At 60.1% G+C, this 57,671-nt stretch carries 43 protein-coding genes and 2 pseudogenes (1 of these 45 running past the window's edge); 18 read left to right on the top strand and 27 right to left on the bottom strand.

The genetic code is table 11. From position 1 onward, the window contains the following. Together LB577_RS33125 and LB577_RS16965 are read right to left on the bottom strand one after the other, a co-directional pair. Positions 1-2,378, bottom strand: a 2,378-nt coding sequence (locus tag LB577_RS33125; protein ID WP_263496130.1) for a DUF4347 domain-containing protein, incomplete at its 3' end; no start/stop codon positions are given. A gap of 91 nt (positions 2,379-2,469) precedes the next feature. After that, on the bottom strand, positions 2,470-2,757 hold the full coding sequence (locus LB577_RS16965) for a hypothetical protein (protein WP_224687565.1): 288 nt from the start codon (positions 2,755-2,757) through the stop codon (positions 2,470-2,472). A gap of 1,131 nt (positions 2,758-3,888) precedes the next feature. On the opposite strand from LB577_RS16965, the gene LB577_RS16970 reads away from it, so the two are divergent. Genes LB577_RS16970 through LB577_RS16985 form a run of 4 tightly spaced genes read left to right on the top strand, consistent with a single transcriptional unit; the run spans position 3,889 to position 10,994 of the window. Beyond that, entirely contained in the window at positions 3,889-7,632 is a 3,744-nt protein-coding gene (locus LB577_RS16970) for a glycosyltransferase (RefSeq protein WP_224687566.1), read from the top strand. Positions 7,633-7,658: 26 nt separating this feature from the next. After that, on the top strand, positions 7,659-8,435 hold the full coding sequence (locus LB577_RS16975) for a DUF707 domain-containing protein (RefSeq protein WP_224687567.1): 777 nt from the start codon (positions 7,659-7,661) through the stop codon (positions 8,433-8,435). 19 nt (positions 8,436-8,454) lie between these two features. Beyond that, positions 8,455-9,537 carry a glycosyltransferase gene (locus LB577_RS16980; protein WP_224687568.1) on the top strand — a complete coding sequence of 361 codons (1,083 nt, stop codon included), beginning with the start codon at positions 8,455-8,457 and terminating at the stop codon, positions 9,535-9,537. After that, positions 9,534-10,994, top strand: a complete 1,461-nt coding sequence (locus LB577_RS16985) for a glycosyltransferase (protein WP_224687569.1) — start codon at positions 9,534-9,536, stop codon at positions 10,992-10,994. Before LB577_RS16980 ends, LB577_RS16985 begins: the two co-directional genes overlap by 4 nt. Before the next feature lie 57 nt (positions 10,995-11,051). On the opposite strand, the gene LB577_RS16990 is transcribed toward LB577_RS16985, so the two are convergent. Then, the gene (locus tag LB577_RS16990; protein ID WP_224687570.1) at positions 11,052-11,966 is read right to left on the bottom strand and encodes a DUF5672 family protein; all 915 of its coding nucleotides are present in this window, start codon (positions 11,964-11,966) and stop codon (positions 11,052-11,054) included. A gap of 573 nt (positions 11,967-12,539) precedes the next feature. Here LB577_RS16990 and LB577_RS16995 point away from each other — a divergent pair. Beyond that, on the top strand, positions 12,540-13,304 hold the full coding sequence (locus LB577_RS16995; protein WP_224687571.1) for a class I SAM-dependent methyltransferase: 765 nt from the start codon (positions 12,540-12,542) through the stop codon (positions 13,302-13,304). A 268-nt stretch (positions 13,305-13,572) separates the two neighbouring features. Then, the gene (locus LB577_RS17000) at positions 13,573-14,304 is read left to right on the top strand and encodes a hypothetical protein (RefSeq protein WP_224687572.1); all 732 of its coding nucleotides are present in this window, start codon (positions 13,573-13,575) and stop codon (positions 14,302-14,304) included. Between the two features lie 274 nt (positions 14,305-14,578). On the opposite strand, the gene LB577_RS17005 is transcribed toward LB577_RS17000, so the two are convergent. From LB577_RS17005 to LB577_RS17015, 3 genes are all read right to left on the bottom strand, one after another. Beyond that, complete coding sequence (locus LB577_RS17005) at positions 14,579-14,926, bottom strand: RES domain-containing protein (protein WP_224687653.1); 348 nt, start codon at positions 14,924-14,926, stop codon at positions 14,579-14,581. A 192-nt stretch (positions 14,927-15,118) separates the two neighbouring features. Further along, positions 15,119-15,487 carry a hypothetical protein gene (locus tag LB577_RS17010; RefSeq protein ID WP_224687573.1) on the bottom strand — a complete coding sequence of 123 codons (369 nt, stop codon included), beginning with the start codon at positions 15,485-15,487 and terminating at the stop codon, positions 15,119-15,121. Continuing rightward, positions 15,475-15,714, bottom strand: a complete 240-nt coding sequence (locus tag LB577_RS17015; protein WP_224687574.1) for a hypothetical protein — start codon at positions 15,712-15,714, stop codon at positions 15,475-15,477. Before LB577_RS17015 ends, LB577_RS17010 begins: the two co-directional genes overlap by 13 nt. 379 nt (positions 15,715-16,093) lie before the next feature. Between LB577_RS17015 and LB577_RS33505 the strand changes: the two are divergent. Then, a pseudogene (locus tag LB577_RS33505) lies at positions 16,094-16,321 on the top strand (HlyD family secretion protein); the annotation flags it as partial. Between the two features lie 483 nt (positions 16,322-16,804). Further along, entirely contained in the window at positions 16,805-17,260 is a 456-nt protein-coding gene (locus tag LB577_RS17025) for a MucR family transcriptional regulator (RefSeq protein ID WP_224687576.1), read from the top strand. Between the two features lie 244 nt (positions 17,261-17,504). Here the strand turns inward: LB577_RS17025 and LB577_RS17030 are convergent, their stop codons facing one another. Continuing rightward, positions 17,505-18,281, bottom strand: a complete 777-nt coding sequence (locus tag LB577_RS17030) for an MraY family glycosyltransferase (protein WP_224687577.1) — start codon at positions 18,279-18,281, stop codon at positions 17,505-17,507. Next, a complete protein-coding gene (locus LB577_RS17035) occupies positions 18,278-19,291 on the bottom strand; it encodes an NAD-dependent epimerase/dehydratase family protein (RefSeq protein WP_224687578.1) in 1,014 nt (337 codons plus the stop codon). The genes LB577_RS17030 and LB577_RS17035 overlap by 4 nt, the downstream gene beginning before the upstream one ends. A 384-nt stretch (positions 19,292-19,675) precedes the next feature. Between LB577_RS17035 and LB577_RS17040 the strand changes: the two genes are divergently transcribed. Both LB577_RS17040 and LB577_RS17045 read left to right on the top strand, forming a co-directional pair. Next, positions 19,676-21,673 (top strand): acyltransferase family protein, encoded by a 1,998-nt coding sequence (locus LB577_RS17040; protein ID WP_224687579.1) that lies wholly within the window; start codon positions 19,676-19,678, stop codon positions 21,671-21,673. Positions 21,674-21,678: 5 nt separating this feature from the next. Then, positions 21,679-23,736, top strand: coding sequence for an acyltransferase family protein (locus LB577_RS17045; RefSeq protein ID WP_224687654.1), 2,058 nt, complete (start codon positions 21,679-21,681; stop codon positions 23,734-23,736). A 29-nt stretch (positions 23,737-23,765) separates the two neighbouring features. Here LB577_RS17045 and LB577_RS17050 read toward each other — a convergent pair whose 3' ends face one another. The 3 genes from LB577_RS17050 to LB577_RS17060 form a co-directional block, all read right to left on the bottom strand. Continuing rightward, the gene (locus LB577_RS17050; RefSeq protein WP_224687580.1) at positions 23,766-25,691 is read right to left on the bottom strand and encodes a hypothetical protein; all 1,926 of its coding nucleotides are present in this window, start codon (positions 25,689-25,691) and stop codon (positions 23,766-23,768) included. 66 nt (positions 25,692-25,757) lie between these two features. Then, positions 25,758-27,110, bottom strand: a complete 1,353-nt coding sequence (locus LB577_RS17055; RefSeq protein WP_224687581.1) for a glycosyltransferase — start codon at positions 27,108-27,110, stop codon at positions 25,758-25,760. A gap of 9 nt (positions 27,111-27,119) precedes the next feature. Next, positions 27,120-28,079, bottom strand: a complete 960-nt coding sequence (locus LB577_RS17060) for a hypothetical protein (protein ID WP_224687582.1) — start codon at positions 28,077-28,079, stop codon at positions 27,120-27,122. A gap of 164 nt (positions 28,080-28,243) precedes the next feature. Between LB577_RS17060 and LB577_RS17065 the strand changes: the two genes are divergently transcribed. After that, a complete protein-coding gene (locus LB577_RS17065) occupies positions 28,244-30,037 on the top strand; it encodes an ABC transporter ATP-binding protein (protein ID WP_224687583.1) in 1,794 nt (597 codons plus the stop codon). 20 nt (positions 30,038-30,057) lie between these two features. Here the strand turns inward: LB577_RS17065 and LB577_RS17070 are convergent, their stop codons facing one another. Both LB577_RS17070 and LB577_RS17075 read right to left on the bottom strand, forming a co-directional pair. Further along, positions 30,058-30,882 carry a class I SAM-dependent methyltransferase gene (locus tag LB577_RS17070; protein ID WP_224687584.1) on the bottom strand — a complete coding sequence of 275 codons (825 nt, stop codon included), beginning with the start codon at positions 30,880-30,882 and terminating at the stop codon, positions 30,058-30,060. Continuing rightward, positions 30,879-32,147 carry a glycosyltransferase family 4 protein gene (locus tag LB577_RS17075; protein ID WP_224687585.1) on the bottom strand — a complete coding sequence of 423 codons (1,269 nt, stop codon included), beginning with the start codon at positions 32,145-32,147 and terminating at the stop codon, positions 30,879-30,881. Before LB577_RS17075 ends, LB577_RS17070 begins: the two co-directional genes overlap by 4 nt. Positions 32,148-32,249: 102 nt before the next feature. On the opposite strand from LB577_RS17075, the gene LB577_RS17080 reads away from it, so the two are divergent. The 5 genes and pseudogenes from LB577_RS17080 (at position 32,250) to LB577_RS17100 (ending at position 38,701) form a co-directional block, all read left to right on the top strand. Continuing rightward, positions 32,250-33,530, top strand: a complete 1,281-nt coding sequence (locus LB577_RS17080; protein ID WP_224687586.1) for a nucleotide sugar dehydrogenase — start codon at positions 32,250-32,252, stop codon at positions 33,528-33,530. A gap of 31 nt (positions 33,531-33,561) precedes the next feature. Further along, positions 33,562-34,220: pseudogene (locus tag LB577_RS17085) on the top strand (NAD-dependent epimerase/dehydratase family protein); the annotation flags it as partial. A gap of 126 nt (positions 34,221-34,346) precedes the next feature. Beyond that, positions 34,347-35,141: a class I SAM-dependent methyltransferase gene (locus LB577_RS17090; RefSeq protein ID WP_224687655.1), complete on the top strand. Its 795-nt coding sequence runs from the start codon at positions 34,347-34,349 to the stop codon at positions 35,139-35,141. A gap of 81 nt (positions 35,142-35,222) precedes the next feature. Beyond that, complete coding sequence (gene asnB, locus LB577_RS17095; protein WP_224687587.1) at positions 35,223-37,193, top strand: asparagine synthase (glutamine-hydrolyzing); 1,971 nt, start codon at positions 35,223-35,225, stop codon at positions 37,191-37,193. Between the two features lie 191 nt (positions 37,194-37,384). Continuing rightward, positions 37,385-38,701, top strand: coding sequence for an O-antigen ligase family protein (locus tag LB577_RS17100; protein ID WP_224687588.1), 1,317 nt, complete (start codon positions 37,385-37,387; stop codon positions 38,699-38,701). A gap of 629 nt (positions 38,702-39,330) precedes the next feature. Here the strand turns inward: LB577_RS17100 and LB577_RS17105 are convergent. The 10 genes from LB577_RS17105 to LB577_RS17150 all read right to left on the bottom strand — a co-directional run bounded on the left by LB577_RS17105 (position 39,331) and on the right by LB577_RS17150 (position 50,926). Further along, positions 39,331-39,624, bottom strand: coding sequence for a hypothetical protein (locus LB577_RS17105; RefSeq protein ID WP_224687589.1), 294 nt, complete (start codon positions 39,622-39,624; stop codon positions 39,331-39,333). Between the two features lie 76 nt (positions 39,625-39,700). Continuing rightward, the gene (locus LB577_RS17110; RefSeq protein WP_224687590.1) at positions 39,701-41,746 is read right to left on the bottom strand and encodes an SPFH domain-containing protein; all 2,046 of its coding nucleotides are present in this window, start codon (positions 41,744-41,746) and stop codon (positions 39,701-39,703) included. 579 nt (positions 41,747-42,325) lie between these two features. Then, the gene (locus tag LB577_RS17115; RefSeq protein ID WP_023764959.1) at positions 42,326-42,628 is read right to left on the bottom strand and encodes a DUF982 domain-containing protein; all 303 of its coding nucleotides are present in this window, start codon (positions 42,626-42,628) and stop codon (positions 42,326-42,328) included. Between the two features lie 133 nt (positions 42,629-42,761). Beyond that, positions 42,762-43,748 carry an ABC transporter ATP-binding protein gene (locus LB577_RS17120; protein ID WP_224687656.1) on the bottom strand — a complete coding sequence of 329 codons (987 nt, stop codon included), beginning with the start codon at positions 43,746-43,748 and terminating at the stop codon, positions 42,762-42,764. 44 nt (positions 43,749-43,792) lie between these two features. Beyond that, positions 43,793-44,752 carry an ABC transporter ATP-binding protein gene (locus LB577_RS17125; RefSeq protein ID WP_224687591.1) on the bottom strand — a complete coding sequence of 320 codons (960 nt, stop codon included), beginning with the start codon at positions 44,750-44,752 and terminating at the stop codon, positions 43,793-43,795. Beyond that, a complete protein-coding gene (locus tag LB577_RS17130) occupies positions 44,749-45,720 on the bottom strand; it encodes an ABC transporter permease (protein WP_013895405.1) in 972 nt (323 codons plus the stop codon). The genes LB577_RS17125 and LB577_RS17130 overlap by 4 nt, the downstream gene beginning before the upstream one ends. Then, a complete protein-coding gene (locus LB577_RS17135; RefSeq protein WP_318013498.1) occupies positions 45,720-46,736 on the bottom strand; it encodes an ABC transporter permease in 1,017 nt (338 codons plus the stop codon). The genes LB577_RS17130 and LB577_RS17135 overlap by 1 nt, the downstream gene beginning before the upstream one ends. 41 nt (positions 46,737-46,777) lie before the next feature. Continuing rightward, positions 46,778-48,439, bottom strand: coding sequence for an ABC transporter substrate-binding protein (locus LB577_RS17140; protein ID WP_224687592.1), 1,662 nt, complete (start codon positions 48,437-48,439; stop codon positions 46,778-46,780). A 2-nt stretch (positions 48,440-48,441) separates the two neighbouring features. Then, positions 48,442-49,362, bottom strand: a complete 921-nt coding sequence (locus tag LB577_RS17145) for a proline iminopeptidase-family hydrolase (RefSeq protein WP_224687593.1) — start codon at positions 49,360-49,362, stop codon at positions 48,442-48,444. A gap of 49 nt (positions 49,363-49,411) precedes the next feature. Next, on the bottom strand, positions 49,412-50,926 hold the full coding sequence (locus tag LB577_RS17150; protein WP_224687594.1) for a leucyl aminopeptidase: 1,515 nt from the start codon (positions 50,924-50,926) through the stop codon (positions 49,412-49,414). A gap of 250 nt (positions 50,927-51,176) precedes the next feature. Here LB577_RS17150 and LB577_RS17155 point away from each other — a divergent pair, with 250 nt between their 5' ends. Continuing rightward, positions 51,177-52,079: a LysR substrate-binding domain-containing protein gene (locus LB577_RS17155; protein WP_023764951.1), complete on the top strand. Its 903-nt coding sequence runs from the start codon at positions 51,177-51,179 to the stop codon at positions 52,077-52,079. A gap of 237 nt (positions 52,080-52,316) precedes the next feature. Beyond that, a complete protein-coding gene (locus LB577_RS17160; protein WP_013895399.1) occupies positions 52,317-53,774 on the top strand; it encodes an NCS1 family nucleobase:cation symporter-1 in 1,458 nt (485 codons plus the stop codon). Between the two features lie 54 nt (positions 53,775-53,828). Here LB577_RS17160 and LB577_RS17165 read toward each other — a convergent pair whose 3' ends face one another. The 4 genes from LB577_RS17165 to secG form a co-directional block, all read right to left on the bottom strand. Then, positions 53,829-54,395 carry a DUF1697 domain-containing protein gene (locus LB577_RS17165; RefSeq protein ID WP_224687595.1) on the bottom strand — a complete coding sequence of 189 codons (567 nt, stop codon included), beginning with the start codon at positions 54,393-54,395 and terminating at the stop codon, positions 53,829-53,831. 24 nt (positions 54,396-54,419) lie between these two features. Continuing rightward, positions 54,420-56,057: a CTP synthase gene (locus LB577_RS17170; protein ID WP_013895397.1), complete on the bottom strand. Its 1,638-nt coding sequence runs from the start codon at positions 56,055-56,057 to the stop codon at positions 54,420-54,422. Positions 56,058-56,296: 239 nt separating this feature from the next. Next, a complete protein-coding gene (locus tag LB577_RS17175; protein ID WP_224687596.1) occupies positions 56,297-57,424 on the bottom strand; it encodes a L,D-transpeptidase in 1,128 nt (375 codons plus the stop codon). 212 nt (positions 57,425-57,636) lie between these two features. Beyond that, positions 57,637-57,671 carry the end of a preprotein translocase subunit SecG gene (secG, locus tag LB577_RS17180; protein ID WP_224687597.1) on the bottom strand. 430 nt of this gene lie beyond the right edge of the window, so the window shows 35 of its 465 coding nt (coding positions 431-465); the start codon falls outside the window, past its right edge — the gene reads right to left on this strand; its stop codon occupies positions 57,637-57,639.

The raw sequence follows: 57,671 nt of genomic DNA on the forward strand, positions 1-57,671 counted from the left end.
GTCGAGCCGGTTGCTCCGGTCGAGCCGGTCGCTCCGGTCGAGCCTGTAGCACCAGTGGCACCAGTGGCACCGGTCGCGCCGGTCGCGCCGGTCGAGCCTGTCGAGCCGGTTGCTCCGGTCGAGCCAGTCGCTCCGGTCGAACCGGTTGCTCCAGTCGAGCCGGTTGCACCGGTGGAACCAGTCGCTCCGGTCGAGCCAGTCGCTCCGGTCGAGCCGGTTGCACCGGTGGAACCAGTCGCTCCGGTCGAGCCAGTCGCTCCGGTCGAACCGGTTGCACCGGTGGAACCAGTCGCTCCGGTCGAACCGGTTGCTCCGGTCGAGCCAGTCGCTCCCGTCGAGCCAGTCGCTCCCGTCGAACCGGTTGCTCCGGTCGAGCCGGTTGCACCGGTCGAACCAGTCGCTCCCGTCGAGCCAGTCGCTCCCGTCGAACCGGTTGCTCCGGTTGCACCAGTCGCTCCCGTCGAGCCAGTTGCCCCGGTCGAGCCCGTAGCACCTGTAGCTCCGGTCGAGCCTGTAGCACCGGTCGAACCCGTTGCTCCAGTCGAGCCCGTGGCCCCGGTCGAGCCAGTCGCACCGGTAGAACCAGTGGCGCCGGTCGAACCTGTTGCACCTGTCGAGCCAGTTGCCCCGGTTGAGCCTGTTGCACCGGTCGAGCCCGTAGCACCTGTGGCTCCGGTCGAGCCCGTAGCACCTGTGGCTCCGGTCGAGCCTGTAGCACCGGTCGAACCCGTTGCTCCGGTCGATCCAGTCGCACCGGTTGCCCCGGTGTCGCCAGTTGCACCGGTAGAGCCGGTCGCGCCCGTTGACCCAGTCGATCCAGTGGCTCCGGTAGAGCCAGTGGCACCGGTCGAGCCGGTTGCTCCAGTCGCACCTGTGGCTCCGGTAGTGCCAGTAGACCCTGTGGCGCCGGTATCACCCGTTGCACCGGTCGATCCGGTCGCTCCGGTATCACCCGTTGCACCGGTCGAGCCAGTCGCTCCAGTATTGCCAGTGGCTCCGGTCGAGCCGGTTGCACCAGCAGAGCCCGTGGCACCCGTGGCGCCAGTCGCACCGGTCGCGCCAGTCGGTCCCGTTGAACCACTCGCACCCGTAGAGCCCGTAGCTCCGGTCGAGCCGGTTGCTCCAGTCGCGCCCGTTGCTCCGGTCGCACCTGTGGCTCCGGTAGCGCCAGTAGACCCTGTGGCGCCGGTATCACCCGTTGCACCAGTCGAGCCAGTGGCTCCTGTCGAGCCGGTTGCACCCGTGGCGCCAGTCGCGCCCGTTGAGCCGCTCGCGCCAGTCGAACCTGTTGCTCCAGTCGAGCCGCTTGCGCCAGTCGAACCCGTCGCACCTGTTGCACCGGTAGAGCCGGTCGCACCCGATGAGCCGCTGGCGCCCGTAGAGCCTGTGGCTCCCGTCGCTCCCGTTGCTCCGGTCGAGCCTGTGGCACCAGTCGCACCCGTGGCGCCGGTTGGGCCCGCAGGGCCTGTCGCTCCCGCAGCGCCAGCACTGGCGAGGGTTATGAGGCCACCTGTAAAATGATCGCCGTCGTTGCCCGCGGCGCCAATGTTGTTGATGGGCTGGGTAGCAAAGCTATAACCCGGTTGGTCGCCCACCGTGTTGGGGTCAGCGTCGGCGACATACGTAAGTGTGCCGTATAGTCGGAAGCCTGAGTCATAGATGAGATAGGTATCTCCAACCACGGGAACTGTTACGGTTACCGAGAATTTCGGAGCCGCAGCATTGGCAGCAGATGGCAACTGAAAGCTACCTACAACCGTATCATCGGTTGTAGGTCCGGTACCGTTTGTATCAATCAGATAGTACGTGTTGATATTGTTACTCGATCCAGTATCTACAGTACCGGTAAGTGTCAGATCGCCTGCTGTAAGCACCCCGGTGTAACTTGCCACACCATGCGAAGTCAGCGGCGGCAAAGGCGCGGAGGCTCTAGCCGGTGCGGATAATTCCCAGGCGCCGCCCAGGGCTGCCGCCCCGACCAACGACCTCGATGCGCGGACGTCCGCCCCGACTGCCCGCTCCAAAGCCGCTACGAAGGCCTCGCCAACATTCCCCGATGCCGTCTCGCAGCTCCACAGCCGCAGTTCGCCGTCCGCGGCAAGCGCCCTGCCGATTGCGGCAAGGTCCTCAGCCTCTTCCTTCAGTGTGGCGACCGACCATTCTCCCGCGGTCAAACTAACCCGGCCAGGCGCGCCATGCGCCAAGACGTGCACCGCGTCGAGCCCTTCGTGCCGCGAGAGCGCGGCGGCAATCTGCCGTGCCGTCGGTCGGCGGCCATCCAGCACAATTGCCTGGACTTCGGGGCGCAAATTGCCAAGAACGGTCTGGAGGTCGGAGATCGAAGGGTCGACAAAAAGAATTTCAGAGGCGCGGGCCATGACTGGCTCCTGTTGGCTTCGAATTCAGTTCAAGGGAAAACCGCCCATCGGCTTGGCCGGCGAGCGGTCAGGAGAAGGAGCTTGGGCGCAGTCATCGTCCAGACGGCCCGACGGCACCGTCGGGACGTGCAACAGTGGAGCTCTCTACGCGGAGGAAGCTGCAGGCCTGGAAAGTCCCGTCATCGTCAAACGTGCCAATCGCCAATGAGCCGGCCGCGGCCGGAACCTTGACGGTGACAGCGACGGCGAGGCTTCGCTTGACGGCCTTGGGCAGAATGACCTGGCCGACGATGGTGTTCTTGGCCGTGTCGACGATAAAATAAGGTACATTTTCGGTCGTGTCGCCGATGGGCAAAACGCCTCTCACCGCGACTTCCATGACAGCAAACCCTGCTATGTAACTCATCGTTGTTCTCCTCGTGGGCGCCTGCTGCGCCGCTGCTTCTCTCGTGTCGTAAACTTAAGTTTCAATAGCCGCGGAGCGCTGGCGTTCGCGGAAGCCACAGCTGTCGGCGGTGCGCGCATCGGCGTAATAAGAGGCAGGGCAAGCAAGGTTAGACGGCCATTTCGTTCCGCTCGATCGAACCATGCGCCAATTGTCTTCGCTGAGGTGAGTGCGGAGTCCGCGGGTGCCCGGGAGCACACCGGGTGCATCCGCTAAGAATTGCTCATCAATTGCCGGAGAACGATGGCTGGCGGCCAGGTGCCGATAATTCTGAGGCCGATCGAATCGGAAGCCTGCGTCGCGGCCGCATCGTTTCGTGCGCGGTATCACTCCAACCACAGCCAACTCCCATCACGCATATCGCGATTTCTCGACGACGACTTGCGAGGGAACCGACGATTGCGAGGGAATATCGGGTTGGAAAAAACGCTGGCCTCGAGCTCAAGACAACAAACATCTTCTCACGCACGACACACGCTCGGCGCCCTCATGCACCAAGCGACATGCTCCAGATACTCTCCTGGCTTCGCAGATTGCGCGGACCGGCAGGCCCTCTGCCCGCTCCGCCGCTGCCCTCTCAATAAATTAGACATTACTAAAATCTAAAATTAGCAAGTTGTAAATAACCAAGTTAACAATTTATTAACTTCGGCCGGACAAGCAACTTCCTCTAGTCGACATCCGGATGGCGTTTGCGGGCCAAATGCATCGAGAAATCCAATGCTTACAGGCGCCCGCTTTGTTCGCGGCTGAAGCTCGATATCGCAGCGGATTCGGCGCGTGAGCGATCGAGCCGAAGGGAACGCTTGTTGGCGACGGGTGGTTCAGCGGGATGGTGAGACCCTTGCGGCGCCGGGCAGCGCTGGCTAACAATGGCTGGGGCCAGGGTCGCGTTGCAAAGGAGGGGGACGACCTGTCCTTTGCACACAGAGGTCATGCAAGTGGCCGAGGCTGGGGAACGTGCATGGAGCATGAAGGTCGGACAAATCCGCTGTCACAGAGGGCACCACGGCACAAATGCGACCGCCTCAGCCGGCGGTCATCCGGGGAGCAGACAGTCAGCATATGACAAGCGGAAAGCGCCTCTGCCTCAACATGATCGTCAAGAACGAGATGGCGAACCTTCAGCGCTGTCTCGGGGCTGTCGCCGAGCATATCGACTGCTGGGTCATCGGCGATACCGGGTCGACCGACGGAACCCAGGGTTTCATCAAATCGTTTTTCGCCGCCCGTAACCTGCCAGGCGAGCTGCACGAATTTCCATTTCACAATTTCGAGCAGGCGCGCAACGCCGCGCTCGATCACGCCTATGCCTCGCCGCTCGCTTATGACTATCTGCTGTTCGACGACGCCGACATGGAGCTGGTGGTCGAGGATACGAACTTCCGCAAGGGACTCGACGGGCCGGGCTGCCGATTGCTGCAGCGCTCGGATTCCGGCCTCGCCTATTGGAACACGCGCCTTGCCAGGCGCGATGCCGGTGCACGCTATCACGGTGTAACCCACGAATATCTCGACGTGCCGGGTGGCGTTCAAGAACTGCGTGGCGCCTGGTACAAGGACCACGCCAGCGGCTCGAACCGGGTGGACAAATTCGAACGAGATGCCAGGCTTTTGCTGGAGGCCCTTGAGAAGGATCCGGAAAATCGGCGCTACTGGTTCTACTTGGCGCAATCCTACCGCGACGCCGGGCGGACAGCGGAGGCCGCGGTGGCCTACGCCAAACGTGCCGCGATGGGCGGTTGGGACGAGGAGGCGTGGAACGCTCGCCTGCAGGAAGCGCGCTGCCTGCGCAAGCTCGGCGACGAGGCAGGCTTCATAAGCCAGGCGCTCGTCGCCTGCAATCAACGCCCGCAACGCGCCGAGCCGCTCTACGACCTGGCACAGTTCTATCGCGAGAAGGGGATGAACCACGCCAGCGTGCTGTTTTCGGAAGCAGGGCTGGCTATCAAACGACCTGAACAGGACATCCTGTTTATCGAGGATTATGTCTATACGACAGGCATGATCGAGGAGTTTGCGATAGCCGCAAACTATTCGCGCGATCCGGTGCGCAAGGACCGCGGCTTCGCGGCCTGCAACTGGCTGGCACTGAACCGGACCATCGGCGACGGCCCCAAGGAATTAGCGTGGTCCAACCTGTTCTTCTACGCGCAGCCCGCTAAGACAATGATGCCGTCCTTCGGGGCCCGTCCGGTCGGCTTCACAGCGCCCGATGGCTATCGGTCATCAAATCCGTCGGTGGCGCGATTGGGGGACCAGATCGTGTTCTTGCAGCGGACGGTGAACTACACCCTGGCCGAAGACAACCTGCAATACCACACGCCGGGCGGAGCTCCGGTCCACACGCGGAATTTCCTGCTGCGATTGAGCGATGAACTCGCCATCCAGTCCGCAAGCGAGATTTTGCCGCCGGTTGATATGCCGGAGCCCGCCAACGACCGGGTTCTCGGATTTGAGGACATGCGCCTGTTCACCTGGCAGGATGCGCTGTGGGGCGTCTCTTGCGTGCGCGAGCTGACACAGGAGGGTTGGTGCGAGCAGGTCATCGCGCGCATCGACGAGAGTGGTACGTGTCGGCTGACCGACTGGCGCGTGCTGCATCCGGCAGGACCTCGGGTACACGAGAAGAACTGGATGCCGCAAGTCAAGCCCGGCACGGGAGGGGCAGAGACGCTGCAGTTCATCTACTTCTGCGATCCCACCCGGATCGTGGATGAACGAGGTGCGACTCTGGGCGAGACATCTCCCGCGATTGCAGCCCCGCGGTTCAGAGGGGGAAGCCAGCTCATCACATTCGCCGGTGGTTGGCTCGCATTGATACATGAGGTGCAATGGCGGACCGCGGAAAAGCGGCGTTACTACCTGCATCGGTTCGTCTGGTTCGACGATGCCGAAACCTTGCGAAAGGTAAGTCGTCCGTTCTTCTTCGACAAAAAGGGCGTTGAATTCGCTGCCGGGCTGGCGTGGCACCCCGATGAAAGTCGTTTGCTGATTTCCTACAGCGTGACCGACAGCGAGTCCTGGCTCGCGACTGTCGACGAGGCGGAGGTGAGGTCGCTGCTGGAGGATGTGGGTAGTCTGCCATCGGGCGCGGCCGATACAACTTCCAGCCTGACGCCGGCCTTTGGATCTGGCGCTCCGCCAACGAAAACGATGATAAAGGCTGACCGGGCCGACGACGGAGCCATGGGTGACGCAAGACAGGCGTTGCCGGGAGGCAAGGAAGTCGGCGCCGGCGGCATGAAATCGACAGACGAGATCTTTCATGAGCTCGCGCCGTTTCTGCGCGATGTCGATTCTCCGCTGGAACGACGGGAAGGATCGCGCCAGTTCGACGCACGGATTTCTCCCTTCCTTGGCAGCGACGACACCGCACTTGCGCAGATCAACTGCTTCTACCAGGTGATGTCCGACAAGGCCGAGCATCGTACCCTGATTGCGGCCACGACGTCGATGCGGGCAGCAGGCCATCCGGTACGGGTGTGGAGCTACGCACCGGAGAAGCTCGGGTTCCTCGTCCCGCATGGCGTCGAAGTCCGCAATGCCGATGATGTCATGCCGCGGGCCTTGTTCGAGCGGATCGTTGCCGGCTCCGAGATCAGGTATTTCAGCGATATCTTCCGCTACGCCCTGCTCTATGAGCATGGCGGGCTATGGATGGATTCCGACGTCGTCATGCTGCGGCCGTTCCCGTTTCGCGGCGACCATTTTTTCAATCTGCAATGGCACGGATCGCACAAAGGCCATTTCATCTGCGGCAACGTCATCTATGCCAAGCCCTACAGCCGGCATCTCAGGGTCCTTTACGAGTTGTCGATCGAGCGCTTTCACGCAGCGCACGGCAAGGAATTCGGAGACATCGGCCCCAAGCTTTTGTCCGACTATATTGCCTCCGACGCCGGGGCCGAACTGCGAGAATGGTTGTTCAGCCCAATGTTCTTCAACACCATCGATTGGAATGAGATCGACCGGTTCGAGAAGCCGATAGCGGAATTGGTCGACTATCTGAACGATGAGCGGGTGTACGGCATCCACCTGTGGACGGCGCGCAACGAGGCCCGGCCGGGCGGCGAAGGGGCGCCGCTGATCTCGTTCCTCATCAACCCGCTCGACAGCTTCCCAACCTTCACCAGTCTCGCTGACCGCTTCAACACCGACAAGAACAGACACACCGGCAACCGCCACTGCTACGCGAGGATCTACGATCGCCTGCTGTCACCCCGCCGCTTGTCCATGAAGCGTCTGATGGAGATCGGCCTGTGCCGTGGTTTGGCCGAGGGCAACCAGACCGAAACCCCATCCGTCTCGCTGTGGCAGAGCTATTTTCCGTTCTGTCAGGTGATCGGTGTCGACCTGACGGATTTTTCGCAGCTCAACACTGAACGGTTCAAGTCGTTCATTGGCGACCAATCCAAGCTGGGCGATCTGCGTGCCGTCGCTGCAAAGCTCGAAGCGGGATCGCTCGACGTGATCATCGACGACGGCAGCCACGCTTCGTTCGACGAACAGTTGACGCTGAGCGCTTTTTTCCCGCTGCTTGCCGAAGGCGGCTGGTATTTTCTCGAAGACCTCGACTGGCAGCCGCCCGGCGAGGATCTCGGCAAAGTCACGCTGACCAAGACCCTGCTGCGCGAAATCAAGGACCACGGCACGGCCCGCTCGGTCGATCCGCTGGGTGTGAGTGCGCTTGCCGGTCAGTTCGCAGAAATTCTGTTCTTCGACAGCCATTATGAGTTGAATCGGGCGAAGCTGCTGGGCGGCTTGGTGGCCATTCGCAAGGGCGCAGGAACTGTGGATACTCGATAACAATCAGAGCAAGAACCGTCGGTTCAATGTTTGAGAATTCGAACGATATTCAGCTGTTGTCAGTCCCGCGCGACCCGAGGCGATATCTGGTTCTGATACGCGCCGGGTCAAAGCGCCGCCCTTCCTTTTTTTCTGAGATTCCACACGAGGAGCGCGAGTACGACCTAGCCATAAATTATTACGCCACGCCGCACCCGGATGATATCCTTCGAAAGAGGGCCGAAATTGTTTTTGCGGGCGGCCGATCAAAAATGCATGGCGCTAAACGGTTCTTCGAGGCTACAGGCCTTCATAACGACTATGAGGGAGTTTTATTCCTTGATGACGATATAGAAATTCTTTTCAATCCAGACGCGTTCTTTGCCGTTTGCAATGAGTATTCGCTTGATCTCGCTCAACCCGCCTTGACCCCGGATTGTATCGACGCGATGGGGCTGACGCGCGAGCACCCCGGTCTCAGGCTGCGGACCACGAATTGGGTCGAGGTCATGGCCCCGTTCTTCAGGCGCGCTTTCCTGAAGGAGATGCTCCCTTCCTTTGACCTATCAATATCAGGATGGGGACTCGATTTATATTGGGGTCATCATCTGGCGGACCGCTGGACAGCGGGGATTGTCGACGAATTTCTGATGCGGCATACCCAGGTTAGTAATCACGAGACGGGGGCGTTTTACTCGTATCTTCGCTCGATCGGTATTGATCCCTATGACGAAATGAAATCAATTCTCACCATGATTGATACCAATCCATATATCGCCAGGCCAATACGTTTTATCTACCGAACCTATTCCTTTCGAGCGTAGATCCTATGGAAGGCCTCGAGTGAAAATAGCCGTCTACACCATCGCCTTGAACGAAGCCGCAAACGCGGAGCGCTGGGCCAATTCGGCCGTCGATGCCGACTATAGAATTGTGGCCGACACTGGCAGCACCGACGACACGGTGGAGCGGCTGACCGCGGCAGGCGTTACCGTGTATAGAATAGCGGTTCGCCCATGGCGTTTCGACGACGCCCGCAACGCCGCGATGGCGCTGATCCCGCCCGACGTCGATGTGTGCTGCACGATGGACATGGACCGGTTCCTCGAGCCCGGCTGGCGGCCAAAGCTCGAGGCTGTCTGGGCCCCCGAGACGACCGCCCTTTATTGTCAGACTGTGTACAGATCGAGCGTCGATGATCCGGCACCGCTGCGAAGCTGGCCCGCGAAAAACTTTCACCATCGCTGGCGATATCGCTTCAGACGGCCGGTCCACGAAGCTCTGGTTTTCAGTGGAGAAACGGAAGTCGCCGCGAGCAGCAGCGACATCGTCATGGTTGAGGTACAGGATCTCGCCAAGCCGACGAGGAGCAGCTACCTGCCGCTAATGGAGGTGGCGCACAGGGAAGACCCCGGCGATTCTCAGATCTGCTTCTGGCTCGGACGGGACTTGATGTGGGCCAATCAACATGAGCGAGCCGTTCCGTTGCTTGAGCGCTACCTTGCATTGCCGACAAGCAAATGGGCGGAAGAACGATCCGAGGCGATGCGTTACATCGCCCGCATGCAGCGGCAGGAGAGATTGACCTGGCTGGACAAGGCCAGGATGGAAGCGCCGCACCGTCGCGAGATCTGGCTCGACCTGGCCGAGGAATTCCACGGCAGGGCAGACTGGTTGAACCTGTTCTGGGCGGCCACCAATGGGATCGAGAAGACGCACCGCACCGGAAGCTATCTGGACGACGCGAACTGCTGGGGCTTTCGACTGTATGATCTCGGTGCGATCGCGTCGTGGCGCCTCAATGCCATGGACCGGGCGGTGGAGTGGGGACGAGCAGCGCTTGAACTGGATACGCGGAACCAGCGGCTCAAGGACAACCTCGATTTCTTCATTCGGCGGAAGGAAGAATTACGGGCTGGCGCATGAACGATGATTTGCTCAAACCTGCCCAATTGTTCACGGCGTTCGGCACCGTGCTTTTTGTCGATACGGCATCAGGCCAACTACGCCATGGTCCGACAGAGAGCAGCCCGGCCAACTTGCTGTTCGAACCAGACGAAAATATGCCACGACACTTTCGGCCGGGGCGCTTGGTTCATGCTGCTAGCGGCTCGTCAGAACCCATCGATTGTTATCTTGATATCTGTCTATCCGCCTCCCAGTCGCAACACGAGAACCGACCATCTGGTTCAACAACGCTCGAGCTGATCCCACTCGAACGTGGTCTGCTGACGCTAAAATCCGGTGGGCTTTTTCTGTCGGCTATACCAGACGGACAGATGATGCTCAGGGCACCTGTTTGCAGTACCTGGGAGTTGTTCATCGCTTCAGAAAATTGGTGCACCGAAGTCAGTTCTGGACTGAAAGGCGCGTGGCGTACTGCGGAGAATGAATACGATAAGTCCAGAATCCAAAACCACATTGTTCATCCTGTTCTAAGAGCAAAGTCGAACAGGCGGCCAAACTGCGCCAAGCTGTTGATATACGGATATACCAAATGGTCACACGGCAGGGTCTATTATGATGTCGCATGCCAGCTTAATGACAGGGGCTTTGTCGTTGATATAATCGATTGGCAGCAGGATAACGGTACCTACTTCGATAGCGTTCGAGATTATTACGATTTGTACCTAACTGCGCTCGATGGCGTATCGACTTTGGTCGACCGATATCGAATTCCCTTCGATAAGATAATCGCGATATCGCACCATGAGTTCGATATCCGTATGCTCATCGAACAGAAGGGGCCGGGCGTTTTCGACAGCTTTGCCGGTTATGGGGTCGTCGGTGAATCGGTATATTCGGCATCGATTATGCTCGGTATACCTCGAGCGCCACAGGTAGCATCGCTCGGAATTGACTATGAGACTTTTTTCAGCGCCTTGCCGGAAAGGTTGGCGACAGTTGGCTACGCCACATCGATGTCTGTAAGGACTTTCGGCGTCGAGTGGAAACGTGGCGACCTCGCAGAGGCGGCGGCGCGTGAGGCCGGCTTGGCATTCAAGGTGGCAGGTTCGACTGCAAATCAGATTTCATTTCACGATATGCCGAATTTCTATCGAAGTGTCGATGCTGTGGTGTCAAGCTCCGTGAATGAATCCGGTCCGTTGTCGGTCATGGAGGGGGCTGCTGCCGGAAGGCTCGTGATAGGCACGCCGGTGGGTCACTTCCCGATAAAGGCGTACCAGGGGGGCGGGATTCTTGCGCCAATCGAGGCTGAAAAATTCCGAGCCTTCACCTCTGCCACCTTACGGTACTATAAAGAGAACCCGACCGCCTACGTCGACAAGTGTCGTGCCATACAACAGGCCGCTAGGAGTTTCGATTGGCAATACGCAATTGGTGATTGGATCGAATTGATCGAGGGAGCAAGGTCGGCCTAGACCAACTCACAGCGCGACGGACGATGATACCAAGAGAGCATGACTTGCTGCCGGGTTTCATAGTACTATGCCATACTTCTCGGCAACTTGTTCGCCGTGAAACCCAAAACTCCTGCCTAACCAATAATTCGTGAACGGATGATCTTCAAACAAGCTAAACTTTCCGGCCAATTCCGGTGGACAAAATCTTACTCCGTAGCGAGTTTCCAATAACTTTCTGGCTGCAATCGAAATTACTATGTCCTCGCCAAGGCATTTTTGCCCCTTCTGGTTTGTCACATAATATGCAAAGAGTCGTAGCCTGTCTTCGTAAGGTATCCAATCCTCTATATTCCAAGTAAGTTGCTCCTTGAGAAGGGCGTCGTAAAGTTTCCTGCTCCGCAACGAAAAGCCGCCATTCCCAATGATTGGTCCACACCAATAAGGCCCCCCGCTCCATAGTCCACAGAACGGAGCGCCGATGTAATCGTAGTTCAGAAAAAGGGGATCCCAAGCCTGCGGGTTAACTGCAAAGGCGTGATCTTGTACGATAAGATTGAAGTCAGTTTCTACGAGATTGGGCATTAGTCGTAGGCATATGTTATTAATGTCCTCGATAAAATCGGCGAATACGGCAACTCGAATGTGCCTGATTTCTGTTCCAGGAATTGAGAATGGGAACGACGAGTTGCTGAACCAATATACAATATCAGTTCGAAGAAGCGCCGCGGTCCGTTCAACAGCCCTTGCGGCTCGATCAATGTATTTTCTGCCTCTGGTTTCAATACAGCTAATGCTGAGAGTATGACCCGAAGCAGCTAAGGTATCATAATTGTATTCTTGCGGGGGAACTGGATCGGCGAGAATGAACGATTCCCAGCTGCTGCAGGTTGTTTGCGTCAGAGTGACATGCCCGTCAGGCAGAGCCGTCAAATAGGCGTCGCCCGACTTGAGAGCAACCCAGCCATTGTCGAGTCGCACGATCTCAAACATGGTTGGGTCTATCGGCTGGCTTCCAGTGCGGTCGATTGCGCGACAGTGGGTTGTTTGGCAGGCTATTGGGTCGAACGCGTTCGGACCGTCATACACAACAATTCGACCGTGTCTGCCTTCGAGGACGACCCTGGCGCAACCATGCCCGTCCCCGCGCTTGTCATGACGAAGTTCGCGGGAACCTGGCTCAATGTAGAGGGCTGTCCCATGCGCGGTGAAGAGCCGCGGCGATAGGATGGCTAGGCTGTGCATTTTGGTGCTGGCTCCAAGCGCAATGTTTTGAGTTCCCAAGCCGGTGCGGTTGGCTTGGTAAGCTGTGCTGGAACGATGAGTGTCCAAGCCTTCGACCGCCCTCGACAGTAAGCCGCATATGATGCAATTATCCAGAGACCAAATGCGCGATTTTTGGTTGGGGGTTTGAACGTTCTGGAAGCGGGCTGACCGTATGCCGCCGAGAACGTCCAGCTGTGTGTCTGCTCAGCCAGCGCCTAGCCTTGTCGGTCCAGGGGTTTGCAGGTAGGGTACCTGGCTAAGATTTCAGCGCTGACAATTACGGGGTAGAAAGAGATTAGGTTGAATAACGAGGATATAAGTACGTCCGATGACGCGGATCACTCCGCTGCTATTTGCGGTGAGAGTTATTCCGCGTTTATCAACACTCTCCATCTAAGCCTAAAACCAAAGACCTACTTCGAGATTGGCACTCTTAACGGCGACACACTTAGACTGGCAAACGCCGCTAGCGTGGCAGTCGACCCCTATTTCAGAATCGATGGCGACGTGGTGGGTAGGAAACCAAGTTGTATGCTATTTCAGCAATCTAGCGACGACTTTTTCGCCTCTCACAACACCTCTCAATTATTCGGCGCGCCGATCGATCTTGCGTTCCTCGACGGGATGCATCTTTTCGAATTTCTGCTTCGTGATTTCATGAACACAGAAAAGCATTGCCGCAAAAATTCGATCATCCTTCTCCATGACTGTCTTCCCCCGGGGTTTTTTATGACCGTTAGAGACCCCTCGGACCCTCTGCTGGCCAAATCGCGCTTTGCACAATGGTGGACAGGAGATGTGTGGAAAGTCATTCCCGTGCTTCGGAGTTATCGTCCCGATTTGTCCATAACCATGTTCGGCTGCCCGCCGACAGGGCTCGTTTCCATCACGAATCTCGACCCGGCGAGCCAAACGCTTGACCGTGCATATGCCGAGATTCTTGACCGGTTTTCGTCAAAAGATATCGATCGAGAGGCTTACGACAACTACTGGACGACTCTATCCATCGAAAAGAGCAGTGAATATTCCACAGCTCATCATATGGCGACGAAATTTTGGCTTTAACTAGGTGTCGGTCCGGAATCGGCCAATGCTGCCATAGTGGTTTCAGCCTTTCCCACCTAAGTCAGTCCTCGGCTGGATTCGGTTGATGAGAAGGCGGGAATTTGCCGAATTGGTGGTAGTCAGCGCTACTGTTGGTTTGGTTTCGACGCTGGCTATGCCGCAAAGTAGCTCGCAGAGGAGTCTAGCCGCGCCGCGATCATCTCCCCAGATCGGTCCCCCAACGAGCCTCCTGTCGGCCGCCATCGAGCTCGCCGGCGATTGGGGCCACATGCTGCCGCGCGCAGCCGAGCAAGTCGTCGAGCGCATGCGGTCCGCCTGCCTGGGTGGTGTCCGCCTGGTCTCCGATCGCCAGCCGACGCGGCTTCGGGTCGACGAGCATACGTCCGGCCCACCGTCCGTTTGGCTGCATCCGGACGGCAGCACCATGGCATGGATTATCGTGGACATCGGCGAGCGCGACTGGTCGAAGCTTGCCTACCAGTTTGGACATGAGCTCGGCCATGTCGCAGCCAATAGCTGGCAGGCCGATGCCAAGCCGGGACCACCCTGCCAATGGCTCGAGGAGGCGATGGTCGAGGCGTTTTCGCTGCGTGGCCTGGCGCGCCTGGCCAAGGACTGGAAGCAGAACCCGCCCTTCGCCGGCGACAACGCTTTCGGCGATGCCATTGCCGAGTATCGCGAGAACATCATCCGGGGCTATACCGCGCTTGCCGACAGCCAGGGGCTTGTCCGCGACGCCGCGGCGTGGTTTGCCGACCATCGCAGCGAGATCGAAATGCCCGGGCTCAATCCATTCGCCCAGGCGATGTCCATGACCATCCTCGCCGAATACGACCGCGCGCCCGACTGCGTCGAGGCGCTGGGTGCACTCAACCGCTGGCCCGGCCGCACGGGTATCCCGATCGCGGAATACCTCCGGCGATGGGAACAGAGCTGCACGGAAGTGCATGCCTCGCCGCAACTGCCACTCCGCTTACGGGAGTTATTGCGCACTTCGTAATAGCGGTGCGGCTCGACGCAGCGGCCGAAGGCTGTGGCTCAGAACCCCTTTATTGTGGTCGTTGCCGCCGTTGCAGCCATCGCTGAGGGGTCTGCTACCGCGCTCATCCGCGGCGCCTTAGCCCCCTACCCGCCTGACTGCTTTCATTCCGGGAGGACGCTCTGAGCTATCCGAGATTAGATTAGCGAGGCGCAGACGTGATTGTTGCCAAACCATCAGGCCTCTAGCTAGGGCGAAAAGAACCTCTCCTGCCGTCGGCACGAGCGAGAGTGCGTTACCGCAAGGATAGCTGGTCCTTCGGCAACCGGCCGCTCGGGTCGAATACAGCTACCTTGTGCGGCAGATCCGGACCCCAGTCCCAAAGTACCAGGTTACGATCCTCCATCTCGGCGCTCGGCGCGAAACTTGGCACAACGATGCCGGCCATACTTCGAGACTGCAGCCGGTCGTAGACGGACCAGGACGCCGGGCGCTTCCCGTCGCTAAGCGCCGTTGCCCAGGCGCAGGCCATGTCTTCAAGCGCGATAGAAAATTCTCCCCTCGTCTCGTTCGTCGTCAGATCCGCGATCGCGCTGTCGCTGCCGGAGATGATCATCCTGCGCTGGGGCTGCGGTTGAGCCAGGCAGTGTCGTCGGTTGGGGGATGAAGGCAGAGATGACGGCCCAGCTCGTCACTGACTGGGGAACCTAAGGACGACGATCGAGATTGACCACTGGCTTTGTGATGTCGACGCTGTCGTTGCGAGTCGCCAAGAACTTCCTTCTAGTGAAGGTCCGAAATGGGGCCGGTAGACGCCGTCTCGTATTTTGGAAGGTCAGCGAAAAGCTATCATTCGGCGATCGTCCAATTGCCGACGTTGCGACTGCTGGAGCAACCATGAAAACGCACGCCGCAAAAATGCTTCGCCACCCGTCCTGACAACCTCACCGTGCGCAACGACGACGTGCTCGGGATGCTTTCCGATCAACTCACGAATCTTTGGGCGCGCGGTTGCGCGGTTGCGGAAACTGATCCGATAGTCGATCGGCGGATAACCCCACCCTTCGATCATTTTCGAAAGTTTCGCGATTGGCCGCATCCACCAAGGCCAATGACGTTTCAAGAACGTCTCGCTAAAGGTCTGCGAGAGGTCGGCGATGATAGCGGTGCGCGACGCGCGGTGAAAGAAGATCAGTTCGTCCATGAAAGGCGAATTGGTGAATAGAATTGGTCGACTTGCCCGTCCCATTCGGCGGGCGGATGGTCGGCCAGTACTCCGGAAAAGCGAAGTTCGCTGCACTTGGCGATTGTCGCCGCCGTCGCCCACAGGTTCGCTCCCGGAAAGGCAGCCTGCCACTCGCCTAGAAACAGGTAGTGCAGCTTGTTGGGGCATATGCCGAACAGGCCCCAGCGCTCGAATCTCAGCCTCAATCGCAGCCGTCCTTTCGACTGGCGACCACAACCACAGCCCCCCATCGGCAAGACGCACGACGGCCATGCGCGTCGGATAATCGAATCCTTTGAACGAGACGATTCCGCCATTCACAATCCATAAGTTTGATCCCAGCGGCTCCAGCATGGCCGTTAAGTCTAATGCGCAAGGTGGGCGCTTTCCATAAAAAAGGACAATCGCCGCGCCTGTTGAGGTGACGAATCGTGAAGCGCATCCAGATCTTGGCTCTATCAGTGCCTAGCGCTACGTCCCTCCCAAAGGTTCAACAGCTACGGCTGACGCGCCGAGCCCCGACCAAAACCGACCAGAAGCTGATGGTGGTGGTGCCCGCCGGCACGAAGCTCGAGAATCGAGGCGATGCTGCTCAACCGCGACAAGGGGTTTGTCCGTGAGGGGCAGGAAGTTCGGATCAAGCTCGAGGCTTTCCCATTCACGCGCTACGGCACGCTCAACGGCAAGATATTGACGGTATCGAATGACGCGATCCCGGCCGGCGCGCCGCAGCAGGCGTCAGGGGCCAAGCAGGAGACCGCGCATGATGCCGCCGGCCCGCTCGTGTTCACGATGCGAATTGCGCTCGACGAGACATCGACACGCGTCGAGGATGAGGATGTAACGCTGACGCCGGGCATGTCGATGACGGCGGAGGTGAAGAGCGCGCCCTTCCGGCAGGCGCTCACCGAGCGCGGTCTCGCCTGGGCGGTCGGCATCCCGTTCAAGCAGAACGGAGGCGCATAGCTCACGTTCAGCAGAACTATCGGGCTCGTGCTACGTGCACGACTAAGGAGGGGGCACACGCGCCAGAAAGTCCATGCCTCTTGAAATTTTTCCCAATACCGACTCTAAGTCACAATTTGTCCCATAAGCACTCGCAATTCGGGCTGAGGCGCGACGCAAAAAGTTCGAAAAGCTTCCAAGAACCCCAGGCGAATTGGACGCGCTCTGTGGCCTGGGTCTCGGTAACCATCTAATATTATCCGATGGTGGAATTTCTCTCGGCATCGCTCACAATTTCGGTATAGGACAGACGCGTGGGGCGAGCTTTATCCCTATCGTAGGAGCTGATACTTGAGCGATCAAAACGAAGCCCAGACGGCCGATCTCGTGGAGCTAACTGCAGACATTGTCTCTGCCTATGTAAGCCAAAATCCACTACCCGTTGCTGGGTTGCCAGATCTGATCGCGGCGATTCATTCGTCACTGACAGGTCTTGGCCAGCCGAATGTGGCCGAGCTGCCTAAACAGGAGCCAGCCATCAATCCAAAACGGTCGGTAGCGCCGGACTACATCATCTGCCTCGAAGACGGGAAGAAATTCAAATCGCTAAAGCGCCATCTCTCGGTACACTACCGACTCGCTCCGGACGAATATCGCGAGAAATGGGGATTGAAGCCGGATTACCCGATGGTTGCGCCGAACTACGCGGCTCAAAGATCAACGCTTGCGAAGGCGGCGGGGCTAGGACGCAAACCGCAGCCGGTCTCTGCTAAAAAAGTTCCTGCCAAGCGCAAGCCCAAGGCCTAGTACAGACAAGATTCTGGAGCGTCCCACCTCGGGCGCTCTGGTTTCGAGCAAAACGACCCACCGGCCACGTGCCGGGGCGCACTCCAGAAGGCGGACACTATTGCGAGCAAGCGGCAACGTGGCCAGAAGCCGGATAGGAAGGACCGCTATATCACCATCCTGTCGCGCGAGGATTCGCAACACTCGCGCTACGAGTGGCTTATATTATGGGTAGCCTAGACTAGGCTATTATGGGTAGCCTAGACTAGGCGGAAAAAATCAGCCCTATCGTCAGTGCCCCCGCGGCGTAAACAGCCGGTAAAATCTGACGATTCACACCAATCCGAAGCAAGGTGTGACCAAGGTGGTCCGTGCCGCCCATCCAAGGCCTCCGCCCCTGTAGCAAGCGGCGAGAGGTTACGAATATGGCATCAATCAGCGGGACGGCAATCCACGCTAGCGAGGCGTCAAAACCTCTTTTCGAAGCAAGAAGCACGATTGCTGCGCCGAGGAGAAGACTGCCGCTATCGCCCATAAAAACGCGGGCGGGCGGATAGTTGAAGCAAAGAAACCCGACACACGCGCCCGCACCGGCCATCCCGATCTCGCCGCCCAGCCCCAGGAAGGCAGCCGCGACCGCGCTCGCGGCAAGACCATCGGCATGATCGAGCATGTTGACCGCGTTGCAAGCTATCCAAATGACGATCGGAACCCACCACACGCCTGTGATGATCCCAGCTGATACAGCCGCAGCGGCCAATGCCGCTGCCTTGGCACCGGCGGAAAGGGATCGGACGTCATCCAGCGCGCCGATCAAGCAGAAAACAGCCAGCAGAAGAATATGCTCTACCGGAAGCCACGGAGATATCGCGATCAGCATGGCGGGGCCTGCCAGTCGAGGGATCTCCCCCGATGTGTGCCATCGATCGCTCTTGACCTTTGAGACCGCTCCGATGCGGGTCGCCAGACGCGCAAACAGCCACACACCAACAACCGCTAAGAGCAAGGCCCCGATGAACGGTACAAATGGGCCAAGCGTCAAGCCATCACTCGTTGGGTGCGCATGTGCTCGATGCTGTCGGTGATTGTCTGGTTTGTGCTTCGCAGCGGGCGCCACCCTGTCATGGTGGTCAAAAGACTGGTGTCCGGTACGCGATCATACGTTACGGCAAACCTCTCGCCATACACTGCGGTGGAAGGCTTCGTGACGATCGGGGCGCCGGACTTGGCGGCCTCAACCACCATCTTTGCAAGATTGCCGATCTGCACCGCCTCGCTGCCGCCCAGATTGACTGGTCGTCCCCGCAAGGATCGACATTGGATGATCAGGAGTAACCCTTCGGCGGCGTCGGCAACGTGAAGAAATGCCCGCCTCTGTTCGCCGTCGTCGTGAACAACGAGCGGCTCGCCTCGCAAGGCTGCGTTGACAAAAACCGGCAAGACCAAGCCGGTCACCGGTCGCTGCCGTGGACCAGCCATGTTGAATGGCCTGACGATCCAGGTGGGGATACCAAAATCGAAAAACAGTCCGGCAACCAGATGCTCGACCGCCGCCTTGGCGGCAGCATAGCCCCACCGCGGCCGGAGATCCGTCATCACGGGATCGGACTCTGTGATTGGCCGGTCCCGGCCGGAGCCATAGACTTCGGAGCTTGAGGTATAAAGAAGCGGGCGCCGGTGCAGTCGGCATGCCTCGACAATCGCACAGCCTGACTCGAGAATGCCGCTGGTAACGGCAAAGCGTTCCTTATGGGCCAGTTGAACCCCGATCGGGCTCGCCAGATGGAACACGGCGTCCGCCTGGCGAACCTCATCGTGAACCGCCGCACTGTATGCTGGATCGCCAACCCTGAAGGTCCGGATCGTTAGGCGGGGATCGCTGGCAGGAAGATTGTGAAGCGAGCCGTTCGAAAGGTCATCGATAACGGTCACGCTGCAATTGCGCCCTAGCAACAGATCGACCAGTGCCGACCCAACGAAGCCTGCGCCACCGGTAACCAGTAGGTGAGTTCGCGGGCCGAATTCAACCATGTCCGCGCTATGGTTGTCCACAGTTGCCACCCTCCAGAACGACCCGTGGCCTCGCAACGCACGGGACAGTCTTTCTATACAATCATGGACAGGGCAAACAATCCCGTTTTTTCACCAAGGCGATCGAGTTTTCGACATCTTGATATCGCCAATGAACGAGTACCCATCCGAAATGTTGCCAGTAGTCCGATGCCGTGGCTCACGAGAGCAGAACTGATTCTGGCACATGCCTACCAATGTGTAGGTTTTCGTCGCTCCAGCGTGAAACAAATTGTGAGGGTATCCCCACGTTTCTCGCAATGCGGCTTGTAAATCGAACCGCGAGTGCCGCCACTGCGGATGTCCCGTCATCGACTCATGTGGCGCAACCAGGCTATGAAACTGGGGGGCACTGCAGGAGGCGCTTTGAAACCCGACTATCGGCCAGATATCGACGGATTGCGCGCAATCGCAGTGATCGCCGTCATTCTTTTCCATTTTGAGGTGCCCGGTTTCCCGGGCGGGTTCGTCGGCGTCGATATCTTCTTTGTCATTTCTGGTTACTTGATCACGCGCCTTCTGGTGGCGGAAGGCGGTGGACCATCCCTTGTCGAATTCTACGGCAGGCGGATGCGCCGAATACTGCCGGCGATGCTGGTAATGATCAGCCTCTCATTCGTCGCAGGGTGGTTTCTGTTGCTCCCGGGGGATTATGCGGCTCTAGGACGTAGCGCGGCGTATTCCACGTTCGGGCTGGGTAATTACTACTTTCTCTGGAACACAGGCTATTTCGACCGCGAGTCGACGCTTCTGCCGCTGCTCCATCTCTGGTCGCTCGGCGTCGAAGAGCAGTTCTATCTCGTATGGCCGGTGCTGCTTCTGATTGCCAACCGGCTGGCACGCGGCCGCCACCTACTGGTTGTTGTGCCGATCTGCATCGTCGCGCTAGCCAGCTTCTCGATCTCCCTCCATCTGGTAGCGGTCGATCCGAAACAGGCATTCTATGTTCCCTTCAGCCGAGCCTGGGAATTGGCCCTCGGCGGCCTACTCGTCTTTGCACCGCCGATCGGCCGCCGGCATAGGTCCGATGCGTTCGGGCTGATCGGCCTTGGCCTGGTAGCCGCCAGCACCCTCTGGCTATCGCCGAGCCAGCCGTTTCCGGGCCGTGGCGCGCTCGTTCCGGTGATCGGCGCTGTCCTGCTCGTTTGGCCGCGGTCGCAGTCAACGATCTCGGCGCTGCTTGCGAGCGCGCCTTTGCGATCGACGGGCAAGATTTCCTATAGTCTCTACCTCTGGCATTGGCCGATGCTAGTCTTCTTCCGTCACTACGCCGGCACCGCATTGCCGTCAGCGGTCGAATCGTCCGTGCTTATAGCGATGGCCTGGTTGGCGGCGTATCTATCCTGGCGGTTCGTCGAGGAACCCGTTCGCCGCTTGCGGGCTCCGCCGTCGAGGGCACTTATCGCTGGTACCACCGCCCTGGCGATGGTTTGCCTGAGCGCCAATGCGATCTTCGAAGCCGGTGGGTTCAGCAGCAGGATTTCGAAGGAAGCCGAGGCAATGCGCAGCCTTGATGTGATGTGGGATTGGTCATGCCCGCAAATGGTCAGCATTCCTGAGCTGGGCAGCACCTTTTGCGCGTTCGGTGCGCCTTGGGAAAAAGCGGCGCGGCACGCTGTGCTCTGGGGCGACAGCCATGCCGAACATCTCGCCCCGCTATTCGACAGCGCAGGCAAAGGAGAAAATACGGCTTTCTTTCTTTATCGCCCCTGCCCCGCCGCCTTTGGGGAGGGTGTCCACCGCGACTTTCCCGATTTCCCCGGCTATCGGGAAAGTTGCTCATTGTCACGAAAGGCTGCGGTCGGCATGCTGAGACAGCGGACAGACATCGACCTCGTGGTGTTGTCCTCCGCCTGGACAAGTCTTGCCACCACCGATGTCGTTGCTGATGATGGACAGCGGACGGATAAAGTCCTGTTGTTGCGTGATGGCCTGCGCAGCCTTGTCGAGGAAATCAGCAACCCGGATCGACGCATCGCAATCATTGGCCAAGTGCCCGGTCCAGGCATTGACCTGACTTCGTGCGCGGCGATACGCGAAAGCGGTATGCTTAGGCGTTGTTCGACCGAGATGAACAGCGAGCAAGTCTTCCGTACCTGGTCGCCGATGGTGACCGCGCTCGGATCGCTCGTTCAGGATAATGCCGTGGTCTTTATCAATCCGGTCAAAGGCATGTGTCTGGACAGACATTGCCCCACCTACATCAATGGCGAGTTCATCTACCGCGATGGCTCGCATATACGCAGAAACCTGAGGCCCGAGACCGACGATGCCATTGCTCGAATGATGGGTCTCTATTCGGCCTTGCCGGACCAGGAGCAGACCCGGATATCGGCTGCGAATGCAGCCGGCAAAAGCAATTGAGTGAGATGCGAAGCGGCGAAGCTCTACCTTCGACGGCGACTGGAGCGGCCTGCCGCGAAAGCAGCAACGCGCTGCCCGATGGAGGGCAGGCCGGCTCCCTGTCATCTACGGCTTCTGCCGCAATTGACCGTCATCGCACAGACATAGACGGGCTTAGAGCTGTCGCCGTTCTGGCGGTAGTATTTTTTCATTTGAGAATTTCAGGTTTCTCCGGCGGCTTTGTCGGCGTCGATGTATTTTTCGTAATTAGTGGTTTTTTGATCACCCGCATTGTGGCGGCCGATGTCGACGCAGGGCGTTTCAGTCTGGCGCAGTTCTATTCGCGTCGGGCGCGCCGCCTCTTGCCGGCTTTCTTCACGACGCTGTCGCTTTCATGCGTCGCTGCGTTTCTGTTGTTTACGCCTCAGCATCTGGAGACCTTCGGGAAATCTCTGGCAGCAGCGGTTTTAGGCGTATCCAACATCTTTTTCTGGCGCGAGTCCGGTTATTTTGATCTCGCCGCGCGGATGAAGCCGCTCCTTCATACGTGGTCGCTGGGCGTGGAGTGGCAGTTCTACCTCGTTTGGCCATTGCTGCTTTCAGTTTTGCTGGCCCTATTCCCACGGCGAATGGTTTGGCCGATCATGGCCATTGCCGTTTTTAGCTTCTGTCTCATTTTTGAATTCCAGGACGGATCGGTTTGGCTGCTTTCTCGAACGGGGGCCGCCGAGTGGATCGCCGACGGACGTGCCACCGTCTTCTACAACACGCCTTTTCGCGTGTTCGAGTTCGCTTGCGGCGCTGCGCTGGTATGGCTTCCGGGGCCGCGGTCCATCATTGTCCACGAGTTGCTCGCCGTGCTCGGGCTGACACTCATCTTGAGTGCCATCTTCGTTCTCGGAAGTGGTTCGGGCAATCCCGCCTGGAACGTCCTTCCGCCTGCAATCGGCGCCGCGATGGTGCTGCATGCTGACCGTTCGCGATGGACAGGCCTTATCTTGCGCAACGGTCCTGTCTCTTATCTCGGACGCATCAGTTACTCGCTCTACCTCGTCCATTGGCCGCTGATCGTGTTCTGCGAATATGGGCTCCTTCGGCCACTACTGCCGGCAGAAGCCATTGTCATCGGGCTGCTGTCCTTCGCCCTGGCCATCTTGATGTTTCATTTCATCGAACAGCCTTATCGCAGCCGCCGTGGCCTAGCCGGACCTTCAAGACTTGCCTTGGTGGGTGTGGTCGCATTCTCGGTGGTCAGCTACGCGATGTCGGGCGGGATGTCCTGGCGACTTCAGTTATCGGTTGCGGGAACCGAACTGGCTGATAGCACAGCGTTGAAGGCAATCAGCGGCTCGCTGGGATGCGAGGATTTCTGTGAGTTCGGAGATCTTAGCAGCCCAAACAAGATCCTGGTGGTTGGCGACTCCCATGTCGACCACTACACGCGTGCTCTCGAGGAGCTTGGGGGTAAGGAGTTCCATTTCCTGCTGGCGCAGGCTGGCAACTGCTATTTCGGTGCGGATCTCCAGACCCGGACAACCGGCGCCGTCACACAGCACTGCCGGAAAGCGAACGACCAGGCCGCGCGTTGGCTAACGGCCGGCGGCATCGTGGCCATCGTCCAGGCGCAGCGCTGGCCCGGATATCGCAACATGCTTGAGAGCAAGGCCGACGTCACGCCTGTCGACATGCCAGACGTTGCAAGGTTGTTTCCGACCATGCTCGGAGATATCGCGAAGCTCTATGCCGGGTTTCACGGCCCGGTCATTCTGGTCGGGCATGCTCCCAACACCAATCTGATATGCAATACAAGACCGGCCTATTTCTCCCTGCCTTGCCCTGTTCCATCGCGCGCCGAGCATGTCGCCTTCGAGGCGGCGTTTGCAATTTTCGCACCTGCGCATCCCGGCTTCGAACTGGTTGATCCCATCGCAACGATCTGCTCGTCAACAGCGTGCCAGGCGACCGACGAAGCCGGACATAGCCTCTACGTGGATGACCATCATCTCTCGATATTCGGGGCAAGGCTCATCGTGCCGATGATCATCTACCGACTTCGGAGCGATCTGTCGGTGGCATCGCGATAGACGAATAGGCACAGGGCGCCAGGGGACCCCTACCGGCGATCAAGTCGACGGGACCGGCGCAGCGAAGCCAGCATCGCGAGAGACCACGCTACCGTCATACACAGGAGAAGATTACAGAGCGGATTGATCGAGAGCGGGATACCGACTTCGTAGTCGCGTCCATTCTGACGGGGGTCGCTGCCATCCGAGGCAGCGAACAGCAACGTGTCGCGCCGGCGGAACGTGTATTCGCTGGGCCGGACCGCCGGCCTTGCCTGTGGAGACCATTCGACCCGTTGGAGCGATGCCGTGTCCTCGCGCATATAGGAAGCTGCTGAAGAAGACAGCCCGGGGCCAAGGTCGCTGAACCGGAACAGGCCGGGAAATTGCGGCGGCGCAAGAAGGGTCTCGTATCCACCCCTGGCAGCGTAGATGGTGTCGGCCTGCAGGCGTTTCACAGCGAATGGCGGCGTTAGCAACAGGATCGCGATACAGCCGGCGACGAAGAACGCAACGCCACCCACCGTTCCGAAGGCAAAGCTCCGGCGTGTTTCATCGTTGTCCACTGGCGCCATCCGCCCGGCAATCATGCCGCCGACGCCGAGAGCTACAGGCAGGAAAAGGCTCGGCGTGAGCAGAAGGTCATGCGATGTCAGCATGACGCCGACCAATGCGACACCCAAAGGAAGATCGCCCGCATCCCGCACGAACCAGAAGGTGAAGGCGACGACCCCGAGCGGGATCAGCCAGCCGAAATGGCCAAAGGCGATGGCGAACAGGACGAAGGTGTTGTGGGGGGCAAGCGGCTGGGCCACCTCAAGCCCGCGGCCAAAGAACCCGCCCTCTCGATAGGCGAGCAGGCCACGCTCGAGAAAGAGAGCCCGGGCCGAGATCGAATTTCTGCCGCCTTCGCCTGTCAGGCGCTCACCGAGTGCCTCGATCTTGGCGACATTGCCGGTCGGGCTGGCTTTGGGCGATGTCGGCGGGACCGCAGCGGCCGGTGCGGAGGACAATGGAGAGGGCGCGGCTGTAAAGCTGGGGCTGGTTTTGGGCGTGGGCGACGAGAGCGCGGAAGTTGGTGCTCCCGACGATGGGGGGGGCGCTGGGACTGATGGCGGCGTAGCAATGGCAGGCGCCTGATCAACCGATGCGTCGACGGCCCTCGCCGCCGCATCAAGTGCATCGGCCAGGGACACTATTCCGGTAACCGACCCATCGATGGCGGCGCGGAAATAAGCGTTCACGGTTAGGGCGGCGCCGATCGTCCCGAGTAGCACAAGACCGACGGCACAGGCACGCGCCCTGCCCTTCGGGTCAAGCTGGAAACGCCGGCCGTCGCGGTATCGGGGCCAGATGCGGACGGCAATCGGCACCGCGACCGTGGCGACGGCTGCAAGAATGGTCGAGCGCGAGAGAGTGACCAACAATGCTGTACCGACAAGGATGAGGAAACTCGCGCGCCATGTTTTCGATACGGCGCGGCAGCTCGCCGCGGCGCCGAGCAGCAGCCCCGCTGCGGCGACGTTCGGGTTGATCGCCAGACCCGCGGCCCGGCCGGGGGTACTGGTAAAGCCGTCGGCAAAAAACAGGTCAATGAGGCAAATCACGGCGTTAAGAGCCGTGACCGACGCCGACAGCCGCAACGCGACCAGAGGTGCCGAGGCAAGCATGAGAACGATCGCGGCACCGCCGAGAAAGAGCGTGACCAGATAGCTCTTGGCAACGATCCCGATGGAATGCAGGGCCGTCGCGGCAACCGCAATCGCGGCGGCGATCGCAAGCGGCAGGATCCTGGCGCGCACGTCCCGGCGCGTAGCAAGAATGGCGATTGCAGCGATGAGGACGCCGCCGTAGATCGCGTAAATGACAGACCTTGCGAGGTCGTCCCTGCCCATGAAGAATGGCAGAAAGAACGGCATGAACCAGGATTGGTAGACGACGACCACGAACGCGCAGAGCCCTGCGGCAGGCTTCACGAATAACGACCGCGGCGGAGCCGTCGCCTTCGAGGGATTAGCAAGGGCGTCAGAGTTCCCGCTCATTCATCTGCCCGCGAGGTAGAGGCGTTCATAAGCGTCGACCATTGTCCCGATCGAGTAGCGCAGCCGCATCCTCCGCTGTCGGAATTCGCGGTCAGTTGCCGGCTCCGGCAACCGGCCGACAACGGCAAGCAATCCACGCGCCAGATCGACAGGAGCCCCGGGCTCCACCAACTCACATCCGGGCAGGCCGGAGATCGCCTCCGGATTGCCACCGACATTGGTGGCGACGACCGGAAGACCGGCAGCCAGCTTCTCCATCAAGGCGTTGCAAAAGCCCTCTTCGTGAGAAGCGATCACCCCGACATCCATGCCGGCAAGCAGACCGGGGATATCGTTCTGCGCGCCCAAGACATGCACCTTCGATCCAACGCCGAGCCGCTGGGCCTGCTCCGCCAGAGCCGGTCCGATGCCCCGGTCCTGCCCGACTACGAACAGTTTCAGATTCGACCGCTTCTGGCATGCAAGAGCGAAGCCCTCGATCAGATCGCGATGCCCCTTATAGGGGATCAGATTGGCGACTATGACGATGCCGATCTCTTCCGGATCGAGGCCGAATCGGCGCCGCGTTTCCTCCCGGCGATTGCCGATATCATCGAAGCGACCCAGATCCAGCCCGTTCGGGATCACGCAGATGCGGTCGATGTCGTAGTCGTCGCGGGCCGCCATGTCGCCCGCGACCGCATGGGAATTGGCGATCACGACATGAGAAAGCCGGTTGGCGATCCGATCCATCCGTTTTAGCCGGGGCCAACGATCCTGATGGTTGCCCAGGCCGCGTCGCGAGGTGATGATGAGCGGCGCAGACGCGATCCTACCGGTCACCGCGCCGATGAAGTTGGTTAGCGGCAGAAAGGCATGAACGACGCTTGGCCGTGTCAGGGCAACGCGCCCAGCGAGCCACACGGCAGCCGCCGCGAGAACCGTTATCGACTTCACGGTTGGCCGCTTCTTCGGAGCGACGCGCTTTTTGACGTCCATCTCGACTGATGATAGCGACGCGGGCGTCGGGTTCTGCCGATTTAAGCCACTGAATACCGGGATGCCGGCCCGACTCAGGGCCTCAGCCAGCACGCCCCCCCCGGAAAGCGCAAAGATTTCGACCCTCCAGCCGCGCTGCTTCAGTCCCTTGGCGAGCAACACGAGTTGGCTCTCCGTCCCACCGAGATCGAGTGTCCCGATGACAAAAAGAACGCCGCGGCGACGCTTTCGGGCGATCGCTACAGAGGGTACAACAACGTACCCCTCTTCCTGGGCGTCATCCATGGGAACTTCTTCTCGCAGCGCCATCAGCCCGCCGCCGAGCATATCGCTTGGCCTTCGCTTGCCACAGACCCATGCCGCACGCAAGCGCATGGCACGTCCTTAGCGACCGGAATTAGACTGGTTGTCACGAGCGAACAATATCGAAAAAAGAACGTATCCACGGGCCGTCGCGATCGCTCGTTTTGTGAACCGGGCGACTTTTTCGCGGCGATTGAGGAGCGCGCCACCAGCAGCGAACAGCACACCCATGGCCAACAACATCAGCGGCGGAAACCACTTCAAATTTTCGAACTTCGCCTCATATGCACGCACCTCACGAAAGCCTTCAGCGGTTCCGAGCGGTTGCCAGGATTGGCCATAAGCGTCGCGCAGCACAGGAAGCATCGGCTCGAAACCCGCATAATAGGAATCGATTATTGACGGATTCTGCTCGATCGACGCGAGAGAATAGGGGACGAAGACGCCGTAATCCGAATCGAGAATGTTGCCATTCGATTCGACGACAGTGTGGTGGGGCACGCTGTATATCGTTGCTTCGATCGCTTGATCGGCAAGAATGGAATAGACAATTTTCGAGACTTGGGAGCAGAAGCCATAGCCGCGATCGATCGCCTTCTGCGGCGTCACGAATTCATAGTTCTGAAGGTTTTCTCCATATTGGGGAAGAAAACTCTGCATCCAGAGCAGGTAGTTGTCGAAGATGCTGATCCGTGTATAGCGGGCATCGGATGCCGTCCAGATATCGCCTTCCGTCCAATGGTGCACCATTCCGCCCGCCACGGTCCTTGTCAGGCGCCCGAGATAGGCTTGCATCGGCTCATCCGCCCCGCGGGAGAGAGCGGCGAGGTGTTCAATCTTCCGCTCGAACCCGAGCGGACCTTTGATTGCCGCAGCGGGAGGCGCCGGATAGGCACTGACCAAACCGAGCGGATAGGCGGCGACAAAAAGCAGGAAAACCGCTCCAACTCCGGCTAGAAAGAATCCCAGCGATTGCAGCCGCCGCCCGGGGGAGGAATTCGCATGTGGCCTCAACCCTGGAACCGCTTCGTCATCGTTCATGAATACAGCATATCTCAAAGCCGTGTTGGCGGATTGTACTTAATAGCCGAAATGGCCAGAATTGTGAATCGCCGCAAAGCCGATCTTATGTGAGAAATTGTCGGTAGGCACCAGTAGCGCCTTGTCGCCGGGCACTGAACGTGCGCATTGGGCGTTCCTTTAATGTGGACATCGATTTGGCATTGAACGGAAATCGGACCCCGGACAGCACGGTCGACGCACTTCGACGCTTGTGGCGACAGCTGTCGAAGCGCCGGCAGCACCAGTTTTTCGGCCTTCTGGTGCTGATGCTCTTCGGCGCGATCGCCGAGGCCGCGACGCTGGGTGCCCTGCTGCCATTTCTCGCACTGATTGCTAATCCCGATGCGATCGGCGATCAGTCCTTCGTCGCACGTCAACTGACAGGTTTAGGTCTTGCCGGTCTCAACAAAAGCCTTCTCACTTTGACGGTCCTCTTTTCGGCGGTGGCCGTCTTTGCCGGAGCCGTGCGCATTCTTCTGACCTGGGCCACCAATTCCTATGTCTTCTCGCTCGGGCACGAACTGGGCATAAGGGTCTACGAGCGCGTACTCTATCAGCCTTACAGCTATCACGTATCACGCAACTCCAGCTCCGTGCTGGCCGCGCTACATCAGGTCCAGACGATCACCGCGGGCATACTTCTTCCCCTGCTGCAGTCGATTGGCGGCGTGATCATCGGCGTTTTCATCGTCGCCGCTTTATTTGCTCTCAGTTCCTTCATGACTTTCGTGATCTTCACTGGTCTAGGGGCGATCTATCTCGTGATGTCGCTCGTCATCCGCAGGCATCTCAAGAGGAATGCCCGGATCATCGCGCGCGTGCAGTCAGAAGGCATCCGTTCAGTGCAAGAGGGTCTGGGTGGTATTCGCGACGTGATCATCAACGACACCCAGCCTTATTTTCTATCACGTTTCGGCGAACTCGATAGGCACTTCCAGCGCGCCAATGCCACGAACGCGCTAGCGGCCGGAACGCCTCGCTTCGCCATTGAAGCCGCTGGCATGGTCATCATCGCGGCGCTCGCCTATTTCCTGATTACCCGGACCAACAATGCCGGTCTGGTGATGCCGATGCTTGGGACCTTCGTACTTGGCGCGCAACGCCTGCTGCCATCCATGCAACTGGTTTACGGAAACTGGGCGCTTATGCTCAGCAATCTTGCCGGCGTGGAACTTGTGCTCACTACGCTGGAGACACCGCTTCCTCTGGACTGGGGTCAGTACCCCCGCACTCGGGTGCCATTCGATCGGACGATTGTGCTGAAAGATGTGTCATACCGCTACGCCCCCGATCAGCAGCCGATACTTGAACGGTTCAATCTCACCATCCTCAAGGGAGCCAAGGTCGGCTTTGTCGGCAAGACCGGAAGCGGGAAAAGCACGACGGTCGATCTGGTGATGGGCCTGCTCGACCCGACCGGCGGAGCGATCGAGATCGACGGACATCGCCTGGACGGCACCACGCGGCGTGCCTGGCAGAGGCAGATTGCGCATGTGCCGCAGAGTATCTTCCTTGCCGACGCCTCGATAGCCGAGAACATCGCTTTCGGCATTGAGCCGGCGAGGATCGATCGCGATCGCGTGCGCGGCGCAGCGCGGCAGGCCGCCCTCGCGGACTTCATCGAGAGCTTGCCGCAGGGCTACGAGACGCGGGTCGGTGAGCGCGGCGTCCGGCTGTCGGGCGGCCAGCGTCAGCGAATCGGCATTGCCCGGGCGCTCTACAAACAGGCAACCGTGCTCGTCTTCGACGAAGCCACGAGCGCGCTCGATATGGAGACCGAGGCGGCCGTCATGGAGGCGATCCGGGAGTTGCCCGCCGACTTGACGGTGCTGATCATTGCCCATCGCCTGACGACGGTCGAATATTGCGACGAGATCATCACGATCGAGAACGGCCGGCCGGCGATCTGGACGAGGGCCGGAGGGCAGATTGCTTAGGGCAGTTTAGGGCGCGCGGCCTATCGGCCCTTCGGATTGCGGAAGAGAAATTCCGTGCAAGCTTCACCGGTGGATATCCTGACGAGCTCGAAATCGAACCGTTCCTTCAGGAAATCGATCACGGCGTTGTCGTCGGCAAACTCCATCGGCCAGCCGCCCAGCCAATCGCGGACGTCGGTCATGTAGCTCATGCCCCGCCCTTTTTTCTTCTCGTAGATTTGCTTTAAAAGATGCGGCAGTCGAAGTGGATTGCGGCCAAGGCCGAAGCGCCAGATGTACCAGTATTCCATCCTCCACCTTTGCCGAGGGTTGGCGGCATTGTATTGCCGCTTCACGTCGAGCCAGAATTGCGCGGAAGGCTTCACGACATTCGACGAATAGAGAGAGATGAAGAATAGGCCGCCGGGCGCTACCTTGCCCGCCGCATTCTCGATCGCTTCCCACATGCCGCCGGTGTGGTGGAGCACCCCCCACGAATAGACAAGGCTCCAGGTGCCGAGGGTCTCCAGATAGTCGGCGTCGAGTACGTCGCCTCTTTCGACGACCCAGTTTGGCGGATTCCCGGCCAACTTGCGCAGCTTGCCGGTTGTATCTACCGAAAGCGAATCAAAATCGAAGGAATGTATCCGATCCGCTTTCGCGTCGAAGGCGGCAAGCGAGTGCAACCCGCTGCCGCTTCCGATATCGAGAAAATCCATCCCTTCGAGGCTCTGTTTGCCCAAGAAGGACAAAAGCCTGTCGGCAGCTAGCTGCCGGCGTTCAGCCGAGTAGTGCTTGTCGACGAACGACGCCCAATTGGCTCCGAACTCGTACCGGTTCGACGATGGATTCCCTGCAAATGTCATTCTGCGGCTCGGTGCCCGATTTCGATGATTTCCATCATGTGAGCAGTAACTTTGTGAACATCGTAGCGCTGTTCGGCAATCGACCGGCTGTTCTTGGCCATGGATTCGGTTTCATCTGGGTTGTCAATCAGGCGGATCATGGCTTCAGCCAAGGGGGTAGTGCCGCCAACCGGCACCAGCAGGCCGTTAAACCCGGGTACGATCGGCGCGCGGCAACCCGGCGCATCCGTTGTGATCACCGGGCGCCCCATCGCCATGGCCTCCAAGACTGAGCGCGACGTCCCCTCGCGATAGGATGGAAGCACGAATATGCGCGAATCGGCGATCACTCGACGGACGTCTTCAACCGGCCCGTGATATCGGATGGTTCCGTCGGCGACCGCTGCCTCAACCTCCGACACTGGAAAGCCCGAAGGGTTCGGATCTCTATCTCCGACCAAGTCGAAGCGAGCGTCAGGTCTGACTGCCTTAACCTGCTTTGCCGCACCAAGATACTCCGCGAGGCCTTTGTCACGAAGCAGGCGTGCAATCATAAGAAATCGTGGCTGCTCGGGTAATGGCGCGACTTTGAATCGGTCTAGATCGACTCCCGAACCGTTGACGACATTGGCTGGTGTGCGCCCGAGCAGGCCCTGGCGACGAAAGTCATCCCGGTCGTCGTCGTTCTGGAAGGTGACTGAGGTCGCAACCCGCAGGCTCGCGCCATAAAGAAGCCGAGCCACGGCATTGATCATCCTCCATCGGAGCGATTTGTGCCGGTCGGTGAACGCATAGCCGAGCCCGGTGATTAGCGCGTGCCGGCGCGGTATCCCCGCAATCAGGGCCGCGGGTATGCCATAGACGATCGGCTTGATCGCACAGCTCAGCACGATCCGAGGTTTGATTTGTCGCAGTTTGTTGTAAAGACGAAAGGCCAACAGCGTGTCGCCGAATGGAGCAATCGCGGCACGCTCCATCGGCAGTGGATGAAAACGGATGCCATTTTCGGTCAACCACCGAACGGTCATCGCGTCGACCGGCGCCAAGGCATGAACCTCGTATCCGGCATCGCGCAGCGCAACAAGAAAATGCCCCCGAGTGGTTGCCAGGGACTTGGGTTCGCTCACGACGACGACGATACGATTCATGCGGTCGATTTCTCGGGCCGATTGCTTCAAGCCAGTCGCCTCTTGTAAGTTTTTGAAGGTCGAAACCCAATCCTGCCGGATGTTATCCACAACATCGATCGTCATCGGCGGATGGAACACGAAATTGGTCTTGGGCATTTTTGAGTGGACACTTCTCTCTCCGCGGGGCCCTATCGTTGAATTGGCCCATGGCCTGCCATACAAGCACGTCGACTCGTAATCGATCTGAGGAATCCGCGGATGTCCGAGCGCGTTGCTGTTATCGGTTTGGGATATGTCGGGCTGCCCGTAGCCGTCGCGTTTGGCGAGGTTTTCCCCGACACGATAGCTTTCGACATCAGCGACCGGCGGATCCAGGAACTGCGTGGCGGCGTCGACCGCACTGGCGAGGTCGACCCGTTTGCGCTGAAGGAATCGTCGATCGTGCTTACGACCGACCGGGAGACGTTGAAAGGCGCGACGTTCTTCATCATTGCCGTGCCGACACCTATCGATGTCAACCGCGCTCCCGATCTTGCTGCTCTGAAACTGGCATCGGAGCTTGTCGGTGAAGTGGTGAGCAAAGGCGCGGTCGTCGTGTTCGAATCGACGGTCTATCCAGGCGTGACCGAGGATTTCTGCGGGCCGATCATCGAGCGTGTTTCCGGCCTGCGTCATCCTCACGACTTCGCGCTCGGCTATTCGCCTGAACGGGCCAATCCGGGCGATCGGGAGCACTCGCTGCGACGGATCGTCAAAGTCGTATCCGGCGAGAACCCCGAAACGCTGGAGCGCGTGGCAAGCGTCTATGGCAGCATCATTGATGCAGGCGTCTACCGCGCCCCGTCGATAAAGGTCGCTGAAGCTGCGAAGGTGATCGAGAACACCCAGCGTGATCTGAACATCGCGCTGATGAATGAACTGGCCATGATCTTCGAGCGGCTTGATATCCGCACGCAGGACGTTCTTGATGCAGCAGCGACCAAATGGAACTTTCTCCCCTTCAAGCCAGGCTTCGTCGGCGGCCACTGCATCAGCGTCGATCCGTATTATCTGACCGCCAAGGCCGAGGCCGAGGGCTACCACCCGCAGATCATCCTCGCTGGCCGTCGCATCAATGATGGCATGGGGGCCTTTGTTGCCCAGCAGGTCGTCAAGCAGCTGATCCGCTCAGACATACCGGTCAAAGGAGCGTCTGTCGGCGTTCTCGGACTGACGTTTAAGGAGGACGTGCCGGATCTGCGCAACAGCCGCGTTTTCGACATGGTCAAGGAACTGAGGCAGTTCGGAATTGTCCCCAAAGTCCACGATCCTCTTGCCGATGCCGAAGCCGCCCGACGCGATCATGGCGAAACTATCCTGCCGCTCGCCGAAATAGGTGATTTGCAGGCGCTTGTCCTGGCGGTACCTCACAAGCATTATCTCGCTAGGGAAAGAGCGCATCTTTTTCAGATGATCAGGCCTGGTGGAACGTTGTTCGACATCAAGTCTGCCATCAAACCGAATGAAATTCCTGGCAACATAAAATATTGGAGCCTGTAAGGCTCCGCCTGAATTGACGCCAGGATATGCCGTGACATCAAGCGGGCCTGTTCTGATCACCGGCGCGGCCCGGTTTCATCGGATTTCACCTTAGCCAGAGGCTGCTTGCCGAAGGCCGGCGGGTTATTGGCCTATGACGTCACCTTGAAGCAGGCGAGACTTGAGCGGCTGAAAGGGTTCCCGGATTTTCATTTCGAGCATGTCGATCTCACCGACGGCAACCGCATCTCGACGCTGTTTGCGTCAACCGCTCCGGAGATCGTCGTTAATCTCGCGGCGCAAGCGGGTGTGCGCTATTCTCTCACCGTCCGCATGCCTATGTGGAAAGTAACCTCAGTGGTTTTCTCAAAATCCTGGAGGGATGCCGGCACGCCTCGGTCGAGCATCTCGTCTACGCGTCATCGAGCTCGATCTATGGCGGCAGCACGCGCATGCCGTTTTCCGTGCATGATTCGGCTGACCATCCGCTCAGCCTCTATGCGGCCAGTAAGCCTCTATGCGGCCAGTAAGAAGGCAAACGAGCTGATGGCCCATACCTACAGCCATCTGTTTGCCCTGCCGACGACAGGATTGCGCTTCTTCACCGTCTATGGTCCGTGGGGACGGCCCGACATGGCCTTGTTCATTTTCGCCAAGGACATCCTCGCCGGCAAACCGATCGACGTCTTCAACCATGGCAACGTGCGGCGACCGGTTTCAGGCCGGAGATTCCCATCGAGATCGGGGTTCCGCGCTTTGTCGAATGGTATCGGCAGTTCTATCGGGTATGATCCGCAGAGTCGATGCCTCGCAAAAAGGACGACAGGGGGGAGGCTCATGAACGCACGTTATGATTTCGGCCGCAACTGGTCCGAGCTTGCCGCGCGTTTCGAGAACGAACACCTCAACCGGGCTTGCGAGGATCTTCGCCGCCTGGTGGGTGATCTTGAGGGCAAGACATTTCTCGACATTGGCTGCGGATCGGGGCTGCATTCAGCGGCAGCGTTTCGACTGGGCGCGGCGAAAGTCACGGCCCTCGACTATGACGCGGACTGCGTCGAGACGACCAAAGCCGTCCTGTCCCGGTTCGCGCCGGAAGCCGATTGGAGTGTCAAACGGGCCGATGTCCTTGACAGGACCTCGCTGCCAGCCGGGACGTTCGACGTCGTCTATTCATGGGGCGTCTTGCACCATACCGGAGACATGTGGACAGCAATCGGCAACGCCGCCGGCTTTGTCGGCCGCGGTGGGCGATTGGGCATTGCGATCTACCTGAAGACACCGCTGTGCGGATTGTGGGCGGTCGAAAAGAGACTCTATGCATCGCATCGATGGCTGAGGCCTCCGGTCAAGGCGCTGTTTGTCTCAGCCTACATGGCGGCAAGGACGCTGCGCCACCGTGACCCGTTCTCGTTTGTAAAGAACTACCGCGCGCGCCGAGGCATGGAATTCCTGGCGGATGTGGACGACTGGCTTGGCGGCTATCCCTATCAATCCATCTCGTCCAGCGAGTTGGAGATGACGGTGGAGAACCTTGGGTTTCGCACGAAAAAACGTTTTAATGTAATTCCTGGAATTGGCCTGTTCGGCACCGGCTGTGGTGAATGGTGTTTCGAGCGAGCGGATTTATAGCAACCGGGTTCTTCTCACTCCGATTTCGCGCCATAGAGGGGAAGAAACCTGAGCAACCAAATATGGAGCAGTAAGCGCCAGATGTGCGGTATCGTCGGCATTGTGGGTGGAGCGGCCGCGACGAGCAGCGGCAGCCTCACCGTGCGTCGCATGGCGGACAGGATCCGGCATCGCGGACCGGACGGCGACGGCGTCTGGACCGACGCGGAGGCCGGTATCGCCGTAAGCCAGCGCCGGCTGGCTATCATCGACCTATCGTCGGCTGGCGCGCAGCCGATGATCTCCCACAGTGGCCGCTACGTCATCGTCTTCAACGGGGAGATCTACAATCAGGGCGAGATGCGGGCGCATCTCGACCAGCAATTTGGCGTCCATGCCTGGCGCGGGCATTCCGACACTGAGGTCTTCCTGGCCGCTATCGAAGAGCTTGGAACCAAAAAAGCGCTTGAACTGGCCGTGGGCATGTTTGCTTTTGGCTTTTGGGACCGGCGCGAGAGAACGCTGGTTCTCGGGCGCGATCGCCTAGGGGAGAAGCCGCTCTATTACGGCCGGGTCGGCAAGGCCTTCGCGTTTGCCTCGGAACTCAAGGCCTTTCAGCCGCTGCCGGACTGGCGCCCGGAGGTCGACCGCAATGCGCTGGCGCTGATGATGCGCCACAACTACATCCCCGCGCCCTACAGCATTTACCAAGGCATCCGAAAGTTGAGGCCCGGCCATTTTCTCGTCCTTTCCGGTCCTATGCATGAGCCGCACGTCGAGAATTATTGGAGTGCCCGCGATGTCGCAGAGCAAGGTCGGCGCGACCCTTTCGAGGGCAGCCCCGAAGAGGCGGTCGACGAGGTCGAGCGTCATCTTCGCCGCGCGCTCGAAGGACAGATGATCGCTGACGTGCCGCTCGGCGCCTTCCTGTCGGGCGGCATCGATTCTTCCGCAGTAGTTTCGGTCATGCAGTCGATCAGCGCGCGGCCGGTGCGCACCTTTACGATCGGCTTCAATGAAGCGGGCTACAACGAGGCGAACCATGCCAAGCAGGTGGCGCACCACCTCGGCACCGATCATACCGAGTTCTATGTCAGCCAGCGCGACGCGCTTGATGTCGTACCGCAACTGCCCGGTATATATTGCGAGCCGTTCTCCGACTCCTCGCAAATCCCGACTTTCCTCGTCTCGAAACTGGCACGTGGCAGCGTTACCGTGGCGTTGTCGGGCGACGGCGGCGACGAGCTGTTCTCCGGCTACACCCGCTACGCGCTCGCCGATGCATTCTGGAACAAGCTGTCGCGTATCCCGATCGGCCTGCGCCGCGCGTCGGCCAGCCTGGCGACGCTGCCGTCACCCGAGCTCTACAACAACGTCGCGGGCGGCATCATGCCGATCTTGCCGCAACGTCTGCGCCGCGAACGCGTCGGCGACAAGATCCATAAGGCCGCGTCCGTGTTTTCGCTGGCAAGCATGGACGATGTCTACCGTCGTCTCTGCTCGCACTGGGAACCGACCCAGATCATCCCGGGTGCCGTCGAGCCGCCGACCATGCTGACGGGTCTGGAAGCGCTTCCGGACTTGCCGGGCAATGTCGAGCGGATGATGTACCTCGATATCATGAGCTATCTGCCGGATGATATCCTGGTGAAAGTCGACCGCGCCGCCATGGCCGTCAGCCTCGAGGCCCGCATGCCGCTGCTCGACCACCGCCTCATAAGCTTCGCACTGTCGCTGCCGCTTTCCATTCTGCGCGCCGGCGGCCAGACGAAGTGGCCGCTCAGGCACCTGCTTTACCGGCATGTTCCCAAAGCCCTTGTCGAACGTCCCAAGATGGGCTTTGGCGTGCCTATCGACGCCTGGCTGCGCGGCGCGCTGCGCGAATGGGCCGAGGCGTTGCTCGACGAGCGCCGGTTGCGCGAAGACGGGTTCTTCCGGCCCGAAGCGATCCGGCGCGCCTGGTCCGAACACCTCTCCGGACACCGTAACAACCAGTACCTGCTTTGGGACGTGCTGATGTTCCAGTCCTGGCGGGAGGTAACCCAGGGCGCTTCGGCGGCGGTGGCGGCCTGAGCAAGCGTCGCGGCTGGGCCGGTTTGGTTTTGCCGCATCCGCTCACGCAACTGGTAAAAGAAGCGACAGTTCCACACTACCGAACCCCAAAGCGAGCAGCTATACGAAGCTGGGGCAGAGGGGCGAAGCACGGTAAGCGAGGATCGTTCGGACGATTCTCGCGCGACCTCGATGATCGCGAAGCAAAGGCATTGAACCTGTTTACATTGCTCCGGCTCCGGCGCCAGCTCACGGCGGAACAGGTCAACCGCTACTTCTCGATCGCCTGCTTCTTTTCGCCACCGGTGCTCGGATCCGTAGTGGGCTTTGTCTTTCATGGCGGCGCGTTATGGTCGCTGGTGCTGCTCTTTTCCGGGCGCCGCCGCTTGAACATCGACCGGCCGATGCTTGCCATGACCATAGCGATCTATGCCTATTGTGCGGCGCAGGTGCTGGCGTCGACCTTCAACGGCACGCTGCGCGCCGACGTCACGCATTTCCTGCCTCTGGTCACCTTGTTGTTATTTCCGGTCTCGTATTCGACCTGGAGCATTACCGACAAGGCGATCTTGGCGCGCATCGCTGTGCGCGCCAGCGCGGCGGCATGCGTCGGAGCGCTGGTGTTGGCAATCGTCCAATATCACTGGTTCGGAATGCCGAGGGCAGAAGGAGGAGCCGGAAATCCGATCGTGTTTGCGACGGTCACCTGCCTTGCCGTGATGATGTGCCTTGCGGGCGTCCTGTCAGGCGTTGAGAAAGCCTGGAAGCCGCTCACCGCCGCAGCGCTCGCCGGCATCGTGGCGACCATCTACTCGGGCTCGCGAATGATTTGGGTGGCCTTGCTCATCGCGGTTGTAGCCGTCCTTGTGATCAATCGCCAAAGAGTCTGGCGATCAGATATGAGACAGTTGCTCGTGATTGCCGGCGCCTCGATGCTGCTCATCGCGGCAACTATGTCTCCAATCATCGTCGATCGCACACATGTCCTGTACGATAACTGGAATGCCCTCGCCACCAAAGGCGACTATACCACCCCGCTCGGGTTGAGGGTTGGGTTGTGGGACATCGGGCTCGACGCCTTTCGCCAAGCGCCTGTTTTTGGTCATGGAATGGCCGCCAGCCGGGTGCTTTCAAGGCAGGGATTCAAACAGCACTTTGGGGCGAACGAAGGCTTCAACCACTTTCACAATGGCTTTCTGACGGCGTTGGTGCAGGCCGGGCTCGCAGGTGCGCTAACACTGGCTGCAATCTTCGCCGTGGCGGTATGGAATGCGACAAGGGTCCTGCGTATCAATCCCGATCCGTTGGAGCGCTTCGGCGCCACCATGATTGTGGTCACCGTCATAGTATACATTGGTGGTGGCCTGACAGGCATCCTTGTCGGCCACGATATTCTTGACACGACGCTGATGGTCTTGCTGGTTTGCGGAACATACCTGGCTTGCGGGCAAACAATTTCGCCGATCCGCAAGAGTCGGCCAACGAATCAACCGTCTGCTTTTAGGAGGCACCAAGATGGGAGCGAATAACCTACTTGCGCCCAAAGCTGCCGTTCGCGTCGTGGAAAACCTAGCGTTTCCAAATGTGGGGAACACGGTAACGCTTTTCCGACAATCTATAATTACCTCGGGCCACTCTGAAATCGTGATGAACCTCGGACGGTCACCTGCAACCTTGAGAGGGCTGTCCGACCTGCAAGCTCATCGGCGACAAATTTGCCCGCTCGCAACGAGAGCCCGCTAGAGCCTTTCACGTTTGACGGAAGCGTAGCTGCGTTTTCGAAGTAGTTCTTGGATTCGGCTGCGTCACCGGGCTTTGCGCAAGCCGTCGGAGCTCCTCGCTTCGAACATCGGCGGCCAACTTCCAGAAACCGGTTCTGATATCCGAATTTCTCCCATAAGCGCACGCAATTCGGGCTGAAGCGCAAGGCAGAAAATTTGGAAAAGCTTCCAAGAACCCAGGGGAATTGGAGGCCGGATCGGATGTTACGGCCAATGGATATCGTCGCGAACGTCCGCAATGAAGCGGCAATTCTCGTCGGCGAAAGAGGGTCCGAATCGGACTGTCAGCGGCTCTGTCGTGGGAACGAAAAAGGAAGAGAAGCAGAACTTTCGTGTGCGATTTTTGCACACAGAGGCGCGTAAATAGCTGATTCTATTTATGTATCTACCCCATCCATCATCGGGGCAATGGCAAGCTCTTGATTGTTCAGCACTTGAAAACTTTTGGCCAACTCATGGACCTTCATATCGACGACATGTGCGATGTAGGCAAGTCCCCTTGCCGCTCCAAGGCCGCAGCCTTCGATGTGCTCCAAAGACATCTTGGAAATGCAATATCGCGGCCCTCGATCGTCGAGCCTGTTGATCTCGCGCGTATCGCCTAAGAGGCTTGGCCTTGTGTTGGCAAAGATTCGGGCCACCCTGGTGTGGTTGGACGGATCGGCCGGCATGAGTGGATTCCTGCGCCTCGCCGCCGCATGTTTCGGCAGTGCGCAAAATGGGCCGGAACAACCGGCCCATCCTCAATCATTCCTCCTCAACGGGTGCCGGGATCTCATCCGGTAGGTTTTGCGGTCCAACCCGGTCGGCGACGAGCATCGAAAGCATCATCTCCACAAGGCCATTGGCAGCCCCCTTATCGCCACCGGTAGCGCCCATCTGGATCTGCGGCACCAGCGGGATCCTGCCATTCTCGATCGCCTCGGCGAAGCGCATGAGAACCTGCGAGTTGAGCTGATAGTCCGGGCCGCCGAAGGCTGCGACCTTCTTCTCGGTGGCCTCGGCCTCCGCCAGACCGATGGCACGCACCCTCTCGGCATCCGCGAAACCGGTCGCCTTGATGCGTTCGGCATTGGCAAGCGCGATAGCCTTGATCATGTCAGCCTCGCCCTGGCCGCCGAGGCGCACCTTCTCGGCCTCTGCCTTGGCGGTGACCTGAATGGTTTCCGCCTGCTGGCGGGTGCGGGCGAGTTGCGCCTTGCCCTCGTTCTCACTGATCTCGATGGTAAGTGCCGACGTCGTGATCTTGGCTTGCTGTTCGGCGAGCGCCTCCTTCTCGCGCAACGTGCGTTCCTGGATGGCCGCCGCCTCTTGCAATTTATAAGTCTCGACCTTTTCGACCGCGATCTGGCGCTCGCGGAGCTGGATCAGGATCTGCTCTATGCTGTTCTGGCCATTGGCGGCACGGGGCGTACCAATCAACACTTCTTGCAGCTCGAGACTGTAGGAATTGAATTTTTCGCGCATCTCCTCGCCCGATTTGCGCTGGATATCGCTACGCTCCTGCAAAAGCTGGATCAGCGTCTTTGTCTGGGCGATATTCTTGAAGTAAGCAGAAACCATCGGATCGAGCGTTTGTTCGACCAGCCGCTTGATATCACCGAAACGCTGCACCACCAGTGGCGCCTTCATATAGTCGATATGCACTACGACGGAGAGCGGCAGCACAGGCTCGAACGCATCCTTGGTGATCAATGACACTTCGGACAGGTTCTCGTCCAGCCTGTGTTCGCCAAACTGCTCCTTCGTCCATTTGAGCACGAAGTTGGTGGTCGGCACGATAATGATATTGCCGGCATAGGTATTGAACGCATATTTGCCTGGCAGTAGCGGCGTTGACCAGACACCGCGTGAGCCGATTTCGACCAGCTCGCCGTGACGGTATGCCTGCCCTGAAATATCCGTGCCATGGCGGCCGTTATAGGAGACGACGACACCAACCGTGCCAACATCAATGATCGTCTTCTCGACCAGTTCGACGGTCGCGAAAATTCGATTGAGGAAGTAGCTGCCGTCGGCCAGCACCTGCAACTGCCGGCCACGGTAGCCACCGGCATTGAGAAACTTCTCCGGGTCCTGAAAATTGTTGTGGAAGTTCGGGTCGTTCGGATCATTGGCAACGGTCGGTGCGATGATCTCGCCGTCCGGTAGGGCCGGACCGTCATGGATGGTGACGATGCCGATCATGTCCTCGGCATTGTGGATGACGACTGGCTCAAAGCCGCCCCGCTCCGAGATCATGCTGGACATATTGGTAAAAAGGTTTTGTTCCGACGAACTCAGATTAACAGAATAGATCGACTGGGCGGTCAGCACGATGAATTGTGCGAGATTGATAGCATAGGTGCCTTCACGCAGGATCTTGCGTTGCGGTCCTTTCTGTCCGCCTTTTTCGAGAAAGCCGCGCACATCCTGGAAATCATCGGCTTCGGTATTGGAAGCAAGTGTCTGCGTCGGAGGCAGCGGCTTGCCATCACGGGCAAAGACATAGCCGATCTGACCCTGCGGAATAGTGACAAGGTTGGCGCGATGCATCGAATATTGGAACGGCATGAAGAAATGCAGGCCACCGCGCACGACCTCCGGCTGGTAGCCGGCCTCACGGTTGAGCGCGATGAAGCCATTACTTACGGAGCCCCGGAAACTCCATAGTTTTTCCAAGATGCCGAGCCTGTCGTTTGAGATGTAGCGGACCACGCCGCTCCACCAGAACAGGATTGCCAGCACGATGGCCAGCACGGCTATCTCGATCGCCATCCATTCCATCGGGCCGACATATTGTAGGGCTTCCATCTGCTGTCTCCTATGGGCGCGCGGGTTCGTTCACCCGCCGGCCCACCCGGTTGGTGTTGATTGATGAAGCGGGGAGATTGCGCAGCGACATGCTCGGCGCACTAAGGGCGTCGAATGTTTGGGCTGCTCTTTGGATGAGAAAATAACCGCGCATCCCGAGTCCCCAGTGAGGGGAAGCGCGTGGTCGTGAGCTATGTCACATCGGTGTTGCCTTGACAGACATTACAGCAAATGACGTAGGGATCGCGACAACAGGTTTAAAGATGCTCCGCGTAGAAATCGTATAAGTATTTCCAAACGTTTTTATTTCGAAAGCGTGGTGATTGGCTTCTATAAATTGGCAAGAGCGCGAAATGGCGCTCTCGACGGCTTAGAACCGTCGGCCCTCCGATCCGACCGCCTGGGAAGATGGCACGCTCAGCCGGGCCGCCTTGAACGCCCGATGAATCTGTGTCGGGCTTCGTGGCGCTTGGCAACTCCAGATCGCTATTCCGCGACGTGGGGAACATGGCCGCCGCGCGCCAACGCATCCCCGCGCGCTATCACGACGCGAGGGCTACGCCTGTGAAGCCATGGCTCCTAACGCCGCAGCGCGTATATGTCCGCCCTGTTTTCGCCGGCTACGGGCAACGCCATGTCATCGTCAAGAAGCCGCGTGATCCGGGCAAAGCCGGTGAACGCCTTCCTTGCTTCTTCGGCTGACATCTGGCCCGACAACGCGGCCGCGCAGCAATTCAGCGCGCACTGATACACAGGCCCGCGCCGGCCCGTCGGCCATTTGCGCAAGAAAACCATCGCCTCGGCGACATTATCCACTTCTTCTACAGGATGCCCCTGCCCGCGCGAAATCCGCACGGGCGAAAAGAAATGCAGGTAGTCCATTGGTTCCTCCCGGCCGATCGCAATGCGTGCGATCGAACCGATTGAAACGCGCGGCTTAGCGGTTGGTTCCACGCTGAAGATAGAATTTTTGAAAAAACTGCCGGCCATGGTCCACGCGCCGATGGGCGGCCGGTTATACCGTCGGAAAGTGGCAGGCTACCTTTCGGCCCGGTCGATATTCCCTCAACTCCGGCCGCTCGGTGCGGCAGCGCTCCGCCGCGATCGGGCATCGCGGGTGGAAACGGCACCCGGATGGTGGCTTAAGCGGGCTCGGCACGTCGCCGGTCAGGATGATGCGCTTGCGCGTCCCGCTGGGCGTCGTCTCCACGACGGGAACAGCCGAGATCAGCGCCTGGCTGTAGGGATGGGCAGGTGTTGCGAACACCTCTTCCGCCGGACCTTCCTCGACGATCGAGCCGAGATACATGACCGCGATGCGGGTCGACACCTGGCGCACCACCGACAGGTCATGGGCGATGAAGATGTAGGTTAGGTTGAGCTTCTCCTGCAGGTCGGCAAGCAGGTTGACGATCTGCGCCTGCACCGACACGTCGAGCGCGGAGACGGGTTCATCCAGCACGACCAGATCGGGGTTGAGGGCAATCGCCCGCGCAATGCCGACACGCTGGCGCTGCCCGCCGGAAAATTCGTGCGGGAACCGCATGACGTGATCCGGCAACAACCCGACGAGGGCAAACAGTTCGGCAACCCGCGCGCTGATCTCACGAGACGAAAGCTTGCCGTGGATGCGCAGCGGCTCGGCCACCAGGTCGCCGACACGACGGCGCGGATTGAGCGAGGCCGACGGGTCCTGGAAGACCATTTGCAGGCGCCGCCGCAGCGGCCTGAGTTCGGAGAGCGACTTGGAGGTGATGTCGTCACCTTCGAACAGAAGCGTGCCGTCCGTGATGTCGTAGAGCCTTACCAGGCAGCGCGCCAGCGTGGACTTGCCGCATCCGGATTCGCCCACCAGCCCGACAGTCTCGCCGCGCCGAACCGTCAGCGAAACATTGTCGACCGCATGGACGGTTCGCTTGCCTTCCGCCGAAAACCGGGTGCCGATCGAGAAGCGCTTTCCCAGCGAACGCGTCTCGAGGATTGGCTGGTCCCTGTCGGTCATCGGTTCCCTGTCGGTCATCGGTTCCTTGTCGGTCAACGATCCGCTCATGCCTGCGCCGCCCGAAAGCATGCGGCGGCGTGGGCTCCAGCCCCGAGGTCGGGCTTGCCGGTCTCGCAGGGTTCGTAGTGGACGGGGCAACGCGGACCGAAAGCGCAGCCCTGCGGCAAGCGCAGCAGCGACGGCGGCGAGCCGGGAATGGCCGGCAGGCGGCGCGGTTTTTCACCGGTCAGCGGCGGGATCGAACCGAGCAGCGCGCGCGTATAGGGGTGGCGCGGATCGGAAAACAGCTCCATGCGGCTGCCGCGTTCCACCACGCGGCCGGCATACATGACCATGACGCGGTCGGCGAGTTCGGAGACCACGCCCATGTCATGCGTGATGAAGACCACGGCCGACTTGTGCGTCGCGCGCAATTTGCGCACGAGATCGAGAATGCCGGCCTGCACCGTCACGTCGAGCGCGGTGGTCGGCTCGTCCGCCACCAGCAGGGCCGGATTGCACGACAGCGCCATTGCAATCACCGCCCGCTGGCGCATGCCGCCGGAGAGCTGATGCGGGTAGCGTGACATCGCCTCGTGCGGATTGGGAAAATTCACCTCAGCCAGCAGTTCCTCGACGCGCTCCATCGCTTTGGATTTGCTGATGTTTCGATGTGCGCGGATCTGCTCGGCGATTTGCCAGCCGATCGTGTAGACCGGCGTCAGCGCCGTCATCGGATCCTGGAAGATCATCGCGATCTCGTTGCCGCGCAGGCGCCGAAGTTCACGCGCCGGCAGTCCCACCAACTCGCGGCCCTTGTAACGGATCGAGCCCTCGATGACGGCATTGGGGTCGGTGATGAGGCCCATCACGGCCAGCAGTGATACGGTCTTGCCGGAACCGGATTCGCCGACGACGCCGAGAATCTCGCTTTCCCCAAGATCGAAGGAAACGCCGTCGATGGCCCGCACCAGCCCGTCATCGGTCCGGAAGGATACTCTGAGGTCACGCACCGACAGTATCATGACGTCCTCAGGCGCGGATCGAGAAGGATGTAGACGAAATCGACCACCGCATTGGCGATGACCACGAACATGGACGCATACATCACCGTTGCCATGATCATCGGCAGATCGAGATTCTGCAGCGCGTCATAGGTGAGCTTGCCGATGCCGTGCAGCCCGAACACCACCTCCGTCAGCAAGGCGGAGCCACCCACCAGCGCGCCGAAATCGAGGCCAAACAGGGTGACGAAGGCAATCAGCGATGTGCGCAGCGCGTGGCGCAGCAGGATGCGGGTTTCCGACAGGCCCTTGGCGCGGGCCGTGCGGATATAGTCTTCCTGCAGGGATTCGATGATCGCCGCCCGCAGCACGCGTCCGTAGATGCCGATGTAGAGGATGGCCAGCGTGATCCACGGAATGACCAGCGTCAGGAACCAGCCTTTTGGATCGTCCGAGAAATTCTTGTAGCCGAGCGGCGGCACCCAGGAAAACAGCCAGCTGTCGTGGTAACGGCTCTGGGTGATCAGGTTCATCACCTCGCCCAGCCAATAGACCGGCATGGAAATGCCGAGCAGTCCCAGCGCCATCAGAACCTTGTCCAGCCAGCTGTCGCGCGTGGCGGCGGCGATGATGCCGATGATGATGGACACCACCACCCACAGGATCGCCGCGCCGAACACCAGCGATAGCGTGACCGGGATCGAATCCAGCACGGCCGGCACCACCTTCCAGCCGCGATTGACGAACGAGGTCAGATCGCCGGTGACGAAGATCTTCTCCATCATCGTCACGTACTGGACGTAGAGCGGCCGGTCGAAGCCGAAGCTGTGGCGCACCGCCTCCAGCACTTCGGGCGACGCGTTGCGGCCGGCGATGCGCGCCGCCGGATCGGCGCCCGGCGTCGCGAAGAAGATCAGGAAGACGATGACCGAGATGCCGAACATCACGAACAGCATCTGACCGAAACGGCGCAGGATGGCGTAGATCATCAGTCGCGCCCCAGCCGAACCTTGGAGCGTGGGTCGAGCGCGTCGCGCAGGCCGTCACCGAAGACGTTGAGCGCCATGACGGACACGGCGATCGCTAGGCCTGGCGCCAGCGCCACAAGCGGCCGCGTATAGAGCAATGCCTGTCCGTCCTGGATGATGGTGCCCCAGCTCGCCGCCGGCGGCTGCACGCCGATCGACAGGAAGGAGAGCGCCGATTCCGTTAGCATGTTCAGCGCCATCATCAGCGGCACGAAGACGATGAGCGTGGTGGTGATGTTGGGCAGGATGTCGCGCCACAGGATGCGCCATCCCGGCACGCCCAGATTGACCGCGGCGTGGACAAATTCGCTGCGGCGCAGCGACAGGACCTGCCCGCGTATCGGACGCGCCACATAGGGCACGTAGACGATGCCGATGATGATGACCGGCAGCCACAGGCTGCCCGACTCGATCTCGATCGGCCCGATCGAAATACCCTGCGCGATGGTGACGATGGAAAGCGAAATCGCCAGGAGATAGATCGGGAAGGCCCACAGCACATCCAGGAGGCGCGACAGGACCGTATCGGTGATGCCGCCGAAATAGCCGGCGATCAGTCCCGCCGACGTGCCGAGGATCAAGGTGAAGATGGTCGCGGCGGCGGAAATCAGCAACGAGATCAGTCCGCCATAGAGCATTCTTGCCATGACGTCGCGTCCCTGGCTGTCGGCGCCAAGGAAGTAGTTGCCGAGCCGCCAGGTCGGGCCGAGCGGCGTGTAGCCAAGTCCGAGCCCCTCCGTCGACGGCTCCATCACCGCGATGTCGGCGCCGTCAATCTGGATGACGGCGTCGAGCGTCGAGGCGAAAGGGTCGACTTGCGCCCAGTGCGCATAGAGAGGCGCACTGACGCAAGCCAGGACAATAAGGAGGAACACGGCCAAGGACGCCATGGCAGCCCTGTTCCTTGCCAGCTTCGCAAACGCGACGGCCCAGGGCCCTCGCGTTTTGCGCGGCATGGCAGCGACTTGGTTCGACACGGACGCGCCCCTCTCCGCAGTTCGTTACTGCACCCAGGCCATCACTGCACCCAGGATTGGGTGATCATCCAGTTGAACTGCCGGTTGAACTTGAAATTGCCCACGCGCTTGCTGACGAAGTCAAGCCGCTTCGGCGTGAACAGGCCCACCGCCGGCGCCTTGTCCGTGACCTGCCTGTCGATCTCGGCCCACATCTTGTCTGCGGCTTTCTGGTCGGTCACGCCGAGATCGAGCGCCTTTTGCATCTTGGCGTCGATATCCTTGTCGCAGAAGCCGGCGATGTTGATCGAAGCGTCCGACCCTTCACGGAAGGAAGCGCAGGAGAACAGGATGTTCAGGAAGTCCGAAGCCGCAGGATAGTCCTTGTACCACTGGGTGATGGACATCTGCACTTTGTTGTTGGTGTTCTGGATGTAGGTGAACTGGATATTGGACGAGATCGGCTTGACGTCGGCGACATAGCCGATGCTGGTCAGCACGCTCTGCAGATAGACGCCGATGGAGCGTGAGATGGCGGTGTCCTCGGCGATGATGGTCACCTTCTGGCCCTTGGTGCCGGATTCCTCGACGAGCTGCTTTGCCTTGTCGAGATCGGGCGCCGACCATTTGGCGCCAGGGTTCTTGGTGAAGGGGCAGTAATCTTCATGGCCGGGGAAGTCCGGCGGCAGGACCTGGCAGACCGGCGAGGCCAGCACCTTGCCGCCGAACAGCTTGACCAGCGTGTTGCGGTCGATCGCATAGGCAACGGCCTGGCGCGCCTTTTCGTTGTCGAACGGAGCGAGACGGTTGTTCAGCGGCGCATACCACCACGCTGAAAGCGGCGAGATGTGAAGCTGGTCCATGGACTTGCTGCCAAGTTCGCCGAGACGATCGCTCGGCAGCGCATCGAACATCCAGTCTGCTTCGCTGTTCTGGATCGCCGAGACGGCCGCTTCCTCGGACAGGCCGAAATCATATTGGACGAGATCCGGATAGCCGTCCGGCTGCGCGTCCTCGCTCCACTGCTTGAAATTGGGGTTGCGCGACACCGTCATGCCCTTGTTGGGGTCGAAGGCTGAGATCATGTAAGCGCCGGTGCTGGGAATCGGCTTGGAGCCCATGTCTTCCGCGGGCGTGTCCGCCGGCAGCACCACGGCGTGCGGCAAGGCGAGCTTGTAGAGGATCTCGGCGTCAGGCTTGGTGAGGTTGAGGGTGACTGTGCCGGCGGCCTCATCCCCGACAACGCCGCCTTCCAGCGTGCAGCTCTTGGTGTCGGCCAGGCACTTGTCGGCGCCGACGATGCCGGCATAGAAAGTACCGGAGGTCGGCCCGGAAACCTTGAAGATGCGCTGGAAGGAGGCGACGACGTCCTTGACGCTGAGATCATGGCCGTCGGAGAACTTGATGCCCTTGCGCAGCTTGAAGGTGAAGGTCTTGCCGTCATTGCTGACCTGCGGCAGCGCCTCGGCGAGGTCGGGTACGATGGTGAAGCCATCCATGCCCTCGGCTTTGCGGAAGGCGACCAGGCCGTCATAGATCGGCTGGTACATCTGCCAGCCCTGGTCGGTGTAGTTGATGTGCGGATCGAGCGTTCCCGCCGCTGAGCGGGCTAGAAGGCGAATGGTGCCGCCTCGGTGCTCTTTGAGATATTCGGCCTGCGCCGGGGCCAGCCAGGTGCCGGCCAGCAATGCCACGGCTGACGCCGCCAGAAGCAGTTTCTTCATGCTTAGTTCCCCTTTTCTCTGTTGTCGTTGTCGTCCAGGAAGTCTCCCACCACCCGCATGCACAGGTCCTGCTCTTCGACATGCGGCATATGGCTGGAATGCTCGAATATCTCCCAGCGCGATCCCTTGATGCCGTCCTTGTAGGGCTGCACGGTCGCGGGCGTCGCCTCGTCATGGCGTCCGGAGATGATCAGCGTCGGAACATCGACGGCCGGCAGGCGATCGATGATGCTCCAGTTCTTCAGGGTTCCGATGACATGGAACTCGTTGGGCCCGTTCATCACATGATAGACCGTCGGATTGCGCACGACCTGGGCGAAGGTCTCGGTTACCTCGGGCGGGAAAGGCACCACCCGGCAGACATGCCGTTCGTAGAAGACCATCGTTGCCGCCTGGTAGGCGGGATCGCCCGTCGTGCCGGCCTGCTCGTGGCGGGTCAGTGTCTCCTGGACATCCCCGGGCAGGTCGGTGCGCAACCGGTTGGCCTCTTCGACCCACAGCTTCATGGAAGCCGGCGAGTTGGCGATGGTCAGCGACTTCAGACCCTTCGGCCGCGTCACCGCATATTCGGCGCCCAGCATGCCGCCCCAGCTCTGGCCAAGGACATGGAAGCCGGCGCGAATGCCGAGATGGTCGACCAGGTTTTCAAGCTCGTCGATGAAAAGCCGGGGCGTCCAGAAGTCGGCGCCCTTCTCGGGCAGCAAAGTCGAATTGCCGCAACCCAACTGGTCGTAGTGGATGACGGCGCGATCTCTTCGGGCAAGAAGCTTGTAGGCATCGACATAATTGTGGGCGACACCCGGACCGCCGTGCAGGATCACGATTGGGGCCTTGTCGGCATCCAGTTCGCCGGAGATTCGATACCAGGTTTCGTAGCTGCCGAAGGCGGCTCGCCCTTCCCTACTACTGATCTCAGACGACATCCCGGCTCCTTGCACGTTTTGAAGGCATCTTGTCGTTGTCCGTGGGCGCCTAGTTCACCTTGCGGTTGGCCTGGACCCATTCTTCCAGCATCTGCACGCCGAACGCTGTGGCGCCTTCCCGGCCGAGCGGTTGATCCTTGTCGGCCATTTCCTTGCCGGCTATGTCGAGATGCACCCAGGGCCGATCCTCGGTGAAGTGGCGCAGGAACGCCGCCGCATAGGGCGCGTCGCCATCTTCCATGTCCTTGGCGTGGTGCCGGATATCGGCGAATGGCGACTGCAGCCCCTCATCGTAGGCCCGGTCGAGCGGTAACTGCCAGAAGCGCTCGCCGACCGTTTCTCCGGCCGCGATCATCTGCGTGGCGATGGCATTGTCGGTGCTGAACAGACCGGCGAATATCGATCCGAGGCCGCGCATCACCGAATAGGTCAGCGTCGCCAGATCGACGATCACCGAGGGGTTGAAGCGCGAAGCCGCATAGTAAAGGCAGTCGGCTAGGATCAGGCGCCCTTCCGCATCCGTGTCGAACACTTCCACGGTCTGTCCTGAAGCCGTCGTGATGATGTCGCGCGGCTTCAGCGCGGTGCCGGACGGCATGTTCTCGGCAATGCCCAGAATGCCGACAGCATGCACAGGGCTGCCTTGCCGGGCCAGCGCTATCAGCAGGCCGACAACAGCGGCCGCGCCACCCATGTCGGCCTTCATGTCGAACATCTGCTCGCCGCGCTTGATGCAGAGCCCGCCGGAGTCGAAGCATACGCCCTTGCCGACGAAAGCCATGGGCTGCGCAGGAGCACCCTTGCCGCGATAGCGCAGGACAGCAACGCGCGGCGGCCGTACCGACCCTGACCCGACAGCCAGGATCGCATTCATGCCGAGTTCCCCGAGCTTTGTCGTATCGAGGATCTCGACGTCGATGCCGGCTTCGCGCAGCGGCTCCAGGTGATCGTGGAAGTTGTCGGGATGGAGATGGTTCGGCGGCAGATTGACCAGCGTGCGCGCATATTCGACGCCGTCGGCAATGGCGTTGATCCGTGCCAGCGCCGGGGCTAGCTCGGCGCCGCTTGCGCCGACCAGTTGCACACGCAGGGTTCTATCCGCGCCGGCACCCTGGCGTTGGTTGCGCATGTCGAAGCGATAGCGCCGCAGCCGCATGCCGAGCGCCACGCGCGCCAGGATGTCCGTGCCCGGCAGGTCGACACCGGCGATCGGGTCCAGGAGCAAGGTAGCCGCGCACTCACTCTTGCCTTCGAGATGCGCGGCCAGCAAACCGCCGGCGCGCGCCAGTGACAGCGTGGTTAAAGCCTCAGCCTTGCCCAAAGCGAGAACGATGACGCGCCGGGCCGATACAGTCTGGGGAGCGATCACATCGATGCAGGTGCCAGACTCGGCCAAAGCGTCCGGGTCGGAGCAGGCACGGGACAAAATCCCGCTTAACTCGACATCCAGCGCCGCTGCCCGTGGACCAAAGCCTGTCTTGGCCGTTTGCAGGATCACGACGACAGCGGCTTCAGCCGAAATCTCGTCGGCCGCTTCAAAGACCGGCACTGGCGATTGAGGCATAAGCAGTCATTCTCCCATTTTGGCCCGGCCTCCGCGCCCCTTTGCGCAAAGCTTCGCCTGCCAGCGGGGAAAACCGATCAGGCCGGTCTCTGCCACTGGTGGAATGGTGCCGGAGGCCCCAAATAATCGTTTTCTGATGGCGACTTGGTCGCTCTTGCCTTCTGGGTATCCCCGAAGGACCCTGGTGATCAAACGCCAATTTTGTCCATGTCGATTGACAAAAACTCAACTGACAATTCATGATCGGGCAATGGCCTTACCTTCACTCAATGGCATGCGCGCCTTCGAGGCCGCCGCACGTCTCGGCAGCGTCAAGGACGCAGCCGAAGAACTGCACCTGACGCCCTCTGCCGTCAGCCGCCACATCCGTGCACTTGAAAGGAATCTTGGCCAGGATCTGTTCGAACGCGGCTTTCGCCAGATCACGCCGACCATCAGGGGCTCCTACTATGCGCGCAGCCTCTCGGAAGCATTCGAGGCCATCTGGCGCGCCACCGACGATGTCAGCTTCTCCGATGGCCCGAGCCACGGCCGGACCCAGCGTGTCCGGGTCTTGTGCGTGCCGGCTGTTCTCAATCTTTGGCTGGCGGACCGGCTGCCGAATTTTCGCCGGCTGCATCCGTCCGTCGATCTGGAGATTTCGAGTTCGGGCAAGCGGGCCAACTTCGATTTGGCCATCGTCGACGAATTCGTCTACAAGGCCGGCCCGGCCTTGACGCTGCTGATCCCGCTGCTGCTGACGCCGGTCTGCGCACCCTCGCTGCTCGAAGGGCCGGTGCCGCTGCGATCACCCGCCGATCTGGTCAATCACCATCTGATCCATGAATGCGAGACCATGAGGTGGAAGCGTTGGCTGGAGCAGGAAGGCGTTTTGGAGACATCACCGAAATCCAGCACGACCCTGGATGATTGCACGCTGATCATGCGCGAGGCGGTCAACGGCGCTGGCATCGCGCTTGCCGACACGATGATGGCGCAGGATTTTCTGCAGCAAGGCAAGCTTGTCGCCCCGTTTCGCGCCCGTCACACCTATCCGGCTGGCATCTACCTGCACCAACGTCGCAGCATCGGCAACAAGCCGGGCACCGGCCTGTTTCAGGATTGGCTGCTTTCCGAAGTCGAGGACCACAAGCGCGCGATGGCCATCACCTAAGCGCGTCGCGCATGCATGTCGTTCTCCCAAAGCCGGCGACATGCATTGGACAGTCGAATCACCGATCGTTAGGGTTCAACAGCGACCCACCTTTACGATCCCTCGATAATCGCGGTTCGCATTGAATATCTTTAAGGCCAAAGCCGGCAAATTGGTTGCTTGTCGGTTCCCCTGCGTCAGGCGTAACCTCTGCGGTCAACGCGTGAGGGCGCGTTTTTGCAAAAGGGGAACATTGCAATGACGATACAGGGCGCATCGCCTGACCTATACAATGAGGACCTCGCTCCGGCCACGGTTCGAAACTGGGGACCATTCTCGATCTTCAACGTCTGGACGTCGGACGTTCACAGCCTGTGGGGTTATTATCTCGCCGCCAGCCTGTTTCTGTTCTGCGGCGGCTTCGTCAATTTCATCATCGCCATCGGCATCGGGTCGTTGATCATCTACGTGCTGATGAACATGGTCGGCTATGCCGGCGTCAAGACTGGCGTGCCCTACCCCGTGCTGGCCCGCGCCTCCTTCGGCATCTGGGGCGCCAACATACCGGCACTTGTGCGCGCCATCGTCGCCTGCTTCTGGTACGGCGCGCAAACGGCCGCCGCTTCCGGCGCGATCGTGGCGCTGCTGATCCGCTCGCAATGGTTCGCCGATTTCAATGCCAACACGCATTTCCTCGGCCATTCCGGCCTGGAAGTGATCTGCTTCGTCGTGATCTGGGCGCTGCAGCTGCTGATCATCCAGCGCGGCATGGAGACGGTGCGCCGCTTCCAGGATTGGGCGGGGCCTGCGGTCTGGGTGATGATGCTGATCCTGGCGATCTATCTCTGCGTCAAATCCGGAACCTTCGCCTTCACCAGCGACATCCCGATGGATGTGCTGAAGGAGAAGACCAAGGACGCCGGCGTGCCCGGCGAGCCGGGCTCGTGGACCTCGCTGTTCGCGGTCGCCGCGATCTGGGTGACCTACTTCTCGGCGCTCTATCTCAACTTCTGCGATTTCGCACGCTACGCGCCGGACAAGGCTGCACTGCGCAAGGGCAACATCTGGGGCCTGCCGGTCAATCTCATCCTGTTCTCGCTGGTCGCCGGCGTTACCACCATTGCCGCCTACGACGTCTATCACGAGGTGCTGCTGCACCCCGACCAGATCTCGGCAAAGTTCGACAGTTGGTTCCTGGCTGCTCTCGCCGCCTTGACCTTCGCGGTGGCGACGCTCGGCATCAACGTCGTGGCCAACTTCGTCTCGCCGGCCTTCGACTTCTCCAACGTCTTTCCCAGGCAGATCGACTTCAAGAAGGGCGGCTATATCGCAGCACTGATCGCGCTTGTGCTCTACCCCTTCGCGCCGTGGGAAGGCAGTGCCGCCTCTTTCGTCAACGTCATCGGCGCAACTATGGGACCGATCTTCGGCGTCATGATGGTCGACTATTACCTGATCCGCAAAGGCGAGGTCGATGTCGAGGCGCTCTATCGCGAGGATGGCGAATTCCGCTTCCAGGGCGGCTGGCACGTCAACGCCTTCATCGCCGCCGGCATCGGCGCGTTCTTCTCGTCGATCCTGCCCAACTTCACCAACTGGCTGCCGTCCTGGTGGGGTGTCTATGGGTGGTTCTTCGGCGTGGCGATTGCCGGCGTCATCTACTACGTGCTGCGCACCGCAGCCGTGAGTGCCGGCGCCAAGATGGCGAAGGCTTGAAAATCAGGGAGTAGGCAGTAGGAGCTAGGGAATAGAGAACTGCTTCCCTACTGCCTACTGCCTACTGCCTGTTGCCTGTTGCCTGTTGCCAACCATCTCGGCCAGCTTGCGCACCGTGTTCCAGTTGCGCGACGTGCCGATGCCCATGCGTTTGTGACTGGCGGCGGCAAGCAGCCGCGAGCTTGGCCGCTCCCGCGAGAACACCAGCCATATGTCGCCGCCGGCCAGGAGCACCTTCTCGTCCTCCCCGGCATGGGCTTGAAGCCCCGATAGGGCATCTTCGGCCACGGGCTTGCGCATCACGCGCACCGCGACCTGGTCGCCGGCTTCCACCGATTCTCTCGGGAATGGATTGCGGCTTGCCAGTTTCAGCCAATCTCCAGCGCGGCGGACAATGATGTCGACGTGGCGGCCGAAGGCCTGTTCGAACGCCGCCTCCAGCCGCTTTTCAAGTGCGGAGATCGAGGTCTTTTCGCTCTCGAAGACAAGGTTGCCTGTCGCCACCAAAGTGCGAACGTTCTTCAGGCCAAGGTTTTCCGCCATTGCCTTGAGGTCCGACATGACGACACGGCGCCCCTCGCCCAGAACGATGCTGTAGAGGAGCGCGACATAGGTCTGCATCAGGCGCGTCTCGCTTGACGGCGCCTACACGAGGCGCGACTGCTCGACCGCCGCCTCGATGAAGCTGGCGAACAGCGGATGCGGATCGAGCGGCCGGCTCTTCAGCTCGGGGTGATACTGGACGCCGATGAACCAGGGATGGTCGGGATATTCGACCGTTTCCGGCAGCACGCCATCAGGCGACATGCCGGCAAACACCAGGCCGCAATCCTCGAGCCGTTCCTTGTAGTCGACATTGACCTCGTAGCGATGGCGGTGGCGTTCGGAAATCTGCGTATCGCCATAGATGTCGGCGATCTTCGAGCCCTTGGCGAGTTCGGCCTGATAGGCGCCGAGCCGCATCGTGCCGCCGAGATCGCCGGTTTCGCGGCGCTTCTCCAGCATGTTGCCTTTCAGCCATTCGGTCATCAGGCCGACGACCGGTTCCTCGGTCGGGCCAAACTCGGTCGAGGATGCATGTTCCACGCCGGCCAGCGAACGCGCCGCCTCTATGCAGGCCATCTGCATGCCGAAGCAGATGCCGAAATACGGCACCTTGCGCTCGCGCGCGAACTTCGCCGCCAGGATCTTGCCTTCCGAACCGCGCTCGCCAAAACCGCCGGGAACCAGGATGCCATGCACCTTTTCCAGCCACGGCGTCGGATCTTCCTTTTCGAAAATCTCGCTCTCGATCCAGTCGAGCTTGACCTTGACATGGTTGGCCAGGCCGCCATGCGAGAGTGCCTCGATCAGCGATTTGTAGGCGTCCTTGAGGCCGGTGTATTTGCCGACGATGGCGATGGTCACCTCGCCTTCCGGATTGTGGATACGGTCGGACACCTTCTGCCAGGGTTCCATGCGCGGCTTCGGCGCCGGATCGATGCCGAAAGCGGCCAGCACTTCCGAATCGAGCCCTTCCTTGTGATAGGCCATCGGCACGTCGTAGATATGCGGCACGTCGAGTGCCTGGATGACGGCGCTTTCCCTGACATTGCAGAACAACGACAGCTTGCGGCGCTCTTCCTTGGGAATGGCGCGGTCGGCGCGCACCAGCAGGATGTCGGGCGCTATGCCGATGCCGCGCAGTTCCTTGACCGAATGCTGGGTCGGCTTTGTCTTCAGCTCGCCCGCCGTCGGAATGTAGGGCATCAAGGTCAGGTGCACGTAGACGGCGTTGTTGCGCGGCAGGTCGTTGCCGAGCTGGCGGATCGCCTCGAGGAACGGCATCGCCTCGATGTCGCCGACCGTGCCGCCGATCTCGCACAGCACGAAATCATAATCGTCATTGCCGTTGAGGACGAAATTCTTGATCTCGTCGGTCACATGCGGAATGACCTGCACGGTTGCGCCGAGATAATCGCCGCGCCGCTCGCGCTCGATGATGTTCTTGTAGATGCGGCCGGTGGTGATGTTGTCCTGCTGGTTGGCCGAGCGGCCGGTGAAGCGCTCGTAATGGCCAAGATCGAGATCGGTCTCGGCACCGTCATCGGTGACGAACACCTCGCCGTGCTGGTACGGCGACATCGTGCCTGGATCGACATTGAGGTATGGGTCGAGTTTTTTGATGCGTGCGCGATAGCCTCGCGCCTGCAGGAGAGCCCCAAGGGCCGCTGCGGCTATGCCTTTTCCAAGTGAGGAAACCACGCCGCCTGTGATGAATACATATCGCGCCATGGGAGTCATCGCTTAACGCGGCCGGATTGATTCCGCCAGAGAAAAAACCGCCGCGAAGGCTTTTTCCCAAAAAGGCGCTCAGACCGTGATCCCGAAAAGTGGAATCCGGTTTTCTCGGACAAACGGTCGGTTTGTCCGGACAAACGGTTTCGGTTTGTCCAGGGATCACGACCGAACAGGCTTGGTCGTGATCAAGGCAAAACAAAAGGGCCGGCTGAGCCGGCCCTTTCGGCATGATGGTGGAAACGTCAGATGATGACGACTCTGGTACCGACCCTGACGCGGCTGTAAAGGTCCATGACGTGCTCGTTCATCATGCGGAAGCAGCCGTTGGAGGCGCTGGTTCCGATCGACTGCGGCGCGATGGTGCCGTGGATACGCAGATGCGTGTCCTTCTTGCCGTCATAGAGATAGATGGCACGTGCGCCGAGCGGGTTCTGGCCGCCGCCGGGCATGCCGTCCTTGTACTGGGCGTAGTGCTTCGGCTCGCGCTTCTGCATGTCCAGCGTCGGGATCCAGCGCGGCCACTCCTGTTTGTCGCCGACGGCGACCGTGCCCTTGAACTGCAGGCCTTCACGGCCGACCGCGATGGCGTAGCGACGCGCGGTGCTCGATGATTCGACGAGATAGAGCCGGCGCGCACTGGTGTCGATGACGATGGTGCCGGCATCGTAGCCCGTGAATTCGACGTCCTGAGGCACGAATTCCGGCTTCACCTTGAACGGCTTCTTGGCGTTCTTCTGGGCAAGCGCCGAGTCGAGCGCGCGCGTCTCGGGCAGATAGCTGATCGAGGAGCCGGATGACGAGATCCCGCCGAACAGGCCGGCGAACAGACCACCGCTCGGCTGCTTCTGGCCGCCGAGGACCTCGCTGCGCAACTCGCCATTGTTGCCGGTCAATGCGACGTTCATGGCCTCGGCCGGGAGCGGCTCGGCCGACTGGATCGGCGCGATCGGTTCCATCGGCTCAATGACCTTGACGGCCTTCTTGGCCGGATTGGCTTCGGCCACTTCAGTGGCAGAGGCACTTTGGCCCCTTTTTGCCAGGAAGTCCTGGCGTGCGGCCTCGGCCCGGGCCTTGGCCGCTTCGCGCATCGCCAGTTTCCTGGCTTCAAGCGCCTTGGCCTTGGCGTCTTCCTTGTCGGCAACGATCTTGGCTTCGATCTTCTTGATCTGGGCGAGATCGTCCGGCGTCGGGTTTTTCTTCTTCTTGAGAAGCCTCAACTGCGCCGCATCGCTCTTGACTGCGATGTTGATGGCGTCGGTCCTGTCGACCGACTGATTGGCGGCCATATTGGCCGGCATGCCGGCGAAAGCCGGGGAACTGAGGCCGAGTGCGGCGCAAAGTCCCAGGAAAATGAAGCTGCGAAGCTGCATGGCGAAGATCCGATCGTTTAATGCTTGTTGCCCACGGCGTCGCCCGGCGTCCCCCAAGGACACCGAAAATGCCGCGTGCAATCTATAGTCGAATAAATGCGGATGCCTCAAGCGCGAGGCAGCACCACTACCCGTCGAATCTTCGTGATGGCGCAGCATTTGCCGCGACTGTGTTCAAACGATCACAGATCGCGCTTTGGAGCGAGCGGAAGCTACTGGTTCGGGACCTGGGGGGCGGCCGGCGCGG

It is taken from the genome of Mesorhizobium sp. B283B1A, from assembly GCF_020165735.1.
GTDB classification, from domain to species: Bacteria; Pseudomonadota; Alphaproteobacteria; order Rhizobiales; family Rhizobiaceae; genus Mesorhizobium; species Mesorhizobium opportunistum.

Excerpts from the sequence above, each read along its gene's own strand:
- LB577_RS16965 (WP_224687565.1), bottom strand. The coding sequence starts at position 2,757 with ATGGAAGTCGCGGTGAGAGGCGTTTTGCCCATCGGCGACACGACCGAA.
- LB577_RS16970 (WP_224687566.1), top strand. The coding sequence starts at position 3,889 with ATGACAAGCGGAAAGCGCCTCTGCCTCAACATGATCGTCAAGAACGAG.
- LB577_RS16975 (WP_224687567.1), top strand. The coding sequence starts at position 7,659 with ATGTTTGAGAATTCGAACGATATTCAGCTGTTGTCAGTCCCGCGCGAC.
- LB577_RS16985 (WP_224687569.1), top strand. The coding sequence starts at position 9,534 with ATGAACGATGATTTGCTCAAACCTGCCCAATTGTTCACGGCGTTCGGC.
- LB577_RS16990 (WP_224687570.1), bottom strand. The coding sequence starts at position 11,966 with ATGTTTGAGATCGTGCGACTCGACAATGGCTGGGTTGCTCTCAAGTCG.
- LB577_RS17000 (WP_224687572.1), top strand. The coding sequence starts at position 13,573 with ATGCTGCCGCGCGCAGCCGAGCAAGTCGTCGAGCGCATGCGGTCCGCC.
- LB577_RS17010 (WP_224687573.1), bottom strand. The coding sequence starts at position 15,487 with ATGGACGAACTGATCTTCTTTCACCGCGCGTCGCGCACCGCTATCATC.
- LB577_RS17045 (WP_224687654.1), top strand. The coding sequence starts at position 21,679 with ATGCGAAGCGGCGAAGCTCTACCTTCGACGGCGACTGGAGCGGCCTGC.
- LB577_RS17055 (WP_224687581.1), bottom strand. The coding sequence starts at position 27,110 with ATGCGCTTGCGTGCGGCATGGGTCTGTGGCAAGCGAAGGCCAAGCGAT.
- LB577_RS17060 (WP_224687582.1), bottom strand. The coding sequence starts at position 28,079 with ATGAACGATGACGAAGCGGTTCCAGGGTTGAGGCCACATGCGAATTCC.
- LB577_RS17070 (WP_224687584.1), bottom strand. The coding sequence starts at position 30,882 with ATGACATTTGCAGGGAATCCATCGTCGAACCGGTACGAGTTCGGAGCC.
- LB577_RS17075 (WP_224687585.1), bottom strand. The coding sequence starts at position 32,147 with ATGCCCAAGACCAATTTCGTGTTCCATCCGCCGATGACGATCGATGTT.
- LB577_RS17080 (WP_224687586.1), top strand. The coding sequence starts at position 32,250 with ATGTCCGAGCGCGTTGCTGTTATCGGTTTGGGATATGTCGGGCTGCCC.
- LB577_RS17090 (WP_224687655.1), top strand. The coding sequence starts at position 34,347 with ATGAACGCACGTTATGATTTCGGCCGCAACTGGTCCGAGCTTGCCGCG.
- asnB (WP_224687587.1), top strand. The coding sequence starts at position 35,223 with ATGTGCGGTATCGTCGGCATTGTGGGTGGAGCGGCCGCGACGAGCAGC.
- LB577_RS17105 (WP_224687589.1), bottom strand. The coding sequence starts at position 39,624 with ATGCCGGCCGATCCGTCCAACCACACCAGGGTGGCCCGAATCTTTGCC.
- LB577_RS17110 (WP_224687590.1), bottom strand. The coding sequence starts at position 41,746 with ATGGAAGCCCTACAATATGTCGGCCCGATGGAATGGATGGCGATCGAG.
- LB577_RS17115 (WP_023764959.1), bottom strand. The coding sequence starts at position 42,628 with ATGGACTACCTGCATTTCTTTTCGCCCGTGCGGATTTCGCGCGGGCAG.
- LB577_RS17120 (WP_224687656.1), bottom strand. The coding sequence starts at position 43,748 with ATGACCGACAGGGACCAGCCAATCCTCGAGACGCGTTCGCTGGGAAAG.
- LB577_RS17125 (WP_224687591.1), bottom strand. The coding sequence starts at position 44,752 with ATGATACTGTCGGTGCGTGACCTCAGAGTATCCTTCCGGACCGATGAC.
- LB577_RS17130 (WP_013895405.1), bottom strand. The coding sequence starts at position 45,720 with ATGATCTACGCCATCCTGCGCCGTTTCGGTCAGATGCTGTTCGTGATG.
- LB577_RS17140 (WP_224687592.1), bottom strand. The coding sequence starts at position 48,439 with ATGAAGAAACTGCTTCTGGCGGCGTCAGCCGTGGCATTGCTGGCCGGC.
- LB577_RS17145 (WP_224687593.1), bottom strand. The coding sequence starts at position 49,362 with ATGTCGTCTGAGATCAGTAGTAGGGAAGGGCGAGCCGCCTTCGGCAGC.
- LB577_RS17150 (WP_224687594.1), bottom strand. The coding sequence starts at position 50,926 with ATGCCTCAATCGCCAGTGCCGGTCTTTGAAGCGGCCGACGAGATTTCG.
- LB577_RS17155 (WP_023764951.1), top strand. The coding sequence starts at position 51,177 with ATGGCCTTACCTTCACTCAATGGCATGCGCGCCTTCGAGGCCGCCGCA.
- LB577_RS17160 (WP_013895399.1), top strand. The coding sequence starts at position 52,317 with ATGACGATACAGGGCGCATCGCCTGACCTATACAATGAGGACCTCGCT.
- LB577_RS17165 (WP_224687595.1), bottom strand. The coding sequence starts at position 54,395 with ATGCAGACCTATGTCGCGCTCCTCTACAGCATCGTTCTGGGCGAGGGG.
- LB577_RS17170 (WP_013895397.1), bottom strand. The coding sequence starts at position 56,057 with ATGACTCCCATGGCGCGATATGTATTCATCACAGGCGGCGTGGTTTCC.
- LB577_RS17175 (WP_224687596.1), bottom strand. The coding sequence starts at position 57,424 with ATGCAGCTTCGCAGCTTCATTTTCCTGGGACTTTGCGCCGCACTCGGC.